This is a genomic window from Methylobacterium sp. JK268, assembly GCF_054052225.1.
Genome location: NZ_JBSVZN010000003.1, coordinates 279,555 through 333,949, shown reverse-complemented (window position 1 = coordinate 333,949; position 54,395 = coordinate 279,555). Strand labels below are relative to the sequence as shown.

Sequence of the window (54,395 nt, the reverse complement as noted above, 5' to 3'; positions counted from 1 at the left end):
CACCGGACCCCCGCTATGCTGGAACGAAACCAGAACAAGTCAAGCCCGGAGGGCGGATTCTCCCCGCTCTCCCGGCTTTGCACCGCCTGTGCGCGACTCAGGGATCAGCGGTCGTCGGCGTCCGGGCCGGCCTCGGCCAGGGCGGCCCCGACCTCCAGGCCGAGTTCCTCCAGATCGAGCTCCTCGCGCTGGGTCGTGGACTCGCCGCGGGCCTGGCGCTCGGCCTCCTCGGGGCTGCGCGCGACGTTGACCGTCACGTTCACCTCGACCTCCGGGTGGAGCACCACCGGCACCGTGTGGAGGCCCAGCGTCTTGATCGGCTGGTTGAGGCTGAACTGCTCACGGGCGACCGTGAAGCCGTTCTGGGTCAGCACCTCGGCGAGGTCGCGGGTCGAGACCGAGCCGTAGAGCACGCCCGTCTCGCCGGACTGGCGGATGAGCACGAAGCTCTGCCCGTCGAGCTTCTCGGCGACGGCCTGGGCCTCGTTGCGGCGCTCCAGGTTGCGGGCCTCGAGCTGGACGCGCTGGTCCTCGAAGCGCTTCTTGTTCGCCTCGGTGGCGCGCAGGGCCTTGCCGCGGGCGAGCAGGTAGTTGCGGGCGAAACCGGCGCGGACCTTCACGGTCTCGCCCATCTGGCCGAGCTTGGCCACGCGCTCGAGCAGGATCACTTCCATCGTCGTCACTCCTTCAAGGTTGGATGGGTTGGGGACGGGCCTGACCGGCCCGGTTCAGGACGGCGTCGCCGCCGCGGCGCGGCGGCGCAGGCCGAGGAGGCTGTCGGCGAGCCCGAACAGGGCGAGCGCGGTGAGCGCGATTCCCTGCGTCAGGAAGAGGAGCAGGTAGAGGCCGATCAGCAGCGGCACCCGGCCGGGCTTGCCGCGGCTGCGGTCGTGAAGGGCCGCGAGGCCCTGAAGGGCGAAGGTGGCGGCGAGCGCCCCCACCAGCCCGACGCCGAAGGTGCCGACGTAGCCCGGCGCCAGGGCGAGGGCGATCGCGACGGCGAGGCCGATCGGCGCGCCACGGGGCATCGCGGTCGACGGGATGTCCGGCCAGGGCCGGGGCAGGCGGCCCGACAGGTGCACGATGCGGCCGGCCGCCCAGAGGTAGACGGCGAGCAGCAGCGTGAAGGTGGTGCCCATCACGGCCGGCGCCAGCCGGGCCAGCCGATCGGCGAGGTGCGCCACCTCGCCCTCGGGCAGGCCGCCCGGCTCACCCGCCTGCATCTCGATCTGCAGCACGCCTCGGGCGATCCGCCGGATGCGATCCTCGTAGGCGGCGTGGTCGCCCGAGGTGAGGATCACCACGAGGATCAACGCCAGGGCGGCGGTCACGGCGATCCAGGCGAGTAGGCGGCCGAGCGGGTACCATTCCATCGCGCCGGGGATGCCGGCGGCGGGGCGGCCGAGGAGCGCGAGGTAGCCGAGCCACCACGCGGGCAGGGCCGTCGAGACCAGGAAGGCGAGGCCGCGCAGGGGGGAGGCCGCGAGCATCAGCGCGGCGGTGCCGGTCGCGGCGGCGACGAGCCCGGTGCGGTGCCGCCAGCCGAGCGAGACGATCAGCACCGGCAGGGGCGCGAGCAGGTAGAGGAGGAGCGCCAGGGGCGTCGCGGCGACGATCGCGCCGATCAGGAGCGCCGAGGCGAGGCCGGCGACGACGCCGATGCCGAGGGAAGGGGCCATGGATCCGTCCGCTGTCCCGCTGCCGGGTTCGGCAGGGTTAGGGGCACTCGGCCCCAGCGACCCCGGCGGCCTCGTGACCGCCGGGTTGAGAAAGCGTTGCGCGCCGCTGCTTAGCGGATCACGTAGGGGAGGAAGCCGAGGAAGCGGGCGCGCTTGATCGCCTGGGCGAGCTCGCGCTGCTTCTTGGCCGACACCGCCGTGATGCGGGAGGGCACGATCTTGCCGCGCTCCGACACGTAGCGGGAGAGCAGCTTCACGTCCTTGTAGTCGATCTTCGGGGCGTTGGGGCCCGAGAAGGGGCAGGTCTTGCGCCGACGGAAGAACGGACGACGGCCACCGCCGCCACCAGCACCGAATGCCATGATCAGCCCTCCTCGTTCCGCTCGCCGGCAAAGCCGTCGTCATCGCGACGGCGGCCGCGCTCGCGGTCCTTGCGCTCGTCGCGGTCGCGCTTCTGCATCATCGCGGAGGGCTCGGCCTCCAGCGCCTCGACCCGGATGGTCATGAAGCGCAGGATGTCCTCCGAGATCCGCATCTGCCGCTCCATCTCGGCCAGCGCGTCCGGCGGGGCGTCGATGTTGAGGAGCGTGAAGTGCGCCTTGCGGTTCTTCTTGATGCGGTAGGCGAGGGACTTGACGCCCCACATCTCGGTCTTCTCGACCTTGCCGCCGTTCGACTCGATGATGCCCTTGTAGGCTTCGATCATCGTTTCGACCTGCTGCGAGGTCACGTCCTGGCGGGCCAGGAACACGTGCTCGTACAGAGCCATGATGGGCCTTTCGTCGGGATGAAGGCCGTCGTGCCGGAGTGTGACGTCTGGCGGTCGGGCCCGGTTCTCACTCGCGTCGCACGGCGCCAAGCCCTTCGAGCCTGCAAAGGCCCGAGCGGTTGTTCGAAGGCGGAGACACGGGACGCCGGGGCGCGAACCCCTCATGCCGACGAGCGGCACCGTCCGTTCAGCCCCCGGCCGGAGCGAACGCGAGGCGCGGCGTATAGCAGGTTTTCGCCGGGTGGCAAGGACGAAGCCGGGATCGAGCCGGCGGAACGAATGGCCCGCCTCGGGCCGAGGGTCTGCGCAGCGGCGTCGACACCGCGCCGAACGGGCCGTCCGTGTCGGCTCTCGCCGGAGAGGCGAACCGGGATGCGCCGAGGAGCACCGTCGTCAGATCATCGGGGACATGAATCGCGTTCGTGGCGCGAACGAGTTTGCGAAATTAGGTTTCACCTGCAGCCAATTAGCGTCAATCTCAAATCCGATATGTGAGATATCGGTCCTAGTAAGGGTAACTCCGAAAAATTCATTCACTCCAATTGTTTACATTGATCGGAGAAGGTGCAGGCTGAAGACGCCGCCCTCGCCCAGCCGCACCTCCTCGGGCATCCAGGCCGCTCCTACGTCGCGGGTCGCGCGAGCGAGCAGGTTCAGGTGCAGGGCGGCCGTCAGGCCGTCGCTGCCGCCAGAGGCGCGCTGGCGGCCGGCCGGGTCGAGGAGGGCCTCGTCCCGGTCCAGCCGACTCCGGCTCACGGCCGCGGATCTTCCCCGTCGGCGGCGGGCGCCAGGAACGCCCCGCCGCGCAGGTCCTGGACGATCTGCGCGGGATCCGCCTGCGTCTCCGCCTCGCGGCGGCGGAACGGGCAGGTCCAGCCCTCGCCGACGAGGCGGCCGGAATATTGCCGCGCCTCCGACGCCTCGCCGTGCCGCGCCAGCATCGGGTTGATCGAGCCGGTCCAGGCGCGGTCGCGCTCCAGGATCGCGGCCCGCAGCCCCTCGTAGCGGCCCTCCGCCCGCAGGCGCTCGAACTGGTCGCGCAGATTGAACACCAGGACCGGAACCTCGAAGCGCCGGGCGGGCCGGCTCGCGCCGGGATGCAGCCCGACCACGAAGAACGCCTCGCCGCCGAGGCTGAGGCCGAAATGCGGGTCGTCCGGGTCGGCCCGCACGCGGTGGTCGTAGGGCAGGCCGGTGCGGCTGTCCCGGTCGGAGAGGGCCTGAAGGCGGGTCCACAGGTGCCGCTCGAACGCCTCCTCGGTCAGGGCGGTCGGCCCCGCGAAGACGACGGCGAAGCTCTGGAACAGGCCCGGCGCCGCCCGGCACCGCGCCACGAAGGCGAGGAGCGCCGGGTAGAGGCGGTCGTCGTCCCGCCCGCAGGCGAGGTCCCCCGCCACCACCACGCGCAACTGCCCGCGGCCCAGCGCCGATTTGGCCCCGACGCACGGGAAGACCGGGCGCCGCACGAAATCCTTGAACCGCGCGGTCAAGGGGTGGTCGGAATCATCCACAGGATAAATCATGGGCACGCGGAACAACAATCCATGAGGAGGACAGGATAACGGTACAGCTGATCCAGAGTCGGACCGCGCCGGCCGCAAAGAGAACGCCGCGGGAGAGTCAGGCGTGACTCTCCCGCGGCGGCGGATCAACACGACCCCGCCGGGGATGTTCCTCGACGATTCAGCGTTGCGACCACCATGCATGTGGATGGCGTCAGGCGATCAGGCGAGATCGACGGCGTAGCGGATCGGCTTGAAGGCGTAGTTGTTCGATTGCAGCGCCGAGCAGGCGGTGAGCCCGATCACGAGGTCGGCCTCTGCCTCGAACACGGTGCGGTCACCGGCGCGGCTGAGCGGCGGCTTCACGGCGACGGCGCCGGTCTCCCCGTCGACGGCGACGTGCATGAAGACGTTGAAGGCGACCGGGATCCGGTCCGGCGCGACGCCCCAGGGCGCCAGGGCGCGGGCGAGGTTGCCGAAGCAGCCGTGATGCGGGTGCGCGTCGCCATAGATGATGCGGAAGGTGTCGGCCGAGCAGGGCGTGAGCAGGAAATCGTGCCGCCCCACCGTATCCTCGACGATGCGCAGCAGGATTGTGCTGCGGTTGGAGTAGATCGCATCCCCGGTGGTGAGGAAGATCCGGCCGACATAGTCGATCGTGCGCCCGGACGAGATCACCTCGTCGATGTCGTCGCGCCGGAAGGCGAGGAGGTCCGCGACCTGCTCGCCGCAGGGATCGATCACGGTCAGGCGCTGGCCGCGATCGAGCGGGAAAGCGACCCCCGAGCGCGGCGGTATCTCGTAGGTCCGGCCCGGAACCGGCGGCTCACCCTTCTGCGACATCTGCGGCCTCTCTCGTGTCGAACCGGGGCTGCAACGTTCGGGACAGCGGGCGGATGCGCGGCGCAACGCCGCGCTGTCCGGCGGCAGGAACAAGGCGGCGGCCCGGAGGCTTGAGCCCCGCATCCCCCGACCGACCGACGCGGCGCCATCATCGCTCCATGATCCTTCCAAGCCCGGACACGACCGGCGACGTCGCTCTCGTTCTCGGCGGCGGCAACGCCCTCGGGGCCTACCTGGCCGGCGCCTGCGAGGCCCTGATCGCGGCCGATCGGCTGCCCCGCCGGATCGTCGGCGTGTCAATCGGCGCGGTCACGACGGCCCTCCTCGCGGGCAACCCGCCGGACCAGCGCGTCGCGCGCCTGCGGGCTTTCTGGGACGAGGCGGCGAGCCGCACGACCCGGGCGCCGGCGGGCGGCCTCGGTCTGCGCCAGGCCTATAACGGGCTCCACGCGGTGCTGGCCGTCCTGGCGGGCCAGCCCTCCGTCTTTCGCCAGCGCTTCCCCGGCCTGCTGTCGGCGCTGCCCTGGATGCCCGACGACGTCGCCCTCTACGACCTCGCGCCGCTGCGCGAGACCCTCGAACGGCTCGTCGATTTCGATCGCCTGAACCGGGGCGACATTCATGTCACGCTCGGCGCCGTGGACGTGGAGACCGGGGACGAGGTTCTGTTCGACAACGCCCGCGAGGTGATCGGGCCGGACCACGTGCTGGCCAGCGCCTCGATCCTGCCGGCCTTTCCGCCGGTCGAGATCGGCGGGCGCCTGCTCTGCGACATGGGCTACACGAACAACGTGCCGATCGACGTGGTCCTGGCCGATCCCCCGGAGCGGGACCTGCTCTGCATCGCGGTGGAGCCCTTCAGCCTGCGGGCGCCGCGCCCGCGGAGCCTCGACGCCGTGCTGGAGCGGGCGCACGACCTCGTCTTCGCCAGCGCGACCCGCCGCACCGTGGCGGCGCTCCGGCGCGAGTACCGGCTGCGCGCGGCGGCCGGGCCGGGGGTGCCGCGGGCGGCGCTGCTGCACCTCGCCTATGGCGGCGGACCCGACGAGGTGGCGGCCAAGACCCTCGACTTCTCCCCCTCGTCGCTCCGCGACCGCTGGGCGGCGGGCCGGCGAGACATGGAGGCGGGGTTCGCCCTCTTGCGAGAGACCGCCCCGGGCACCGAGCCGCTCACCTACCTGCCGGTGCCGAGCACGGCGCGGCGGGCGTGAGGACGGCCGGTGCGCTCATCCCATCTCGAGCGGCACGTCGAGGGTGCAGGTCACGCCCTCCGGCTCGTAGCGCAGGACGACCTCGCCGCCGAGTTCGCCGACGAGACCGCGCTCGATCATCCGCGTGCCGAATCCCTGGCGCGTCGGCGGCGCCACGGTCGGGCCTCCGCGCTCCTCCCAGCGCAGTTGAAGGCTCAGGCGCGACTCGCGAAGGGTCGCGCCGCCATCGGCCATCCGCCACGTCACCGAGACCGTGCCGACGGCATTCGACAGGGCCCCGTACTTGATCGCGTTGGTGGCGAGTTCGTGCAGCACCATCGCCAGCGCCAGGGCGACGCGGGCGGAGACGCGGATGGGATTGCCCTGCCAGGAGCAGCGCTGGCCGTCCCCGCCGTGGAGCCGCAGGGCGTCGGCGACGATCTGGGACAGGTCCGCACCCTGCCAGTTCTCGTCGGTGAGCACGTCGTGCGCCTTGGCCAGCGCGATCAGCCGCGCGGTGATCGCCTCGCGCGCCTCGGCCAGGGACGCGGCGCTGCGCAGGGTCTGGATCGAGAAGGCCTGGACCGTCGCCAGGGTGTTCTTCACGCGGTGGTTCAATTCGTCGAGGAGCAGCGCCTGATGCTCCTCGGCCTTCTTCTGGACGGTGCGGTCGCGCAGGATCTTCAGGAAGCCCGCGAGCGCCCCGCCGTCGTCGCGCAGGGGCATCATCAGGCCGTTTGCCCAGAAGCGGCTGCCGTCCCGGCGCAGGTGCCAGCGGTCGTCCTCGGCGCGGCCGTTGGTGACCGCGAGCCGCATCTCGGCCTCCGCGATCGCGGCGCGGTCGTCGTCGGGCGTGAAGATCAGGTTGACCGGCTGACCGATCGCTTCGTCCTCGCGCCAGCCGAGGAGCGTCTCCGCCCCGGTGTTCCAGCCCGTGATGCGGCCCGCGAGGTCGGTCGTGAAGATCGCGTAATCCTTGGCGCTCTCCACCGCCAGGCGGTAGCGGGCCTCGCTCGCCGCGATTGCCAGCCGCTCGGCGTGCAGCGCCGCGTTGGCCCGCTCCAGCTCCGCCACCCGCTCCTGCGCCAGGGCGAGTTCGGCCCGCGCGTCGGCGAGTTCGCGCTCGTGCCCGGCATGGCTGGTGGGGGTCTCCGCGGCGGCGCGGCGGGTCGCCTCGTCGAGGGAGCGGCGCAGACGCGCCAATTCGGCCTCGAGCTCCGCTTCCCGCTCGGACGCGCAGGCGGCTGGCTCTTCACACTCGGTCACCCGACACTCCCGCCGTCATCGCCTGAACAACTCGTCGGTCCGCCCCGACCGGCATCCGGCGCGCGACGATACGTGAGCGCATCCCGCTCTCGACGTGGCACGCCGTAGTCGTGAAGGCAAGGTTCGCCGCTCGACTGTCGCGAAGCCGACCGAACGGTTCGGCACGCGGGCGGTTCGATCGCCCGTGTCCTGGCTCGGCCGGGTGGTGCGACGCCCTTTTGCTTGGCCCGGAATAGCGACGATCGCGGCGGCGGCGCGGCAGCGCGGCCATGGCCGCGCGGACACGGTGTCGCGGTGCAGCACGGCGCGGCCGGACGGGCCTTTCCACCAATCCCGCGGCGTCTAGCTGTAACGCTTCCAGACAGGGAGCGGCGGCATGACCATACCGATCACCCTCACCGTGAACGGCGCCCCTCGGACAATTCTGTTGGAGGACGCGCGCGTGACGCTCCTCGACCTGCTCCGCGAGCGCCTCGAACTCACGGGCACCAAGAAGGGCTGCGATCGCGGGCAGTGCGGGGCCTGCACGGTGATCGTGGATGGCCGGCGGCTGAATGCCTGCCTGGCGCTCGCGGTCAGCCTGGACGGGGCGGAGGTGCTCACCATCGAGGGCCTGGCGGAGGGCGATGCCCTGCATCCGGTCCAGGCGGCCTTCCTCGACCATGACGGCCTGCAATGCGGCTACTGCACGCCCGGCCAGATCATGTCGGCGATCGGCCTCATCCGCGAGGGGCAGGCGGGCGCGGATCCCGAGCGCGTCCGCGAGGGGATGAGCGGCAATCTCTGCCGCTGCGGCGCCTATGCGGGCATCACCGAGGCGGTGCTGGACGCGCAGGCCCGCCTGACCGAGGCCAGCCGCGGAGAGGCCGCATGAACCGCTTCGACTACGTCCGTCCCGCCACGGTCGCGGAGGCGGTGGCGGCCGGGGCCGCTCCGGGCGCCGCCTACTTGGCGGGCGGCACCAACCTCGTGGACCTGATGAAGGGTGGGGTGACGCGCCCGGAGCGCGTCGTCGACCTGACCCGGCTTCCCGACCTCGACCGCGTCGAGCGCCTGCCGGACGGAGCGCTGCGGATCGGCGCCCTGGTCCGCAACGCCGACCTTGCCCACGATCCCGAGGTCGCGCGGCACTACCCGGCGGTGGCCGAGGCGCTGCTCGCGGGCGCCTCGGCGCAGCTGCGCAACGCCGCCACGGCGGCCGGCAACCTGATGCAACGCACGCGCTGCGCCTATTTCTTCGATCCGGCGAGCGCCTGCAACCGCCGCGCGCCCGGCGCCGGCTGCGACGCGCAGGGCGGGGAGACGCGCCAGCATGCGGTGATCGGCTGGAGCGAGCGCTGCATCGCCACCCACCCGTCGGATTTCTGCGTGCCCCTCGCGGCCCTCGACGCGGTCGTGGAGATCGAGGGCGCCTCCGGGCGCCGGGAGGTGCCGCTCGACGCCTTCCACCGCCTGCCCGGCGACGCTCCGGAGCGGGAGACGGTGCTGGAGGCGGGCGACCTCGTGGTGGCCCTGCGGCTGCCCGCGGAGGCAGCGGCGTTCGCGGCTCATTCCCGCTACCTGAAGGTCCGCGAGCGCACCTCCTACGCCTTCGCGGTCGTCTCGGCGGCGGCGGCCCTGCGCGTCGAGGACGGCCGCATCGCCGAGGCGCGGATCGCGCTCGGCGGCGTGGCGGCCAAGCCCTGGCGCGAGCGCGAGGCGGAGGCCCGCCTCGCCGGTGCGACGCCCGACGCGGCCGCCTTCGCGCGGGCGGCCGAGGCGATCCTCGCCGGGGCGAGCCCGTCGGGCGACAACGCCTACAAGATCCCGCTCGCCCGGCGGCTCGTCGCCCGCGCCCTCGCCCGCGCGGCCGCCGGGACCCCGGAGCGGCTGCCGGCCCTGCCGGCCTCGGTCTTCGCCCCCCAACCGGGAGAGCTCGCCCATGCCTGAGCCCGTGCGCATCCGCCAGGGATCCAATCTCGGCCAGCCGCTGACGCGGCGCGACGGCCGCCTCAAGGTCACCGGGGCGGCGCGCTACGCCGCGGACCATCACCCGGAGGGCCTGCTCCACGCGGTGCTGGCGACCAGCACGATCGCCCGCGGGCGCGTCACGGGCCTCGACGTGGCGGCGGCCGAGGCCCATCCGGGCGTGGTCGCCGTGATGACGCCCGACAACCGGCCGGCGCTCGCCCTCGACCCGGACGAGAAGCGCGACCCCTTCACCTTCCGGATGGAGCTGCTCCAGAGCTGGGACGTGCGCTACGCCGGCCAGCCGATCGCCGTGGTGGTGGCCGAGACCCTCGAGGCGGCGGCCGAGGGCGCGGCGCTGCTGCGCCCGACCTACGCGGCCGAGCCCGCCCGGATCGGCCTCGACGCGGGCGAGCCCTTCGCGCCGCCCGCGATCGGCGTCGGCGACCCGCCCGACATGGCGGTCGGCGACGTGGAGGCCGGACTGGCCCAGGCCGCCGCGCGGGTCGAGGCCACCTACGAGACGCCCGCGCAGTATCACAACGCCATGGAGCCCCACGCGGTGGTGGCCGCCTGGGACGGCGACCGTCTGACCCTCGACACGCCGAGTCAAGGGCTCGCGATGGCCCAGGGGCGCCTCGCCGGACTGTTCGGGATCCAACCCGACGCGATCCACGTCCGCAGCCCCTTCCTGGGCGGCGGCTTCGGGTCGAAGGGCATGATCTCTGGACCGCAGGTGCTGGGAGTGATGGCGGCCCGCCACGTGGGCCGGCCGGTCAAGCTGGTGCTGCGCCGGGAGCAGATGTACGGCCCCGTGGGGCACCGGGCGCCGACCCGCCAGACCCTGCGCCTCGGCGCGGACGCGCAGGGTCGCCTCACCGCCCTCGACCACGCGACGCTGACGGCGTCGAGCACGTTCGACGACTTCTTCGAGCCCGCGGGCGGCATCTCGCACACCCTCTACGCAACGCCGGCGCTCGCCACGACGCATCGGGCGGTCCGGCTCGACACCGGCACGCCGCTGTTCATGCGCGCCCCCGGTGAGGCCACGGGCAGCGCCGCCCTCGAGAGCGCGATCGACGAACTGGCGGAGGCCTGCGGGGTCGACCCGCTGGAGTTCCGCCTGCGCAACTACGCGGAGCAGGAGCCCTCGACCGGGCGCCCCTTCTCGTCCAAGGCCCTGCGGGAATGCTACCGGCAGGGGGCGGAGCGGTTCGGCTGGGCCGGTCGGCCGCGCGAGGCGCGACAGATGCGCGATGCCGACGGGCTGCTGATCGGCTGGGGCGTCGGCACCGCGACCTTCCCGGCGCTGATGTTCCAGGCCGAGGCGCGGGCGGAGATCCGGGCCGATGGCGGCGGCGCGGTGGAGATCGGGGCGATCGATATGGGGCAGGGGGCCTGGACGGCGCTCGCCCAGATCGCCGCGGAATCCCTCGGCCTCGATCTCGACCAGGTCGCGTTCCGCATGGGCGATTCGATGCTGCCGAACGGCGGGATCGCCGGCGGTTCGGCCCATACGGCGACGGCCGGGTCGGCCATCCACGCGGCGGGGCAGGCGGCGATCGCGGAACTCGCCGCCCTGGCGACGAACGACGAGAGGTCCCCCCTCTACGGCGCCGGCAATGCCGGCGTGGTGGCGCGGGGCGGGCGGTTGCTTCGCCGCGACGACGAGAGCCGCGGCGAGGCGTTCACGGCGATCCTGGCGCGGGCCGGGCGCCCCTCCGTCGAGGGGCGGGGCCAGGGGGTGGGCGATCCGGCGGCGCGCGAGCACTACGCGATGCACGCCCACGGGGCCGTCTTCGCGGAGGTGAAGGTCGATCCCGATCTCGGCCAGATCCGCTGCACCCGCCTCGTCGGGGCCTTCGCGGCGGGCCGGGTGATCAACCCGCGGCTGGTGCGCAGCCAGTATTACGGCGGCATGATCTGGGGGGTGTCCTTCGCCCTGCACGAGAAGGCGGTGCACGACCCGCGCAGCGGCCGGATCCTGAACGCCAACCTCGCCGAGTACCACGTGCCGGTGAACGCCGACCTGCCCTCCCTCGACGCCATCCTGGTGGAGGAGGACGATCCCCACGTGAACGCGCTCGGGATCAAGGGCGTCGGCGAGATCGGCATCACCGGCACCGCGGGCGCGGTGGCGAACGCGGTCCGGCACGCCACCGGGATCCGCGTCCGCGACCTGCCCATCACCCTCGACCGGCTGCTCTGACGGGGGAGCCGATGCGATCGTCGGCGCGTTGAGACCGGACCCCCGCGAGGCCCCGCATGGACACCACCCCGACCCGCAACCCGAACGCGAAGCGGCCCGACGCCCTTCGGGGCATCCTGCTGACCCTCGCCGGCGTGGTGGTCGGGGGCCCGGGCTACTACTGGTCCTACAACCATCAATCGGCGCTCGGCACGCTGGTCGGCGTCCTCGGCATCTCCCTGTGCATCCTCGGCACGGCGAAATCGGAGGGGCCGGTGCACCGGTAGCGGGGTCGGTCCGGGCTCCCCGGCGCCGCGGGTTTACGCCGCCGGGGCGATGCCGCACAACGTCCCCACCTCCCCGCACGCGCCGAGGCGATGACCGCACCGCTCCTCTCCGTCCGCGACCTCTCCGTCACCTTCCGGCAGGGGGGGCGGGAGACCCGCGCGGTCGACCGGGTCTCCTTCGCCATCGCGCCCGGCGAGACGCTCGCGCTCGTCGGCGAGTCCGGGTCGGGCAAATCGGTGACGGCCCTGTCGGTGCTGCGCCTCCTCGACGGGGCCGAGCACGGGCCCGGGGGCCAGATCCTGTTCAAGGGACGCGATCTCCTGGCGCTGCGCGAGCCGGAGATGCGGCGCGTGCGCGGCGCCGATATCACCATGGTCTTCCAGGAGCCCATGACGTCGCTCAACCCGCTGCACCGCATCGCCGATCAGATCGGCGAGGTGCTGCGGCTGCACCGCAAGGTGCCCGAGCGCGGCGTGCGGGCGCGGGTGCTCGAACTCCTCGACCTCGTCGGCATCCGCGACGCGGCATCGCGGCTCGACGCCTATCCGCACGAATTGTCGGGGGGCCAGCGCCAGCGGGTGATGATCGCGATGGCACTCGCCTGCGAGCCGGACCTGCTCATCGCCGACGAGCCGACCACCGCCCTCGACGTCACGGTCCAGGCGCAGATCCTGGCGCTCCTCGCCGATCTCAAGGCGCGGCTCGGCATGGCGATGCTGTTCATCACCCACGACCTCGGCGTGGTGCGGCGGGTGGCGGACCGGGTCTGCGTGATGCTTCAGGGCCGGATCGTGGAGGAGGGCCGGGTGGCGGAGGTCTTCGCCGACCCGCGGCACGACTACACGCGCCGCCTGCTCGCGGCCGAGCCGAAGGGGCGGGGCAACCCGGTGCCCCTTTCCGCCGAGACCCTGGTCGAGGCCGGGCCGATCCGGGTCTGGTTCCCGATCCGCAAGGGCTTCCTGCGGCGGACGGTGGGCCACGTCAAAGCCGTTGACGGCGTCTCCCTGCGAGTCCGGGCCGGGGAGACGGTCGGCGTCGTCGGCGAATCGGGCTCGGGCAAGACCACCCTCGGCCTCGCGCTGTTGCGGCTCACCGCCTCGGATGGGCCGATCGTCTATCTTGGCCGGCGCCTCGACGGGCTCTCGGGCGGCGCCATGCGGCCCCTGCGCCGGGAGATGCAGGTGGTCTTTCAGGACCCCTACGGCTCCCTCTCGCCGCGCATGTCGGTGGCCGAGATCGTCGCCGAAGGGCTCCTCGTCCAGGGCTCCGCCCGCGGCGCGGCCGAGAGGCGCCGGATCGTGGCCGCGGCGCTGGAGGATGTCGGCCTCGACCCCGCTGCCATGGACCGCTACCCGCACGAATTCTCCGGCGGCCAGCGCCAGCGCATCGCGATCGCCCGAGCCATGGCGCTCGATCCGCGCTTCGTCGTCCTCGACGAGCCGACCTCCGCCCTCGACATGTCGGTCCAGACGCAGATCGTGACGCTCCTGCGGGAGCTTCAGCGCAAGCGCGGCCTCGGCTACCTGTTCATCAGCCACGACCTCAAGGTCGTGCGGGCCCTCGCGAACCGGGTGATGGTGATGCAGAACGGGCAGGTGGTGGAGGAGGGCGAGGCGGAGGCGATCTTCGCCCGACCGCGCACCGACTACACCCGCGCGCTCTTCGCGGCGGCCTTCGACCTCGCCGCCGCCCCGTCCGGCGCGGTGCGCGAGTGAACCGCGCGCTCCTGATCGTGCTCGACTCGGTCGGCATCGGCGGGGCGCCTGACGCGGCCGCCTTCGGGGATGCGGGCGCCGACACGCTCGGCCACATCGCGCAGGCCTGCGCGTCCGGAGAGGGCGACCGCGCGGGTCTGCGCGCCGGCCCCCTGCGGCTCCCCCACCTCGCCGCGCTCGGGCTGGGGCTCGCCGCGCGGGCCGCGACCGGCGCGGTGCCGCCCGGCCTCGACCCCGCGGGCGAGGTCGAGGGGGCCTGGGGGCACGCCGTCGAGACCGCCCGCGGCAAGGACACCGTCTCGGGCCACTGGGAGATCGCCGGGGTGCCGGTGGATTTCGATTGGGGCTATTTTCCCGACGCGCATCCGAGCTTCCCGCCGGACCTCACGGCGGCCCTCGTCGCCGAGGCGGGCCTGCCGGGCATCCTCGGCGATCGCCACGCCTCCGGAACAGCGATCATCGCCGCATGCGGGGCGGAGCACCTGCGGACCGGCCGGCCGATCTGCTACACCTCCGTCGACAGCGTCTTCCAGATCGCGGCCCACGAGGAGGCGTTCGGCCTCGATCGCCTGTACGCGGTCTGCCGGATCGCCCGGCGCCTCTGCGACCGCCACCGGATCGGCCGCGTGATCGCCCGGCCCTTCCGGGGCGACGCCGCCTCCGGATTCACCCGCACCGCCAACCGTCGCGACTTCGCCACGCCCCCGCCCGGCGACACGCTCCTCGACCGGCTGGTCGCGGCGGGCCGTCCCGTGGTCAGCGTCGGCAAGATCGGCGACATCTTCGCCCATCGCGGCACCGGCCGCGAGGTGAAGGCGGCGGGGAACGAGGCCTGCCTCACCGCCGCGCTGGAGGCGTTCCGGGATCTCGCTCCGGGCGGCCTCGTCTTCGTCAACCTCGTCGATTTCGACACGGAGTACGGCCACCGCCGCGATGCGCCCGGCTACGCGGCGGCGCTGGAACGGTTCGACGCGCGCCTGCCGGAGATCCGCGCGGCCCTGCGGGTGGACGACCTCTGCGTGATCACCGCCGATCACGGCAACGACCCGACCTGGACCGGCACCGACCACACCCGCGAGCAGGTGCCCGTCCTGGCCTTCGGGCCCGGTCAGCCGGCCGGGCCGATCGGCCGGCGGCTGTTCGCGGATATCGGGGCGAGCCTCGCCGCGCATCTCGGCCTGCCCGTCCGGGGCGGGACATCCTGGCTCTGAGAGCGATCCGGAGAGGACGGCCATGAACGCGGGGACGGTGGCGGCGGGCGAGGGGGCGGATTACTACGCGCCGCCGGTGCCGGTCCTGGCGGAACGGGTCGGCTGGCTGGGCCTGCTGCGCGCCTTCCAGCGCAACACCCTCGACGCCTTCCCGCGCGCCTGCCTGGAGCAGCCGGCCGTGAGCGTGGCGCTGCCCGGCGGGGGAAGGGTGGTGCTCCTCTGCGTGCCCGAGGCGGTGCGCCACGTCCTGGTGACGGCCCCGCAGGATTTCGCGCGGCTGCCGGCCGGCCGCCGGGTGCTGGGGCCGATTGCCGGACGCGGCCTCGTCCTGGCGGAGGGCGAGGCGTGGCGCCGCCAGCGCCGGGTGCTGGCGCCGGCCTTCACGCCGCGCACCGTGCCGCTGATGGCCGGGCACATCGCCCGGGCGACGGAGGGCTTCCTGCGCCGCCTCGACGCCCGCGCCGGCGCGCCTGTCGACCTGCATGCCGAGATGCAGCGGGTGAGCCTCGACATCGCCGCGGCCTCGATGTTCTCGCTCGAGACCGGCGCCTTCGAGGCGCGCATGCGCGCCATGGTCTCGGACTATCTCGGCGGGCTCGGCCGCCCGCGCGTCGCGGATTTCCTGCTGCCGCCCGGCTGGCCGACGCCGGCCGCGCCGCGGCGCTGGCTGTTTCGCCGCCGCTGGCTGCGGCTCGTCTCCGAGGTGATCGCCGCGCGCCGCGCCGCGGGCGGCGCCGACACCCCTCGCGACCTCTTCGACCTCCTGGTCGAGGCGCATGGAGACGGCGCGGACGGGCTGCTCGCCGACGAGGTCGGCACGATGATCGTGGCCGGCCACGAGACCACGGCCTCGACGCTGTTCTGGGCCGCCGCGCTGCTGGCGCGCAGCCCCGGCCTGCAGGAATCGCTTGCTGCCGAGGCGCGGGGTCTCGACCTCGGCGAGGAGGGCGCGGCGGAGAGCCTGCTGCGGCTCGGTCTCGCCAAGGCGGTGGTTCAGGAGACGCTGCGCCTCTACCCGCCCGCCTACATGATCGCCCGGCGGGCCCTGCGCGCCGGCGAGGTCTGCGGCGCGCGGATCCCCGAGGGCGCGACCGTGATGATTCCAACCTGGGTGCTCCACCGCAACCCGCGCTGGTGGCGGCACCCGGAGAGCTTCGATCCCGGCCGGTTCCTGCGGCCCGAGGAGGAGCCGGAGCGCTTCGCCTACCTGCCCTTCGGGGCGGGCCCCCAGGTCTGCATCGGGGCGCAGCTCGCCCTCGCCGAGGCGACGCTGGTCCTTGCCGGGCTCGCCCGCGCCTTCACGATCGCCATCGAGGGCGCGCGGCCCGTGCTGCCCATCGCCACCGTGACGGTGCGGCCCGACCACGCGCCGTTCTTCCGCCTCGGCCGGCGCGCGCAGGTCGAGAAACCCTGACGCACGGCCGCGAGATGAGATAGGCAACCTGATCCTTCCCGACCGGCGCGGAGTTCAGTTGCGGTGAGACCCTGGGGTAACGGCTCGTCCGACCGGCGCGGCTACCATCACGGCAACCTCAAGGAGGCGCTGATCGAGGCCGCGCGCCGCTTCATCGCGGAGCGCGGGATCGGCGGCTTCACCCTGGTCGACGCGGCGCGCCTCGTCGGCGTCTCGCCGGCAGCGCTCTACCGGCATTTCCGGGGCCGCGAGGCCCTGCTTGAGGAGGTGGCCGAGCGCGGCTTCCGGGAACTCGCCGCGCGGCTCGGCCGGGCGCTGCGCGGGGCCGGCACGCCGCTGGAGCGCTTCACCCGCATGGGGGAGGCCTATCTCGCCTTCGCCGAGGAGGAGCCGGGCTACTACGCGGCGATCTTCGAGGCGCGGCCGCTCGCGGCGCGGGAGGAGGAGGCGCGGCCCCAGGCCGGCACCGACGCCTTCGGGCTTCTGGTCGAGGCCCTGCGCAGCACCTTCCCGGAGGGGTTCGGCGGCGTCGATCCGCGCTTCATCGCGCTCGAGGTCTGGTCCCTGTCGCACGGGATCGCCATGCTCGCCGCGGCCGGCCGGCTGCCCACCGGGCCGGGCCTGCCGAGCAAGTACGACCTGCTGCGCGCGGGGGTGCTGGCGCTGGTGCACGGCGCCGCGGCGCGGCGGTAAGGTATTCGACGGATCCAGATCCTCTTTTCCGGATCTCCTTCCGCTGTCGCTACAGTCGTCCGGAAAAGGGGGCCTGTGCCGTGGAGGCTGCCCTCACTGCAGCGTGGGCTCGCTCCCTGACCCGCGCACCAGTTCCATCTCGGTCACGGCGATCAGCACCTCGGCGCGGGTCTTGAGGTCGGGCGCCTCCAGCATCGCCTGCTTCTCGCGGGGGCCGAACGGGCTCATCATGCAGAGCGCGTTGACCAGCGCCTCGTTTGGCGCCTCCTCGATGCCGGCCCAGTCGACCTTGAGGTCGTTGGCCTCGACGAAATCCTTGAGCGCCCGCAGGACGCCGGCGCGATCGACCTGATCCTCGCCCGCCCGGGCGTGGAAATCCGCCCCGAACGACTCGAAGGACACGCGGCAGAGCCGGTAGGGCGTCGTCGCGGCCATCTCCTCCTCGACCCGGAACCGCGCGATGCCGGAGAGGGAGATCAGGTAGCGGCCGTCGCCAGTCTCGGCGAACTGGGTGATCCGCCCGGCGCAGCCGATCCGGTAGAGCCGGGGCGCGAGCGGCTGCTCGCTCCCGTCCGGGTCGGGCTGGATCATGCCGATGACCCGGTCCGACCGCAGGGCGTCGTCGATCATCGCGAGGTAGCGCGGCTCGAAGATGTTGAGCGGCATCTGGCCGCGGGGCAGCAGGAGCGCGCCCGGGAGCGGGAAGACCGGGATCACCGTTGGGCAATCCCCCGGTCCCTTATACGCCACATTCATGCTCATCGCGGCGCTCCCGCCCCTGTCGCGGCCGGGCTCCGGGACGCGCGCGTCCCGGCCGGCCCATGCCTCACGAGAACATCAGCGACGATAGCTTGCGCCGGCCCCGGATCGTCATCGGGTCCATGGGACCCCAGGCCTCGAACAGCTGCAGCAGCTGCTTGCGGGCGGCATCGTCGTTCCAGCCGCGGTCGCGCCGCACGATCTCGATCAGGTGGTTGACCGCGTCCTCCTGCCGGCCGCGGGCGCTCAGCCCCACCGCGAGGTCGAAGCGCGCCTGATGGTCGGCCGGGTCCTCCTCGACCTGCCGCTGCAGCGCCCCGAGATCCCCGAGCGACGCGGCCTGTTCGGCGAGTTCGATCTTCGCGCGCACGCTCGCCACGGCCGGGTCCTTGGCGGCCTCGGGGGGAGCCGAATCGAGGAACTGGCGCGCCGCCTCCACGTCGCCGCGGTCCAGCACGAGTTCCGCGAGGGCGGCGATCGCCCCGGCATGGCCGGGCTCCTGCGCCAGGACGGCGCTGTAGATCTCCGCGGCCGCGTCGGTGTCGCCCTCCTGGGCGGCGGCCTTGGCCTCGGCCATCAGGTCCTCGACGGCGGTGGGGCCGAGGGGCCCGACCAGGCGCTCGATGAAGGCCTTGACCTGACTCTCGGGCAGGGCGCCCATGAACCCGTCCAAGGGCTGGCCCTTGTGGAAGGCGATCACGGCCGGGATCGACTGGATGCCGAGCTGCCCGGCGATCTGCGGGTGCTCGTCGATGTTCATCTTGACGAGCTTGACCTTGCCGCCTGCGCTCTGGACGGCCTTCTCCAGGATCGGGGTGAGCTGCTTGCAGGGCCCGCACCAGGGCGCCCAGAAGTCGACCAGCACCGGCTGGCGCAAGGACTCCTGCATGACGTCCTGGCGGAAGCCGTTGGTGGTGGTGTCCTTGATGAGAGCGTCCGCGGGCGTCGCGCCGGCCGCGGGGGTGTCGGTGAGCATGTCAACCTCGGGGAAACGACGGGCGTTTCGGCGGCTCCGGATGATCCGGCGGAAATGACCGGGATGAGATGGGGCCGCACCGCCGCCCTGACTAGTGCGACCACGCTGCGGCCGCCAAGCGAATTCCTCGCCACCGCAGGCCCGCTTCGCACGCCCCGGCGCGCCGACCCGCCCCCGCGGCGCTTGCCTCCGGGCGCGGGGCCGCGTAGGCGCCTCGTCCGATGCGCGCGCTCATCGACCTCGTCCGCGTGATGCGTCCGCGCGACCGGCGGCGCCTCACCCTGATCGTCCTCGGGCTCGCCGCGGCGGCCCTGTTCGAGATCGTGGGGGTCGCCTCGGTGGTGCCGTTCCTCACGCTCGTGGGCGATCCGGGCGCGGCCGCCCGGCTCCCCGCGGTGGCCGCGCTGCGCGCCGCGCTCGGGCTCGCGGACGACCGCACCTTCCTGATCGCCACCGGCGTCGCGGCACTCGCGGCGATCCTGGTCACGAGCCTCGTCAATGCGGCCCTAACCTACGCGCAGCTCCTGTTCGCGCATCTCGCCGGCTACGGTTTCGCCCGCCGCCTGCTCGCCCGCTACGTCGCCCGCGACCGGCTGTTCTTCGCGCGCAGCAACAGCGCCGACCTCGCCAAGAACGTGCTGAGCGAGACCGACCGGCTGGTGATCGGCGTGCTGACGCCGAGCCTCGTGATCGCGTCGCGAGCGGTCTCGGCGGCCGCCGTCGCAATCTTCCTCCTGCTCTATGCCCCGGCCCTCGCGCTGGTGCTCGGCGGGGGCTTCGGCAGCCTCTACGTGGGGATCTACCTCCTGGTGCGGGCGCGGATGGCCCGCATCGGTGCCCGGGCGACCGCCGACAACGCGACGCGCTTCCGCGTGGTGCAGGAGACCTTCGGCGCGCTGACCGAACTCACCGTCTACGGCCGAGTCGCGGCCTTCGCCGGCCGCTTCGACGCGCCCGCCCGCGCCTATGCCCGCGCCACCGCGGCGAGCCTCGTCACCGGGCAGCTTCCCCGCTTCGTCATCGAGGCGCTCGCCTTCGGGGGCGTCATCGTGGTGGTGCTCTTCGCCCTGGCGCGCGGCCTCGACACGGCCGGGTTGCTGCCGCTCCTCGGCCTGTTCGCCTTCTCGGGCTACCGGATGCTGCCGGCCTTCCAGAACATCTTCAACTCGCTCGCCCTGCTCCGCTTCTCGCTGCCGGCCTCGCGCCAGATCGCGGCCGAGCTCGCCCGCGAGGAGGAGGCGCCCCCGCGACCGGCCGCGCGCCTGCCGTTCCGCGAGGGGATTTTTTTCGAGGGCGTGTCCTTCGCCTACGAGCCGGGGCGGCCGACCCTGTGCGCCGTCGATCTCACGATCCGCGCCAACACCACCGTGGGCCTCGTCGGCCGCACGGGATCGGGCAAATCCACCCTCGTCTCCCTCCTGCTCGGCCTGCTGACGCCGGACCAGGGCTGCATCCGGATCGACGGCGCCCCGCTCGACGCCGCCTCGCTGCCCCTGTGGCAGAACCGGATCGGCTACGTGCCGCAGGACGTGTTCCTCATCGACGGCTCGGTGACGCAGAACATCGCGCTCGGCATCGAGGAGCCCGACGCGGACGCGGTGGCGCGGGCCGCGCGGCTGGCGGGCCTCGACGAGGTCGTGGCCGCCCTGCCGCGGGGCTTCGAGACGGCGGTCGGGGAGCGCGGGGCGCGGCTCTCCGGCGGGCAGCGCCAGCGCGTCGGGATCGCCCGCGCGCTCTACCACGACCCGGACGTGATCGTGTTCGACGAGGCCACCTCCGCCCTCGACGGCGAGACCGAGGCGGCCGTGATGGCGGCCATCGCGGCCCTCTCTGGGACGCGGACCATCGTGATGGTCGCCCATCGCCTGACGAGCCTCGCGCGGGCGGACGTCGTCCACGTGCTGGAGGCCGGGCGCATCGCCGCCTCCGGGCCGCCCGACGCCATCCTGCCCGGCCTCGCGCCGCGCCTCGAACCCGCCTGACCGAACGGCCGTCCCACGCATTCTACATTCTTAATCTGTAATATATGCGATATCTCGACGCGGCAGCGGATTTGGGCTAGGCGTGCTCTTCGGACGGGGCTTCCATGCCCCTACGTCATCGCATCCATTCAGGAGATCCGACATGGCCGACGCCACCACCGCCTCGGAGACCGGCCGCAAGCCCGGCCACGGCCGCGTGTTCGGCTCGATCACCGAGACCATCGGCAACACGCCGCTCGTGCGCCTCAACCGCCTGCCCAAGGAGCGCGGCGTCGAGGCCGAGATCCTCCTGAAGCTCGAATTCTTCAACCCGATCGCCTCCGTCAAGGACCGCATCGGCGTCAACATGATCGACGCCCTGGAGGCCCAGGGGGTGCTCAAGCCCGGCGGCACGCTGGTCGAGCCGACCTCGGGCAATACCGGCATCGCGCTCGCCTTCGTGGCCGCGGCGCGGGGCTACCGGCTGATCCTGGTCATGCCCGAGACGATGTCCCTCGAGCGCCGCAAGATGCTGACCTTCCTCGGCGCCGAGCTCGCGCTCACGCCGGGACCGCAGGGCATGAAGGGCGCCATCGCCAAGGCGGAGGAGCTGCTGAAGGAGATCCCGGGCTCGGTGATGCCCCAGCAGTTCAACAACCCGGCCAATCCCGAGATCCACCGCAAGACCACCGCGGAGGAGATCTGGAACGACACACAAGGCCAGCTCGACGCCTTCGTGGCGGGCGTGGGCACCGGCGGCACGATCACGGGCGTGGGCCAGGTCATCAAGCCGCGCCTGCCGAACCTGCGGGTGATCGCGGTCGAGCCGGAGGATTCCCCGGTGCTGTCGGGCGGCAACCCGGGCCCGCACAAGATCCAGGGCATCGGCGCGGGCTTCGTGCCGAACGTCCTCGACCGGAGCGTCATCGACGAGGTCGTGACGGTGTCGAACCAGACCGCCTTCGAGACGGCGCGCCTGCTCTCGCGGCTGGAGGGCATTCCGGGCGGCATCTCGACCGGCGGCAACGTGGCCGCGGCCCTCGAGATCGGCGCGCGCCCCGAGTTCCGGGGCAAGCGGATCGTCACCGTCGCCTGTTCCTTCGCGGAGCGCTACATCTCCTCGGCGCTGTTCGAGGGCATCTGATCCCCGCGCTCCGTCCCGCTCGGCGGCACGACGGCAAACGCCCCGGAATCGCTTCCGGGGCATCGCTCGGCGTGGCGGCCAGGTGATCGGGACTGGGGACGCGTCGGCCGAGACCCGGAACGCGGTGGCGCCGGCGCGGCGCCCTCCTGGTCGGACGGTGACCTAGAGCAGGATCCGATCGCGTTGCAATCGGCTGTTACTCTAGGTCTCTGTTTTTGCTGCATTTTCTTCGACGAACCGGGACCCACTTCGTCGGAAAATGCTCTAGAACGTGCCGAACTTGTAGTTCACGCCGGCCCGGATGACCGCGAAGTCGTCGCCGAGGGTGCGGCGGTCGGGCGTGCGCAGGAAGAGATCGCCGGTCTGCGTGTTGACGGCGAGCAGGGCGAGGCCCTTGTTCCGCTCGACGTTCACGTAGAGCCCTTCGAGCTTGAGGGTCACCGCGGAGGCGCCGAACACGTTCAGGAAGGACGAGGTCGGCAGGGCGTACTCGACGCCGCCGCCGGCCGTCCAGCCGGTCCGCATCTGCGCGTTGTCGGTGGCACCGCCGAAGCGGTTGTCGCTGCCGCCGCCGTAGGCGTAGCCGCCGGTGGCGTAGACCAGGGTGCGGTCGAAGGCGTAGCCGGCGCGGCCGCGCACCGTGCCGAAATACTCCATTCCGGCGGTCGCCCGCGGGTCGAAGAACACGACGTTCGGGTTCAACGCCGTGTTGGCGCCCGCGATCACGCCCGAGCGCCGACGTCCGGAGGCGAGATACTGCGCGTCGGCCTCGACGCCGACCACGAAGCCGCTCCCGGGGGTGAACTGGTAGTTCGCCCCGACCTGCAGGCCGCCGGTGAAGCCGTTCTGGCCGCGGTTGTTGAAGCGGAAGCTGCCACCGGGCGTGCCGATGTCGGCGTCGTCGATCGCGAAAGCCGCGTTCCGGTTGCGGCTCTCGCCGGTGGTGAAGCCGTAGCCGGCATTGGCGCCGACGTAGAACCCCGTCCAGGTGAAGACCGGGACCGGCGCGACGACCGGCGGCACGGCACGGCGCGGCAGGTCCGCGGCGAACGCCGTGCTGGCCGTGAGCATCGCGCCTGCGGCCAACATGGTGAATAATTTCGACATTGAATTCCTCAACTTCTCAGCACTGCCCAAGTATCCCCGTGGACGTCCTCAGTCTATGGCGCGAGCGCAACAGCACCCTACAGCCCTGCCGTTTGGGACGTCGTGACCCTTTCTTGAGACGAAAATCGTCTCGCCGACGATCGCGGCGCGCCGATTCCGCAGAACCTTAGGGCATGAAGGCGGCTTGGCGCCGATGAGCCGCGGGCGCCCGGCGGGGGCGCCGCCGAGAGGGCGCGGCACCGCGAGGGGAAAGGCGGGCGGGGAAGGGCGGGGGATTGTCGGACGCGCTCTGGCGGGCCGGTCTCCCGGCGCAATCGACCGGACACGGGCGGGACGCGGTCCTGCGCCGTCCGGCCCGTTGGGGGCGCGCGGACGGCCTCGTCATTCAGGAACGGCAGGTGGCGGAGCGGAAGGCGAATCGCCCCGCTCCGGCCACCGGCCCATCACCCGTGCGGCCGTCCCGCCGGGATCCGTCCGTCACTCAGGCCACGAGTTCCGGTTTCGCTCCCTCGCAGTCAGGGACGGCGCGGCGGAACAGGGCGGCACAGCGCGACTCCCGGTGCACGCTGAGGATCGAGGCGCGGTCGATGTCCGGGTTCTCGGCGAGGATGCGCCGGACATCCTCCACCAACTGGCCGTAGCGGGCCGAATCGTATCCGCTCTCGAGCGGGCTCACCGCGATGTAGGCCTCGACGACCAAGATCTTCTCGGCCGTGTTCCGCGTCACCTCGGCGGCGATCCAGGCGGATTTCACGAGGCGGTTCGGCATGACCATGGCGCACCTCCATGTGCTGCGGCCGCTCTCCCGGCGGCCTGGTTCCTCGGCCCAAGACTGCGTCAACGCGCGTCATGTGGGAAGGGGGCACGGCACGATTTCGCCCTTTTTGAAGCTGGGCCAGGAGGGCCGCGACCACGTCCGGCCGGGGACGGGTCGCTCACTCATTTTACCTAGAGTTGAAAACACCGATCCACAGATCGTAGCTTCACGATCATCATTTTTTTACGCCTGAGCCCTCCAGTTGCGCCGGGAAGGTAGTCGAATGCATGCTTGGTTTTAGATCTTTGAAGCGTGATCGCGCGGGTTCCGTTGCGCTCATCGTGGCGGTCTGCTTCACGATGCTGACGATCGCCGCGGGCGCGGCGCTCGAGTTCGCCCGGTTCGAGAAGCGGCGGCAGGTTTTGCAGAATGCGGCCGATTCCGCCGCCCTCGCCGCCGCTGGCGAGCTGGGCGTGGCGGGCGCCGAGGCCTACATCAAGGGGCTGGCGGAGAGCACCGCCATCGACCTCGCCGATCCTCCGGACAAGAAGCTGATTTCCGCCACGGCCTCCGTCCTGACGGACCGTTCTCAAGTCGAAGTTCATCTCACCGAGCGTATGAAAATCCTCTTCGCGGATGCCCTGAAAATGGACTTTGCGACGATCACCGTAACCTCGGTGGCGGAGCGGTCCCGGTCGAAGCGCATATGCCTGCTGACGCTCGACGAGCGGCGCAGTAACACTTTACGGTTTCACCAGAACGCGACAGTCTCTGCGAGCGGGTGTGGATTGTTCGCCAATTCCGAAGGTCCGTCCAGCGTCAATATTGGGGTGGGCGTTGTGGTCGAGGCCGGGCTGATCTGCGCGCGCGGCGGCGTCGCCAACCACGGTCGCATGGTCAGAGGCGTCGTACAGAGTGGATGCCCAACCCTGCGTGATCCGTTGGCGTCACGGCGTGCGCCAAGGACTGGTCGATGCACGAAGGAACACCTGAAGATCGACGGGCTCTATACACCAGAGTATCACCTCACGCCAGGAGTCTACTGCGGAGGATTGAATATTTACAATGGTGCAAACGTCACGCTTGAGTCCGGAATTTACGTGATCAGAGACGGACCGCTGATCGTCACATTGCACGCGTCGATCACGGGGCAGAATGTCGGTTTCTACTTCGAAGGAAGCGGAGCCGGCATCTATTTCGGCCAGCATAGTACGATCGACTTATCGGCGCCGAAGGACGGCGAGATGAGCGGATTGCTGTTCTTCGAGGACCGTTCGCTCGGCTGGAGGCCCGAGGCCGCCATGGGTGGTGAGGATAAACCCCCTCCGCCCCCGCCGCCCGGATCGCCCCCGATGCGGCTCTACCGGATCCGCAGCGACAACGCCAGAAATCTCCTCGGCACGATCTACCTGCCCGTCGGACGATTGCTGATCCAATCCGACAAGCCGATCGCGGACCGATCGGCCTACACCATCATCGTTGCGCAGCAGGTCGACATCTACGATGGTCCTACGCTGTACTTGAACTCGGATTATTCCTCGACTGACATTCGGGTTCCGCAGGGCCTCGGCGACGCGATCAAGGCGCAGACCACACTCGTCCGGTAGGGTCTGTGTCGATCCTCGGCCGCCGCAACCTCATTCAGGGCATCGAGTTGATCCGGCAACGCCCCATAGCCGGAGACTTGTGCCCATGCCCAGATCGGACGCCGCGCCGCGACAGCAGCAGGACCAACAGGGGCCGGCTGACACCGAGCGGGGGCGGTCCCCGGATCCCTCCCCGCCCTCACGCCCGCTGGATCCCGCACAACAGCATTCCTCAGCCGGCGCGGCGATCGAACGCGCCACCGCCGTCCTCGGGAACGACGAGGCGCCGGAGGGCGATCGATGAGCGCATCCGACGAAGAAGCGCGCGAGGCGCGGACGGACCGGCCGGTGACGGCCCCTGACCTGGAAGGCATCGCCGCCGTGCCGAAGGACGGCGCGGACAAGCCCCGTCGACGAGACAGCAACCAGTCCGGCGCGAACGCCGCGGATCGCCAAGGCAACGAGGTCGATCCCGGGACCGGCTGACCTCTCGACGCCGCTGCGCCCCGACGCCATCTTGGCCCCGTGCGGGGCAAGGAGGACGGCATGGCGACGCGGGGCTTCACGGGACGGCGGCCGCCACGGCCGGTGGAGGAGCGTCTGCCGCCCGGGCAGTACCTGACCGAGGACTTCCCCGTCCTGCAGCTCGGGCCGACCCCGCGCATCGACCTCGCCCGCTGGAGCTTCACCCTCTGGCAGGGCCCGAAGCCGCTGAAGAGCTGGAATTGGGAGGCTTTCGAGGCGCTCCCGCGCTCGCGCTGGAGCGGCGACATCCACTGCGTGACGAAGTGGTCGAAGTTCGACACGGCGTGGGAAGGCGTGCTGGTGGACGATCTGCTCGCCGCTGCGGGGATCGGGGCCCCCACGGACTTCGTCCTGGCCGAGGGCTACGACGATTACACGACCAACGTGCCCTTCGCGGATCTCGCGGGGGGGCGGGCCATGGTGGCGACCCGCTACGACGGCGCGCCGATCGAACCCGACCACGGCGGACCGGCGCGGCTCCTGGTGCCGCACCTCTACTTCTGGAAGAGCGCCAAGTGGGTGAAGGGCCTGCGCTTCACGCAGAAGGACGAGGCGGGGTTCTGGGAATTGCGCGGCTACCACATGTACGGCGATCCGTGGCGCGAGCAGCGGTTCTCGGAGGAGTGAGGTGGCGCTCGCGTGGCAGGAGGCGGTCATCGCCGCGGTCTCGACCGAGACGCCGCGGGTCAAGCGCTTCACGCTCCGTCCCGACATCCCCTTCACCTTCCGGGCCGGACAGCACGTCGACGTGCGGCTCACCGCCCCCGACGGCTACCAGGCGCAGCGCAGCTACTCCATCGCCAGCGCCCCCGCACCTTCGGGCGCGTTCGATCTCCTGATCGAGCGGCTGGACGACGGCGAGGTCTCGGGCTTCTTCGCCGATATCGCCGCGCCCGGCGACCGCATCGAGCTGCGCGGACCGATCGGCGCCTTCGCGTGGCGACCGGAGGAGGGCGGTCCGCTGCTGCTCGTCGGCGGCGGGTCCGGCGTGGCGCCACTCCTCGCGATGGTTCGCCACCGCGCGGCCGCGGCCCCGGAGGTGCCCGCCCTGCTCGTCTACTCGGCCCGACGCCCCGAAGACGTCATCGCCCACGACGAGTTGCTCCGGCGGGACGCCGACGAGCCGGGCTTCGGCCTGATGCTCATCCTGACCCGCGTGCCCGACGGCCGGCGCCTCGACGCCGAACGGGTCGGCGCTGCGCTGGCCCGGCTCGGCCCGCCGGCCCGTTGCTTCGTGTGCGGCAGCAACGCCTTCGTGGGCGCCGCGAGCGGCCTGCTGCTCGATGCGGGGCTCGCACCCGGCCTGATCCGGACCGAGCGCTTCGGCGGCTGACCCGCGCGCTTGACGAGGGCGGCCGTTCCGCGCCAGGGCGGCGCCGTCGTTTCCCGCGCCGGAGAGCCCCGATGACGTCCGAGACGAAGCATGACCTCGTGGAGCGGCTCGCCGCCCGCCTCGGACCGGCCGGAATCCTCACGCAGGACAGCGACGTCGCCTCCTACGCGGTCGATTGGCGGCGCCTGTTCCCGGGCCGGCCGGCCTGCGTGGTGCGCCCCTCCAGCACGGCGGAGGTGGCGGACGCCGTCCGCATCTGCCGCGAGGCTGGGGCCGCGATCGTCCCCCAGGGCGGCAATACCGGGCTCGCGGGCGGCGCGGCCCCGGACGGATCGGGCCGGGAGGTCGTGCTCTCCCTCGGCCGCATGGCGGCGATCCGGGCCGTGGACCCGGTCGGTATGACCCTCACGGCCGAGGCCGGCTGCGTGCTCAAGACCGCGCAGGATGCCGCGGCCGCGGTGAACCGCGTGCTGCCGATCAGCTTCGCGGCCGAGGGCTCCGCGACCCTGGGCGGCGTCATCGCCACCAACGCGGGCGGGCTCAACGTGGTGCGCCACGGCATGACCCGCGCCAACGTGCTCGGGCTCGAGGTCGTCCTGGCGGATGGCAGCGTGGTCGAGGGGCTGCGGGCGCTGCGCAAGGACAATGCCGGTTACGACTGGAAGCAGCTCTTCGTGGGCTCCGAGGGCACGCTCGGGATCGTCACGGCGGCGGTCCTGCGGCTCGCCCCCCGGCCGCGCCACGTGGCGACGGCGCTCCTGGCGGTGCCGGATCCCGAGGCCGCCCTGCGGCTGTTCACCCTCGCCCAGGACGAACTCGGCGACGCGATCCAGGCCTTCGAGCTGATCTCCGGCCTGTCCCTCGACCTCGTCGCCCGCCACGGCGGGCCGCGCAACCCCCTCGGGGAGAGCCCGTGGTACGTCCTGGTCGAGGCGGCCTCCTCGCTGCCCGCCCTGCGCGAGGTGGCCGAGGCCGTGCTCGCGACCGCGCTCGAGCGGGAGGACGCGCGCGACGGCGTCCTCGCGGAATCGGGATCGCAGGCGGCGGGTCTCTGGGCCCTGCGCGAGGGAATCACCGAGGCCGAGGCCAAGGAGGGGCGGGGGGTCAAGCACGACGTCTCGGTGCCCATCGCGGCGATCCCCGCCTTCCTGGAGGCGGCCGGACGGGCGCTCGCCGCCCATCTGCCGGGCGCGCGCGCCAACGCCTTCGGCCACATGGGCGACGGCAACATCCACTACAACGTGCTCGCGGCGGGCGATCAGACCGGAGAGGCCGTCAACGCCGTGGTGCACGCGGTGGTAGAGTCCTTCGGCGGCAGTATCTCGGCCGAGCACGGCATCGGCCAGTACCGTGTGGCGGAACTGACCCGCCACCGCCGTCCCGAGGAGATCACCCTTGCCCGCCGCCTCAAGGCGGCCCTCGATCCGGAAGGACTCCTCAATCCCGGCAAGGTGCTGGCGCGCCCGGACGTCAGTTGACGGGCGGCTCGTCGAGGCGGAACGCGAAGGTCGCCGTGAACTCGTCGCGGTCGGCGAGGCCGGGCGCCGCGGAGGGCGACACGCTGTGGCGCGCCGTGATGAGCTGCGCGCCCGCCCGGCGAATCGGCACGGTCGCCACGCCCTCCGCGTCGGTCGTCACGTGGGGCGCCTCGGGCGTGTCGAGATCGGCGTTCCCCTCGCCGTAGAGCACCGCCGCGCCCGGGAGCGGCGCCCCGCGGAACAGGATCCGCACCCGGATCGCACCCGCCGTCGGCGAGGGGACCTCCAGCGGCACGATCTCCAGCGTGTGGCCGAGCACTGAGAGCCAGGGCGCCGCGGCGCCGAACGCCGCCTTGGCGAATCGGATCGCCCACCGGGCGTCGGCTGCATCCGGCGCGAGGCGCCGGCTGGTGTTGAGGCGCGTCCCGTCCCCGAGGGTCACCCAGAAGCCGCTGTCGTAGCGCGCGGCCACAAGGGTGCGCGCCGGCTTGGTCGGAAGGGCCGCGAGCAGCGCGGGAGGCACGTCGGGTGGGGACGGCTTCAGGCCCGCGCGCAGGCCGACACTCTCCTCGGCGGTGATCGCCTGGAGGTCGACGACCTTCTCGGCGGACGGGGCGAGCCGCTGCCGCGGGCTGCCGAAATTCACCCGGACCTGCGGACCGGTCTCGGGCGTGCTGAGGGTCAGCCAGAGGTCGTGGGCGCGGGCCGGCGCGCCGCTCAGCACGGCGGTCGCCATGGCGACCGCCGCCGTCAGCCGGCGCGGGCTGCGGATCCAGGACATCGGCCGTTCGCACTCCCTCTCGGCCCAGCGTATCGCCCGGCGAGAAGTGGGGCCTGCCCCCGGAAGATCAAGCGGCGGCGAGAACGAGGCATCCGCGCTCGCTGGCCGCGAGGCTACCACAGGATCGCAACGGCCACGCTGGAAAACACTCTCCCGATAGTCGCTCCGTGCGAAAACGCACGCAGCGCGCCGGACGATGCTTGGCTCTACCCGCGAGGTCTTGCCCGAAGCCCCGTCCTGAATCCAGAGTTACTGCGCATCGACAGGGGACGGTCGGTGCGACTCCCGGCCGGTGCGACGGTCTCTCCGGGGCGGAGGGAGCGTCGCCGCGCCAGGAGCAGCCGGGGGGCACCGAGATGCTGCTGTCGCAAGCGGAACTCTCCGACCTGATCGGCCGCATCTACGATTGCGGGCAGGACGCGGCTCTGTGGCCGGACACCCTGGCCCGCCTGATCGAAGCGCTCGGCGCCTCGGCCGGATGGATCGGCGTCCAGGATCCCGAGAGCCGCACGGGCCGGCTCGCCGTCGCGGTGGGTCTCTCGCCCGACCTTCGCGCGCGCTTCGGCGAGCATTATGTCGGGACCTGCCCGCTCTCCCTCGCCCTGGTCCTCACGAAGTCCGACGCGGTCCTGGGCCTGTCGGACATCGTCGACCGGGACGCCTTCCGGGACTCTTCCTTCTACCGGGATTGGTGCCTCCCGCAGCGGGTCGAGGACCTGATCGCCGGTCCCTTGAACCGCTCGTCCGCCGCCTGCGGCAGCCTCTCGGCCTCCTTCGACCGGCCCGCTTCCGCGGAGGCGCGGGACCTGATGACCCTGCTGCTGCCGCACGTGCGGCGCGCGGTCGAGACCGGCAACCTGCTCGCCGAGCAGAGCGGCGCCGCCGAGTGCCTCTCGGCCGCCCTCGACGCCCTGTCCCTCGGCGTGGTCCTCCTCGATGCAGGCGGGCGGGTGCTGCGCACCAACGCGGCCGCGGAGGCGATCCTGCGGGCGGGGGACGCCCTGCTGCGCCTCCCGGCCGGGACGCTCGCGGCCTGCGACCCCCGCTCCCAGGCCGCGCTCGACGCCGCACTGGCCAGCTGCCGTGAGGGCACGGCACGCCCCCCCGCGGCGCTGCCTTTCCCGTCCCGGCGGGGCGCCGCGCCGCGCAGCGGGCTCGTCGGGCAGGTGGTGCCCCTGCGCGCCGAGAGCTGCCCCGAGACCGGGCGCCGCGCCGTGGCCGCCCTGTTCGTGCAGGATCCCGAGCATCCCTGCATGGTGCCCGGCGAGGCGCTGGTGCGCCTCTACGGTCTGACCCAGGGCGAGCTGCGGGTGCTGCGAGGCCTGCTGCAGGACCTCACCCTCAGCGAGATCGCGGAGTGCCACGGCATCGGGGTCGCGACCGTGCGCACCCATCTCGCCCGGCTCTTCGACAAGACGGGCACCCGCCGCCAGGCCGAACTGCTGCGCGCCGTGATGGCGGCGGCCCCGGCAATCCGGCTGCCCGAGACGCGCGGCGCGGCGCCCGAGCGCTACGCGGCCGCGAACTGATCCGCCTCTCGTCGAGCAGATCCGGGTTCCGTCGGGCCGAGCGCTCCTGTCTCACGGTTTAGCTGCGGCGAGGGCGAGCGCGAGCAGGCGGTGGCGGGAGGCCGCATCGGTCGGGCAGCCCTCGGCGAGCCAGGCGGCCCTCGCGGCGGCGAGTCCCCGCCCCAGATCCGGGCCGGGTGTTACCCCGCGGGCGACGAGGAGGCCGCCGGTGACCGGCAGCACCGGCACGGGCTGCGCGCCGCCGACGAAGGCCGCGAGCGCCGCGCGGGCCTCCGGATCGATGATCGGCCGCGGTTCCCCCGCCAGGATCGCCACCGCATCCGCCACCGCCCGCAGGCCGTGCCGCGCCACCTGACGCCGCATCTCGGCGACGTCGATCGCAAGGATGCTGCCGTGCAGGGCCGCCGCCGCGGGCGCGTAGGCGGCGAGGCGCGCCTGCTCGGCCTTCGACAGACGCAGCACCTCCCGGAGCCGCTCCGCATCCGCCGCTGACAGGACCGCCAGCGCGGCGAGCCTGCGGACCGAATCGGGCGCCTCCTCGGCGGCGGCGAGCCGCGCGAGCCGGCCGAGATCGCCGATCCCGCCGAGGAGCCGCTGCAGCAGACCGGTCCAGGCGAGCACCGCCACCACCTCCGGCGCGCCGGGAGCCGCGAGGAGCTTCAGCACCTCGCCCCGGACGCGCTCGCGCGACAGGCCCGCGAGGTCGTCGCGGGCCGCGATCGCCGCGGCGAGGCCGTCCCGGTCGACGGGACCGCGACCGTAGCGGGCGTGGAAGCGGAAGAAGCGCAGCACCCGCAGGTAATCCTCCCGGATGCGCTGGGCCGGCGCGCCGATGAAGCGGACCCGCCCGGCCTCCAGGTCGGCGAGGCCCCCGACCGTGTCGTGCAAGCGTCCCGCCGGATCGGCCGAGAGGGCGTTGATGGTGAAGTCGCGGCGCTCCGCATCCCGCGCGAAGTCCCGGCCGAACCGCACCACGGCGTGGCGCCCATCCGTCTCGACGTCCTCGCGCAGGGTCGTGACCTCGACGGGCTCGCCGCCCGCCACCACCGTGACCGTGCCGTGGTCGATCCCTGTCGGCACGGTCTTCAGGCCGGCCGCCGCTGCGCGGGCCATCACCGCTTCGGGGAGGAGGGTGGTGGCGAGATCGATATCGGCGACGTGCCGGCCCAGCAGAGCGTCGCGCACGGCCCCGCCCACCACGCGGGTCTCCTCGCCCGGCGCCGCGAGGGCGTCGAGGACGCGGCGCAGGCTCGGCCGCGCCAGCAGCGCCGCGAGGTCCCCGGTCCCGATCACCGGAAGCGCCCCGGAACCACCTGCCCGTTCTCGATGTGGGTCGGCACGAAGCCTTCCCCGTGCCGCTCCGCGAAAACGCCGGCGGCGAGGAGCGAGGCCACGACCAGCAGGGCTCCCGCGAGCGCGAGCCGCAAAGCCTGGTCGCTCCAGTGGATCCAGACCAGCGGGCTGCGCCGCCGCAGCACGAGGTAGAGCCCGAACGCCACGAAGGGCAGCAGGAACAGGATCAGGTCGTCGGCGATCGTGCGGATCATCGGGGCACGAGCGCCGGAGCATCGGCCCGGGCGAGCCGATCGGAGAGGTTGCGCACGATCCCCGCCGTGACGCCCCAGATGTAGCGTTCGCCGAACGGGATGGCGTAGTAGCGCCGCTGGCGCCCGCGCCACTCCCGGCTGTGCAAGGCGTGGTTGGCGAGGTCGAGGAGGAAGGCCAGCGGGACCTCGAAGGCGTCCGCCACCTCGGCCGGGTTGAGGGTGAGGGGCGCGTCCGGGTCGACGAGGCCCACCACCGGCGTCACCAGGAACCCCGTCCCCGACAGGTAGGGATCGAGGTAGCCGAGCGGGCGCACGCGGCGGCGGTCGAGGCCGATCTCCTCCTCGGCCTCGCGCAGGGCCGCCGCCAGAGGGGAGGGGTCGGCCGCGTCGATCTTGCCGCCCGGAAAGGCGATCTGCCCGGAATGGTCGCGCAGATGCGCCGCCCGCTGCGTGAACAGCACGGTGACGGAATCGGGCCGGGCCAGGACCGGCACCAGCACGGCCGCGAGGCGGGGCGGGCGGGAGAGCGCCGCACCGAGCACGTCGGGTTCGAGGTCGTGGTCCCCGCGCGGGTTCGAGGTCGGGTCGAGGGGGCCGGGGGGCTCGCGCCGCAGGCCCGACTCGGCCCGCGCCAGGAACGCGTCGAGGGCGCTCACGACAGGTCCGAGGCCGGCAGGATGGGGTGGAAGCGCCCGCCCGCCGCGAGCCCGAACCAGCGCGCGCCGTCGACCTCCCGCTCCTCGCACAGCTCCACGAGGTCGTAGACGAGGGCGCGGGTGACGAGCGCCCAGAGGCCGTGGCGGACATGGAGGTAGGGCTTGAACCCGCCCTCGGCGTCCCGCTCGAAGCGCAGGCCGTGCTCCGCGTCGACCGGGACGAGGTCGTCGACATTGGTCCGGAAGGCGAGGCTGCGCCCGTCGCCCTCGCCTTCGACCGCCATCTCGACGGCGAGGAAGGGGGCATCCTCGACCTCGATCCCCACGCGCTCGACCGGCGTCACGAGGACGATGCGGCCGTCGGGATCGCGCCGCAGGATCGACGCGAACAGGCGCACCAGGGCCGGCCGGCCGATCGGGCTGCCGTTGTAGTGCCACGTGCCGTCGGCGGCGATCCGCATCGGGATCTCGCCGCAATAATCCGGGTTCCAGCGCTCCACCGGCGGCGGCCCGCGGCGGCTGCCCTCCGGTCCGAGAGCGGCGGCGAGGCGTTCGAGGGGGCCGGCGGAGGGACCGGACTGCGCGTTCGTCATGGGGCGAAGATAGGCGAGGCGTGATGTTTGTGAACGGCCTCAGGCGGCCTGATCCGGCCGCCGCCGCAGGATCTTCCACACGCCGCTGCAACTCGCCGCGATTCCGTCCCCGCCCCGCAGGTCGCCGCGCAGGAACACGAGGGTCCCGGTGCGCCGGATGACCTCCGGCACCAGCGTCACGACCTCGCCCATGCGGACGCCCGCGACGAACTGCATGTCGAACTGCACGGTGACGCAGTTCGCGCCCTCGGCCGCCCCCATGGCGGCGATGCCGAGCGCGCGGTCCGCGAAGGTCATCAGCATGCCGCCCTGCACGACGCCGATCAGGTTGGCGTGCTTGGGCTCGGCCCGGAACGCGAAGCTGCGGCGGCCGTCCGCCTCGCGCTGGAAGATCGGCCCGACCAGATCGACGAAGCCGGGATCGGTGAAGGGGTGCCAGCCGTCGGCGGGAGAAAGGTCGGTCATCGTGCGGGACTGGTTCTGTCTCGAGGTGGGTCGCGAGCGTCCGGGATCGCTCGTGAGAGCGAACAGACCGTCCGCGGTTCGGTCCCGCCTCACGACAGAAGTTTGTCCCAAGCCTGTCGCCCGTGCAGGACCCGAACGACAAGTATGCCGGCGGCGTCCTCAATGTAGATAATCATGTGCGATCCATAAGGATGGATTCGAACAGGCGGACGAAATTCTTGTCTCAGTCGAGCAATGAACGGATTTGCGGCGATGATCTGGAATGTTCGAAACAAACCGTCTTGATATCGCTCTGCCTGTTCAATCCCGAACAACTGAACTCCCTCGAGATACATGATCTCGATGTCGAGGTCGGCCCGCTTCGTCCTCCGGACGGTCATGGGGTCAGCGTCGTCGACAGTCTCCGCCGTGCGCGTTGACGGACCTCGTCCTCCGAGAGGTCGCTGATCCCGCTGTCGATGCCCTCGGTGACGGAAAGCTGCAATAGTTCCAGTCTGTTGAGGCGCTCCTGATCCCGCCGGATCAGGTCGCGCACGTAGTCACTCGCATTGCTGTAGCGCCCAGTCCGGGCCTGTGCCTCGACCCAGTCCTTCATCTGATCGGGCAGCGACACGTTCATGGTTGCCATGGGAACCTCGAGTGCCCATCCTGGCAAAGTCTGTCAATTCTTGTCAAGCAGGGGAACAGGGTCGGCCCTCCTCACCCTGTCAGGCCGGGGTTTTGCTGCCGTCCCGCCCCAAAGCACGACGTCCCGTCCGACCCTGCGTCGTCGCGCCGACCTTGCCTCGGGCAGGGCAGGGTTCCACACTCCCGGGTCTGGTGCGGATCGGGGCGGATCCGAAACCGCGAGCAGAGGATCCCCCATGACCCACGGCAGCGCGCCGGCCACCGCGACCACCCTCGACGACGGCATCGTCGCGGCGGCGGAGGCCTGCCTCGCCTCCGTCGGACGCGCGCGCGACGCGATCCATCAAGTCATCTTCGGCCAGGAGCAGGTGGTGGATCTCGCCCTGGTGACGATCCTGGCGGGCGGCCACGGCCTGCTGGTCGGCCTGCCCGGCCTCGCCAAGACCAAGCTCGTCGAGACGCTCGGCACGGTGCTCGGGCTCGACGCGCGCCGGGTGCAGTTCACGCCCGACCTGATGCCCTCCGACATCCTGGGCACCGAGATCCTCGACGAGGACGAGGCCGGGCACCGCTCGTTCCGCTTCGTGCGCGGCCCGGTCTTCGCCCAGCTGCTGATGGCCGACGAGATCAACCGTGCCAGCCCGCGCACCCAGTCGGCGCTGCTGCAGGCGATGCAGGAGCACGTCGTGTCGGTGGCCGGCGAGCGGCACGATCTACCGCGGCCCTTCCACGTGCTCGCCACCCAGAACCCGATCGAGCAGGAGGGCACCTACCCGCTGCCCGAGGCCCAGCTCGACCGCTTCCTCCTGGAGATCGATGTCGGCTACCCGGACCGGGCGGCCGAACGGCGCATCCTGATCGAGACGACCGGCGCCGAGGAGCACCGCCCCGAGCCCGTGATGACCACCGATGCGCTCCTCGCCGCCCAGCGCCTCGTGCGGCGCCTGCCGGTGGGCGACCGGGTGGTCGACGCGATCCTCGATCTCGTGCGCGCCGCGCGGCCGGAGGGCGGCGACGCCGCGGTCGCGCCGAAGCTCCTCTGGGGGCCGGGGCCGCGGGCCAGCCAGGCGCTCATGCTCGCCGTGCGCGCCCGCGCGCTGATCGAGGGCCGCGTCGCGCCCTCCGTCGAGGACGTGGCGGCCCTGGCCGAGCCGGTACTCAAGCACCGGATGGCGCTCACCTTCGCGGCCCGCGCGGACGGCGAGACGATCCCCGGCCTTGTGGGCCGGCTCTCCTCGCGTCTCTAGGGCACGGAATGGCCTCGACCCGCGTCCTCGACGCCGCGAGACGCGCCCCCGGGCGGCGCGAAACGGAAACCGCCCTCACCCTGGCGGCGCGGATGCCGCGGCTGATCCTGGAGGCGCGCCGCGTCGCCTCGACCCTGGCGCACGGGCTTCACGGCCGGCGCCGGGCCGGGCCGGGCGAGAGCTTCTGGCAGTTCCGGCCCTTCGTCGCCGGCGAGGCGGCGGGCCGGATCGACTGGCGCCGCTCCGCCCGGGACGGGCGCCTCTACGTGCGCGAGCGCGAGTGGGAGGCTGCCCACACGGTCTGGCTCTGGGTCGACCGCTCGGCCTCGATGGGCTTCGCCTCCGCGCTGGCGCAGGCGCCGAAGGTGGAGAGGGCCCTGGTGCTCGGCCTCGCGCTGTCGGATGCCTTCGTGGAGGCGGGCGAGCGGGTCGGCCTCCTGGGCCTCGCCAGGCCCGTGGCCTCGCGGACCATCGTCGAGCGGGTGGCGGAGGTGCTGGCGGCCGATCTCGGCGGTCTCGACGAGGATCTGCCGCCGCGCGCGCCCGTGGCGCGGTTCGACGAGGTGGTCCTGATCGGCGACTTCCTGACACCGCCCGACACCCTGCGGACCGCGATCGCGGGCATCGCGGCGGCGGGGGCGCGCGGGCACCTGCTCGCGATCGTGGATCCGGTCGAGGAGACCTTCCCGTTCACCGGCGAGGCGGAACTGCACGACCTGGAGGCGGGGCTGGCGCTGCGGGTCGGCGACGCCGCCGCCTGGGGGGACGCCTACCGGAGGCGGATCCAGGCGCACCGGGCGGCGTTGGCCGAGATCGCCCGCGGGCACGGCTGGACCTTCGGCCTCCACCGCACCGACCGGCCCGCGAGCGAGGCGGCCCTTCGCCTGCTGACGCTCGTGGCGGCCCGGGCCGGGGCCTGAGGAGGCGCTGCCGATGTTCGGATTGCCCCTGAGCTTCGCCGCCCCCCTCGCGCTCGGGGCGCTCCTGGCGCTTCCGGCGCTCTGGTACCTCCTGCGGGTGACGCCGCCGCGCCCGCGCCGGATCGATTTCCCGCCGCTGCGCATCCTGGCCGACCTGCTCCCGGAGCGGGAGACGCCGGCGCGTACCCCGCCCTGGCTGCTGATCCTGCGCCTCGTGGCCGCCGCGGCCCTGATCCTCGCGGTGGCGGGCCCGGTCTGGAACCCCGCTGCGTCGAGCCTCGGCGAGGGGCGCACGCCGCTGCTGCTCGTCCTCGACAACGGCGCAACCGCCGCCCAGGACTGGCGGCTCAGGGTGCGGGTCGCGGCCGAGGAGATTGAGGCGGCGGCCCGGGCCGGGCGCCCCGTAGCGGTGCTCGCGACCGCCGCCGCGCCCGCCGGCCTCGACGCGACGGCGCCGGGTCCGGCGCTGGAGCGCCTGCGCGCGATCCAGCCGCAGCCCCATCTCGCCGCGCGCGACGCGCATCTGCCGGCGCTCGCGGCCTTCCTGGAGCGGAATCCTGGGACCGCCGTGGCCTGGATCAGCGACGGCGTCGCGGCGGCGGACGAGGGCCGCTTCCCGGCCGGGCTCGCGGAGGCGGCGGGCCGGAGCGGGGCCTCGCTCACCGTGCTCAAGGGCGACCGGGCCCCGGCCCTGGCGCTCGCCGGCCCGGAGGGCAGCGGCGGACGCATCGGCGTGCGCGTGGTGCGCGCCGAGCCGAACGGCCGCGATGGCGGCAGCGTCCGCGCCCTCGATGCACGGGGCCTGCCCCTGGCCGAGGGACCCTTCGCCTTCGCGGGCGGCGCCACCGAGGCCGAGGTCGGGTTCGACCTGCCGGTGGAGATCCGCAACGCCATCGCGCGGTTCGAGGTGGCGGGCGAGCGCTCGGCCGGAGCCGTCACCCTCGCGGACGAGCGCGGGCGGCGGCGAAGGGTCGGGCTCGTCTTCGGCGGCACGGCGGACCAGGCCCAGCCGCTGCTCTCGCCGGTCTACTACCTGTCGCGGGCGCTCTCGCCCTTCGCGGACGTCCAGGAGCCCCGCGGCGGTAAGGGCGTGGCCGAGTCGATCGGCCAGATGCTCGACAGTCAGGTCGCCGTGCTGGTGCTCGCCGATGTCGGCGCGCTCGATCCGGCGACGCAGGAGCGCGTGGCGGGCTTCGTCGCCAAGGGCGGCCTGCTGCTGCGCTTCGCCGGTCCGCGCCTCGCGGCGGGCGGCGACGACCTCGTGCCGGTGCGCCTGCGCCGGGGCGGCCGGGTGCTCGGCGGCGCACTCTCCTGGGACCGGCCGAAGACGCTGGCCCCCTTCGCGCCGGAGAGCCCCTTCGCGGGTCTGACGCCTCCGGCCGATATCGGCGTGCGGCGGCAGATCCTCGCCGAGCCGGACGGCGACCTCGCCCGCCGGACTTGGGCGGCGCTGCAGGACGGCACGCCGATCGTGACCGCCGCTAAGCGCGGGGAGGGGCTGGTGGTCCTGGTCCACGTCACCGCCGACACGACCTGGTCGAACCTGCCGCTCTCGGGCCTGTTCGTCGACATGCTGCGCCGGGTGGTGGCGCTCGCCGGCACCAATCCGCCGGTCGAGGGAACCGCCGAAGCGGGACCGCCGCCGGTGCTGGCGCCGCGCCTCGCCCTCGATGGGTTCGGCGCGCTCGCCCCGCCGCCCGCGACCGCCCGGGCCATCCCGGCCACCTACACGGACCGCGCCACGGCCGAGCACCCGCCGGGCTTCTACGGACCGCCGGACGGAGGGCTCGCGGTGAATGCGCTGAAGCCGGACGATCGCCTGCGCCCCCTCGACTACGCGCCCCTCGCGTCCTCCCGCTTCGGCGGGCTCGACGAGGCCGCCCGGCGGGACCTGCGGGGACCGCTCTTCCTGCTTGCCCTTGCGCTCCTCGCCCTCGACACGCTCGCCACCCTGTGGCTCGGCGGCTTCCTCGGCCTGATGGCGGGCCGCTGGCGCCGGGCCGCGGCGGCTCTCCTGCTGCCCGGCCTCCTCGTCCTCGTGGCACCGGACGCGGCGCGCGCCGCCGAGCCGCCGGCCAACCGGCCGAACGGCGTCGAATCCGCCCTCGTCACCCGCATGGCCTACGTGCTCACCGGAGATCCCACGGTGGACGAGACCAGCCGCGCCGGGCTCACGGGCCTAACGCAGATGCTGGCGAGCCGCACGGCGCTCGAACCGGGCGAGCCCGCGGGCGTCGATCCGGCCAAGGACGAACTCGCCTTCTACCCGCTGATCTACTGGCCGATCGTGCCGAGCCGCCCGCAGCCGAGCGAGCAGGCGATCCGGCGCATCGACGCCTTCATGAAGAACGGCGGCACGGTGATCTTCGACACCCGCGACGCGATGACGGCCCGGTCCGGCGGCCCGCCCACGGCCGAGAGCCTCTATCTTCAGCGCATGCTCTCGACGCTGGAAGTGCCCGAACTCGAGCCGGTGCCGCGCGACCACGTCCTCACCAAGGCCTTCTACCTCGTCGACACGTTCCCGGGCCGCTACGCCAACGGCCAGACGTGGGTCGAGGCGCTGCCCCCGGCCGCGGATGGCGCCGAGCGACGGCCCGCGCGGGCGGGCGACGGCGTCTCGCCGATCGTGATCACCGGCAACGATCTCGCCTCGGCCTGGGCGGTGGGCCGGCGCGGCGAGGCGCTCTACCCGGTGGTGGGCGGCGACCCGCGCCAGCGCGAGATGGCGTTCCGCGGCGGCGTGAACCTCGTGATGTACGCGCTCACGGGCAACTACAAGGCCGACCAGGTGCACGTGCCGGCCCTGCTGGAGCGGCTGGGGCAGTGAGGGCGGCGGAGCCCCGGGAGGGCGCGCGCGGCGGCCGCAGGTGCGGGCCGTCCGCGTCGAAGGATCATTCATGCTGAGCCTGAGCGTCTCGCCCCTGGTCCCGCTCCCCGTGCTCTGGGGGCTCGCCGCGCTCGTCCTGGTGCTCGGCCTCGTGGCCTTCCTGGCGCGGGGTCCCGTGGCCCTGCTGCGCGTCCTCGTCCTGGGGCTGGTGGTGGCCGCGCTGGCCAACCCGGCGCTCGTCCAGGAAGACCGCGAGCCCGTCAAGGACATCGCCGCCGTGGTGGTGGACCGCTCGGGCTCGCAGATGCTCGGCGACCGCCCGGCCGTGACCGATCAGGTCAGGGCCGAGCTGCAGCGGCGCTTCGGCGGACTCGCGGAGATCGAGCCCCGCTTCATCGACGTGCCGGAGGCGGGTGCCGACGAGGGCACCAAGCTGTTCACCGCCCTGTCGAACGCGCTCGCCGACGTGCCGCCCGACCGGCTCGCCGGCGTCGTGATGCTCACCGACGGCGTCGTCCACGACATCCCGCCGAACGCCGCCGCGCTCGGGTTCAAGGCTCCGCTCCACGTCCTGGTCACGGGCCATCCGGACGAGCGGGATCGCCAGATCCGCCTGATCGAGGCGCCCCGCTTCGGCATCGTCGGGCGCGAGCAGACGATCCGCGCCGAAGTGATGGAGCGCGGCGGCACCGGCGCGGCGGTCGTCACCGTGCGGCGCGACGGGCAGGAGGTGGTGCGCCAGTCGGTGCGCACCGGCCAGCCCTTCGCCCTGACGCTGCGCATCGAGCATGGCGGACCCAACGTGGTGGAGATCGAGGCGGAGGCGCTGCCGGGCGAACTCACCACCGCCAACAACCGCGCGGTCCTCCCGATCGAGGGCATCCGGGAGAAGCTGCGGGTGCTCCTCGTGTCGGGCGAGCCGCATGCGGGCGAGCGGACGTGGCGCAACCTGCTCAAGTCGGACGCCAACGTCGATCTCGTGCATTTCACGATCCTGCGCCCGCCGGAGAAGCAGGACGGCACCCCGATCTCCGAACTCTCGCTGATCGCCTTCCCGACTCGCGAGCTGTTCCAGCAGAAGATCAAGGATTTCGACCTCATCATCTTCGACCGCTACGCCAACCAGAGCGTGCTGCCGTCGAGCTACTTCGACAACATCGTGCGCTACGTGCGCGAGGGCGGGGCGCTGCTGATCGCGGCGGGACCGGAATTCGCTTCCGCCGCGAGCCTCGCGCGCACCCGCCTCGCCGCGATCCTGCCGGGCGAGCCCAACGGGCGGGTGGTCGAGCGGCCCTACAAGGCGATGCTCACCGGCAGCGGCCAGCGCCACCCGGTCACCCGCGACCTGCCGGGCTCCGCGGCGAGCCCGCCCGCCTGGGGCGACTGGCTGCGGCTGATCGGGGCCGAGGTGCGGCCCGGCATCACCCCGATCATGGCGGGTGCCGACGCGCTTCCGCTGCTCGCCCTCTCTCGCGAGGAGAAGGGCCGCGTGGCGCTGCTGCTCTCCGACCACGCCTGGCTCTGGGCCCGCGGCTACCAGGAGGGCGGGCCCCATCTCGACCTGCTCCGCCGGCTCGGCCACTGGCTGATGAAGGAGCCGGCCTTGGAGGAGGAGGCGCTCCGCGCCGCCACCACGGGCCACGGCCGCGAGGTCCGGGTCGAGCGGCAGACCATGGGTGACACGGCCGAGCCGGTTACCGTCACGGCGCCGAGCGGGGCGAGCCGCACCCTCACCCTCGACTCCGACCGGCCGGGCCTCTTCGCGGCCACCTTCGAGGCGGGCGAACTCGGCCTGCACACCCTGCGCTCGGGCAGTCTCGTCAGCTTCGTGAGCGTGGGGCCGGCCAATCCGCGCGAACTCGTCGACGTGTTCAGCGACACCGAGCGCCTGCGCCCGCTCGCCGAGGCCACGGGCGGCTCGGTGCGCCGTCTCTCTGAGGGGGCCGGCGCGCCGGTCGTGCCGCGCCTGCAGATCGCCCGGTCCGGACGGCTCGCCGGCGCCGAGTGGATCGGCTTCCGGCCGAGCGACAGCGCGGTGGTGCGCGGCGTCTCGGTCTATCCGCTGGCGCTCGGCCTCGTCGCGCTGGCGTTGCTCGCCGCCGCGGTGCTCACGATGTGGCTCGCGGAGGGCCGGCGGCGGGCGTGACGGGACGACCGGGCCGCCTCCGTGCGACCCGGGCGTCCTCGCCTACGGACCCCCGACCACCATCCCCTCCACCCCCTCCATCGCCCCCGCGCGCAGCTCCAGCACCAGGAACCGCGCCGGGTCGACCGGGCCGGGCAGCACGAGGCGCCGTGGCGGCACGGGCCGGAACCCGAAGCGGACATAGTAGGCGGCGTCGCCGACGAGGAGCATGAGCCCGTGTCCCGCCGCGCGCGCGGCCTCGATCGAGGCGTTCATGAGCGCGCCGCCGATGCCCCGGCTGCCGAAGGCGGGGTCCACCGTCAGCGGGCCGAGGACCAGGGCCGGCGCGCCGCCCGCCCGGACCGGCGAGACGCGCACGGAGCCGACGAGCAGCGTGCCGACCAGCGCCGTGAAGGAGAGGTCGGGCAGATGCGCCACGCCCTCGCGCAGCCGATAGGCGGTGCGGGCGAATCGGCCGGGGCCGAAGGCCCGCTCGTGCAGGCGATCGATCGCCGCGCCGTCGAGGTCGCGCTCGGGGCGGATGACGAGGGGAAGGGAACTCACCGGGTAGCCTCGGAGGAAGGGAAAGGGACGGGCGGCGTCACCGCGTCCGTCGTCGCGCCTCGTCGCGCCGGGGTCCCATGGCTCGCTCCTCTCCAGCCCGGATTCGAGCCGCGCGGCGGGATAGCAGCGCGCAGCGAACGGTGCAAACGCCCGCTGGCATGCGGCTCGCATGACCCTGCGGGACTTGCAGTGAGGGGGACTTCACAGCTTCACTGCGGGGGCCAGTTCGGATCAGCCACGGAATCGATCATGCCAACATTCCTGCCCGCAGCGCCGCTGAGGAGGCTCCTCGCGCTCACCGCGCTCACCCTGGCGGCGATCGCGCCGCGGCCGGCCGCGGCCGAGGATTCCGTGCCGCCGGTGGTGCGCATCGCCACCGAGGGTGCCTACGCGCCCTACAACTTCACCAAGCCCGACGGCAGCCTCGACGGCTACGAGATCGAACTCGCCCGCGAGGTCTGCAAGCGCACCAAGCTCACCTGCGAGTTCGTGGTGCAGGACTGGGACGGGGTCGTGCCCGGGCTGCAGGCGAAGAAGTTCGACGCGATCATGTCGGGGATGACCATCACGGATGCCCGCCAGAAGGTGGTCGACTTCTCCCGGCCCTATAGCGGCGATTCCTCCGGCCTCGCCGTCGACAAGAACGGCCCGCTCGCCAAGCTGCCCCTGTCCGGCCAGAAGTTCAGCCTCGCCACCGACGAGCCGGGCGCGCAGAAGGCGATCGAGGCGATCAAGCCGCTCCTGAAGGGCACCACCATCGGCGTGCAGGTCTCGACCATCCACGCCGTCTTCGCGGACAAGTACCTGAAGGGCACGGCCGAGATCCGGGAGTACAAGACGACCGAGCAGCACGACCTCGACCTCTCGGCCGGGCGCATCGACGCGATCTTCGCCAACGACGCGGTGCTGCGGGCCACCGCCGAGAAGCCCGAGTTCAAGGGCAGCATCGTGCTCGCGGGGCCGCGCTTCTACGGCGGCATCCTCGGGCGCGGCGTCGCCTTCGGCCTGCGCAAGGGCGAGACCGCGCTCAAGGCTCGGCTCGACGAGGGGATCGGATCGATGATCGCGGACGGCTCCCTCAAGACGCTCTCGACCAAGTGGTTCAACGCGGACATGACGCCGAAGGAGTGAGCGCAGCACCGTGGAGAGTCTCGCGCTTCTCGGACCCGGCGGCTGGGGTCCGGCCCTTCTGCTCGCCGCCGGCACCACCGTCGCCCTCGCCCTGTGCGGCTTCCTCGCGGGAGCCGTGATCGGGGGGATCGTCGCGGCGGCCAAGCTGACCGGTTCCGCGCCGCTCTCGGCGATCGCGGGGCTCTACACGACGCTGCTGCGCGGCGTGCCGGACCTCCTCGTCATCTACCTCCTGTATTTCGGAGGCAGCGCCGCGCTGAGTTCGGCGGCGAGCCTGTTCGGCGCCACCGGCTTCGTGGGCCTGCCGCCCTTCTGGGTCGGCGTGGCGGCGCTCGGGGTGATCTCGGGCGCCTACCAGGCCGAGGTGTTCCGGGGCGCCTATCTCGCCCTCGACCGCGGTCAGCTCGAGGCCGGGCGGGCGGTCGGCATGGCGCCGGGCCTTCTGTTTCGACGCGTGACGGTGCCGCTCGTCGCCCGCACGGCACTTCCGGGACTGGGGAATGTCTGGCAGATCCTGCTCAAGGACTCGGCGCTCGTCTCGGTGACCGGGCTCGCCGAGCTCCTGCGGCAGGCACAGGTGGGCGCCGGCTCGACCCGCCAGCCCTTTCCCTTCTACCTCGCCGCCGCCGGCCTCTACCTCCTCATCACCAGCCTCTCGACCTGGGGTTTCGCCCGGGCCGAGGCCCATGCGCGCCGGGGAACGCCGTGATCGATCCCGTTTTCCTGCAGGACACGCTCATCGCCCTGTCGCGGGGCCTGCCGCTGACCCTGAGCCTGACCGCGGGCTCGGTGGCCTGCGGGGCGGTGCTGGCGGCGCTCGCGGCGACGGCCCGCCTGTCGGGCGTCCTTCCCGCGAGCCTCCTCGCCCGCGCCTACGTCTTCCTGTTCCGCGGCACGCCGCTCCTCGTGCAGCTCTTCCTGATCTATTACGGTCTCGGCCAGTTCCGCCGCGACCTGCAGGGCCTGGGATTGTGGTGGTTCTTCCGGGAGCCCTACTGGTGCGCGCTCCTGGCGCTCAGCCTCAACACCGGAGCCTACGCGGCCGAGATCTTTCGCGGCGGCGTGCTCTCGGTGCCGTCGGGCGCGCTCCTGGCGGGACGCGCCTGCGGCATGGGACGCTTCACCCTGTTCCGCCGCGTGACCCTGCCGCTCGCGGCCCGTCAGGCGCTGCCCGCCTACGCCAACGAGATCGTGTCGATCGTCAAGGCGACGGCGCTCGCTTCCACCATCACCATCATGGAGCTGACGGGCATCGCCCAGAAGCTGATCGCCCAGAGCTTCCGGGCGCTGGAGATCTTCCTCTGCACGGCCGCGTTCTACCTCGCGATCGTCAGCGCGATCATCGCCCTGATGCGGCTCGCGGAGGCGTGGCTCTCGCCCGACCTGCGCCCGCGCCCGGTGCTCGCCGCTCCCGCATCCTGATCCGGAGACCCTCGTGCTCGCACCCTCTCCCATCCGCCCCGACGCCGTCGCGCTCCGCGGCCTGACGAAGCGCTACGGTTCCCTCGAGGTGCTGCGCGACGTCTCGCTGTCGGCCCGCGAGGGCGAGGTGGTGGCGATCCTGGGCGCGTCGGGCTCCGGCAAGTCGACGCTCCTGCGCTGCGTCAACCTGCTCGAGGTGCCGGAGGCCGGGGAGGTCACGGTGGGCGGCGAGACGGTGGCGTGGCGCCGCCGGGGGCACGGCCGCGTGCCGGCCGATCAGCGCCAGGTCGAGCGGCTGCGGTCGCGGGCCGGGATGGTGTTCCAGAGCTTCAACCTGTGGTCCCATCGCACGGTCCTGGAGAACGTCATCGAGGCGCCGATCCACGTTCAGGGCCGCAAGCGCGCCGAGTGCGTCGCGGAGGCGGAGGCGCTGCTCGCCAAGGTCGGCATCGCGGAGAAGCGCGACCACTACCCGGCCCATCTTTCGGGCGGGCAGCAGCAGCGGGCTGCCATCGCCCGGGCGCTCGCCATGCACCCGCAGGTGCTGTTGTTCGACGAGCCGACCTCGGCCCTCGACCCGGAGCGGGTGGCGGAGGTGCTGCGGGTGATCCGGGCGCTCGCCGAGGAGGGGCGCACGATGCTGATCGTCACGCACGAGATGGCCTTCGCCCGCGAGGTCGCCCACCGGATCGTGTTCCTGCACGAGGGCCGGATCGAGGAGGAGGGCGTGCCCGCGGCCCTGTTCGGTGCGCCGCGCTCCGAGCGCTTGCGGCAGTTCCTGGCGCGGGGCGGGTAGAGGGCGGGAGTCGATCCGGCGCCGTCGGCCGCCACGAGGTGCGGCGATGACGAGGCCGCGCATCTCGCCTCTTCGTCTGGGGCCGGCGTGTTCACCGTTCGGGGCGGTTGCATGCGCTCTCTCCGCACGCGCACAGCTGTCCGGAGACAATGCGGGGCACTTCTCCACTCTCCCGAGTGGGCTTGCGGATTCACAAAACGCGAAAACCAAAAACGTGGCATATACTGACGTCGACATACGACGGTTCCTGGGTATGGCGCGGGGAACCCCTCTCCCGTGCGGGCTACCGAGTGGGCACATCTCTGATGCCAGCTCATCGGCCGAACGCATCTGGAGGGCACCATACCCCTCGTGCTGAGGTGCTGCGGCGATCGAAGATCGCGCGCAGCCTCGAAGCACCCCTGACCATAGATCCAGCCCGAGACCTACTTGGACAGACTGTTCTGGGGTGCGTGCGGGCCTGCGGCCCGTCAGAGGCTCCCTGCGGTCGCACCTCAGCACGAAGAGTTGGGTTTGTTGCCATCGGCCGGGTCTGATGCTGTGGGTCACCGCCGCCTGGGTGGGTGACATCTGCCGGTCAGAAGAAACCGGGACCTCATCCGGCGACACGTGACTTCGCAAGCTGTCTGTGGAGACAGGCTCGGAGGAGCGCGCGCACCTGTGCGTCCCTTGCGTCAAGTCCTTCACTGCGCCATGGAAGAGCCCCGCGCCGAGCCCGCCGACCTTGCTCAACGACCCTGCCGGACCCGCCAGCGCCGCCCGCCTCTGGGCGCCGCTCGCCCGGTTCATCGCCCTCGACGCCCGGATCGGGGCCCGCGCGGAGGCGAGCGGGCCCGTCGCCGTCGCGCTCTACGAATTCGTCCGCTTCGGCCTGAAACAGGGCTGGGCCTGCCTATTCGGCGGCGCCCTGTGCGGGTTGATGCTCGCCTTCGCCGTCGCCTATCCGGCGCACGCTCCGCTGGCGCGCTACGACGCCCTGACGCTCGCCGCGGTGGCGATCCAGGCCGGCATGCTCGCCCTGCGCCTCGAAACCTGGGAGGAGGCGCGGGTGATCCTGGTCTTTCACCTCGTCGGGACCGCCATGGAGCTGTTCAAGACCGCGGCCGGATCCTGGATCTATCCGGAGCCGAGCCTGCTGCGGATCGGTGGCGTGCCGCTCTTCACCGGGTTCCTGTACGCCAGCGTCGGCTCCTACCTCGCCCGCGTCTGGCGGCTGTTCGATCTCCGCTTCACGCGGCACCCGCCTCTCCCCTGCCTCGTCGCCCTGGCCACGACCATCTACGTCAACTTCTTCACCCACCACGTCCTGCCCGACCTGCGCCTCGGCCTGTTCGCGGTCGCCGCCCTGCTGTTCGGACCGACGACGGTCCATTACAAGATCCGGCGCGTGCACCGCCGCATGCCGCTCCTGCTGGGGCTCGCGCTCGTCGCGCTGTTCATCTGGTTCGCCGAGAATATCGGCACGCTCAGCCGGACCTGGATCTACCCGCACCAGCGGGAGGGCTGGAGCGCGGTGCCCATCGCCAAGCTCGGCGCCTGGTTCCTGCTCATGATCATCTCCTACACGCTCGTGGCCGTGCTGAACCGCCCGCGGCCCGTCCCGATCGCCCCGGCCGCTCCTTCGGACCGACCCGCGCATTGAAGAATCCCGCCTCACGGCCCAGGTAGGACGCGCAAGATCGCTCGTGCGGGAGACATTCCTCGTGCCGGATCGGTTCGTGCGGATCGCGCTCGGCGCCGTTCTGGGGCTGCTCGCCCTGTTCGTCCTCCAGCCCTACGTGACGGCGTTCCTGTTCTCGATGGAGCAGCCGCGGGCGGTGACGCCGCGGGGCGACCTCGCGCCGGCCGAGGCGTCCACGGTCGCCCTGTTCGAGCGGGCGGCGCCCTCGGTGGTCTACGTCTTCGCCCGCCGCGCCCCGAGCGCCCAGGACCTGATGCGCCAGGACGGGGAGGGGGGAGAGCAGGGCGGACAGGGCGGCGAGCAGACCGGGACCGGCTTCGTCTGGGACGCGGCCGGGCACGTCGTGACCAACAACCACGTCATCCACGGCGGATCGGAGTTCGCCGTGCGCCTGTCGGGCGGGGAGGTCGTGTCGGCGACGCTGGTCGGCGCCGCCCCCAACTACGACCTCGCGGTGCTGCAACTCGGGCGCGTCAGCGCCATGCCGCCGCCGATCGCCATCGGCACCTCCGGCGACCTGAAGGTTGGGCAGTTCGTCTACGCGATCGGCAACCCGTTCGGTCTCGACCACACCCTCACGACCGGCGTGATCAGCGCCCTGCAGCGGCGGCTCCCCACCCAGGAGGGCCGCGAGCTGTCGGGCGTGATCCAGACCGACGCGGCCATCAATCCGGGCAATTCCGGCGGCCCGCTCCTCGATTCCGCCGGACGGGTGATCGGCGTCAACACGGCGATCTTCTCGCCCTCCGGCGCCAATGCGGGCATCGGATTCGCGGTGCCGGTCGACGTCGTCAACCGCGTGGTTCCCGACCTGATCCGCACCGGGCGCACCCCGACGCCCGGCATCGGCATCGTGGCGGCGCAGGAGGAGGTCACCGCGCAGCTCGGCATCGACGGCGTGGTGGTGGTGCGGGTGGTGCGCGGCTCGCCCGCCGCTTCGGCGGGCCTGCGCGGGGTCGATCCGCAGACGGGCGAGATCGGCGACGTGATCATCGGCGTGAACAACCGGCCCGTCCATCGCCTCGCGGACCTCACGGCGGCGATCCAGCAGGCCGGAGTCGGTCAGACGCTCGAACTCACGATCCTGCGCGGCGGGCGCACCCGGACCCTCCCGGTCACCACCGCCGACATGGGTCAGCCCAGGCCGTGACGGGACGCGGCCGCGCTGCTAGGCTGCGCGTCATGCCCGCGCGACACCTCCCGACCGTGATGCTGTGCCTCGCCGCGGTGAGCGCCGCCGCGGGGGAGGCGCCCGCCAGGCCGCGCCTCTGCCCCGAGGATGCTCCCCCGGGCGTGCGCCTGCCCGAGCGGCCGGGCTGTGGAGGCTCGGCGCCGCTGCGGTCCGGCACGCGGCCCGGCTTCGTCGATCTCGGGAACGGCACGCAGCTTCGCGTAAGCGGTCGCGCCGCCTTCGAGGCCGGCATCCGTCGCTGACCTGTGCCCTGGCGCACGGCGCGACCGCGTCCGGCGGAACCTCATCCCGGTGCCCGGCATTCGACAGAGGGCGCGACGGGAGAGCACGATGATCCTAGCAGCCTGCGAGGGCCGCCACTGGCAGTACGAGATCGCCGAGCACGCGGACGGCTACGCCGTGCGCATGCGCGACCTCTGCACGGGCGATGTCGACGATGATTTCGTGACGGTGTTCCGGACCATGCCGGTGGCGCTGGCCTTCGCGCAGCTCTCGGCGGCCTTCGACCGCTTCGCGGGTGCCGAGGACGACGACGACGAGGAAGCCGGCGTCGCCGCCGATCTGGAATCGCGCGAGCGCATCTTCATCGACCTCAGCAGCCGGCTGTGCGACGGCGGCATCACCCGGTCGACCCTCGACGCCTGGGAGGAGCAGCGCACCGGCGAACCCCGGCGCGCGCTCCACTGATCCTCAGCGCTTGCGCGCCTTACGGGGTGGCGCGAGCCGCGCCGCCTCGGCCTCCTCGGCCTCCCTGGTGAGGCGCAACTCCCTCAGCCGCGCCATGTTCTCGTCGCGCTGCCGGTTGGATTTCTCCAGATCGGACCAGGCCACCGCCGCTGCCTCAGACTGCATCCGCGCCCGGGCGGCGCGGGTCTCGGCGCGGTCGCGAGCCGCGCTGCTCTCTCCCGTCATTCCTCGGCCTTTCTACCCCGGCGGCCCGACGCAGGACGGATCGCGCCATCGCGTCGTCCCGGGCCGCCTCCTCGTAGATATAGGGCGCGGGACGACGCTGCCCACCCGGCCGGCCGATGTCCCGAGTCCCGGCGAAGGCCGAAGATCACTCGAAAGCGGTGCAACGTCAGAAGTTTAGAGTGAACCGCGGGTGTGGCCCAGCGCGCTCAGAGCCGCCCGCGCCGCCCGTTCTCCATCCAGGGTCGCCCCGCCGATCGTCATGGCGCCGCCGCCCGCCGCCGCCTCGCCGGCGAGGAAGATGCGGCCGGCAACGGCCTGGCGGAGCGCGTCCCGGGCGGTGGCGCGGCCGGGCTTGGCGATCGAGTAGCTGCCGCGGGCGAAGGGATCCGTCCACCATGCCGCGAGGCGGCCACCGGTCACGGCGGCGCGCGCGCCCGACCCGTAGGCCGTGACGACGAGATCCGTGGCCGCGGCGACGGCCTCGGCCTCTCCGGCCTCGCAGAGGGAGCGGGCAGCGTCGCCCCCGACATGCAGGATGGCGAGGGGCCGTCCGAAGGGGTGCATCTCCAGATAGGCCGAGAGGCCGGGCCGGCCCGCTCCGGGCGTGGTGGTGAACACGGCGTCGCGCCACTCGGCCTGCTGGCGCGCCGGGTCGAGCGCCAGCCCGATCTTGGTGTAGGCGCCCATCCGCAGCCCATCGACGGCCGCGGCGAGGTCCGGCGGCAGGTCGGGCGTGAAGCGCAGCGCGCCCGAGGCCAGCACGCCGATCGGCGCCGTCACGATGGCCAGCGCCGCGCGAAGGCTGCCATCCGGCGTGTCGAGGGCGAGGCCCGGTCCGCTCCAGTCGATCCGCCGCACCGGACAGCCGGTCCGGACCGGGATCGCCGCGAAGTGCCGGGCGACGAGGGCGCCGTAGCCGTCGACCCAGATGTCGTCGCCGGACCAGAGCTGGTCGTAATCCTGAAGGGAGACGCGGTCAGGCTCCTCCCCGAGCGAGAGGCGGGCGAGGCCGGTCACGGCGCCCGCGAGCGCGGGGTCGCGAGTCACGGCCGCGTCGAGGAGCGAGTGGTCCGCGCCGGGATGCGGCAGGTCGAGGAAGGTGCTGAGCCCGGAGAAGCCGAGGCGCCGCCGCGCCCGCTCGCCCTCGCTCGCCGGCGCCCCGTCCACGAAGAGGGTCGGCCAGGGGCCCGATTCGTCGTCGGTGCGCCGCACGCCGTCCGCGAGCGCGATCGCCTTCCAGGGGTTCCGCTCGGCCCAGTGAATGTACTGGCCACCCGCGTCGAACGCGCGTTCCGGGCCGAGGCTTTCCTCGGTGAAGGCGCGCCCGCCGATCCGCGAGCGGGCCTCCAGGACGACGACCCGGCACCCGCTGAGGACGAGGAACGCCGCCGCGGCGAGGCCGGCCGCCCCCGCGCCGACCACGGCCACGTCGGCGTCGCTCGCGGCGCGCGCGCGGGCCGGCAGGATCAGGGCGGGGGCGCCGGCCAGGAGGGAGCGTCGGGTCAGGGACATCGCCTCGGCCTCCAAGGTCCGGCGCGCCGTCACGAGATCGGCCCGGCGGCGGCGCTTTCAAGCGGGCTTCACGCCGCAGGCGGCATCAGGACGAGGGGACCTCCGCCAGGAAGGCGAGCCGGTGGCGCGAGTGGCCGAGATTCGGATGCCTCTCGGCGGCGAAGCCCGCGCGCCGCAGCCGCTCCAGCATCTCGTCCGGCATGTAGCGGGTGAGCCCGAGCCGGCGGCGCAGGGCCGGGTAGTCGGAGAAGGCCGTGCGCACGAGCCCCAGGAGCGCCGCGAGGAGGAATCCCTCGCGCCAGCCGAAGGCGAGAAGGTCCCCGGCATCTGCCAGGGGGCCGAGGTCGGGAGGAACGACGTCGCCGACCACGAGACGGCCGCCCGGCCGCAGCTTGGCGCGCCAGACGGCCAGGGCCGCGTCGAACTCCGCTCCCGTCAGGTACTGCGAGACGGAATGCGCCACCACGAGGTCGAGGCTGCCGTCCGGCAGGTACGACAGATCCTCGTCCGCCAGGACGACGATGCGGGGCTCGGTCCGGAACCGTTCGCGCAGCGCCTCGCGCACCCGGGGCGCGGCGTCGCAGAGGTAGAGGCGCCCGCAGATTCGGGCGACCTCGTCCGCCGAGAGGGCCTCGCCGCAGCCGTGATCCAGCAGGTGGGCCCGCGGGTGCGGGACCAGGGCGCCGATGTCCGCGGCGATCCGCGCGTAGTGCCGGGTCCGGTGCCACTCGCTCGCGTAGATCGCCGTCCGGCGGTCCCAGAACTCGCGCCAGGAGGTCGGCATCTCCGGCGCCCTCCGTCCCGGGGGCGCCGCCCCCGGCCTCAGAAGCTCAACGAGAGGGCGGCGACGGCCCGATCGACCGACAGGTAGAACACGCCGAACGCGACCGCGGCGGCGAGCGCGAACTCCGTCACCGCGTTCGACAGCATCTGGCTGCGCCGCAGGGTCTCGCCGCCGAAGCGCGCCGCCGCCCAGCCGAGGGTCAGCACGATCGGCAGCGCGAACAGGAAGGACCACGTGCTCTCGACGCGTCCGGTGGTGGGGTCGAGGAGGGGGCGGATGTTGCGCACCCAGGGGGCGTAGGCGGCGGCCGTCAAGGCGCTGCCCCAGGCGAGCATCACGGCGATCCCGAGATGGACCGTGAAGGTCCGGTGCAGCCGCGCGAAGGCGTCGTTGTCGGCGTGTTGACGGACGATCACTGGCAAGCCCCGGTCTCGAGAAGCCCGCGACGATCCTCGTCGTCCTGGCGGGCGGTACGGAACGCGAGATGCCCGGGGAGTTCGGGTTTTTTATGACGCCCCGGGCCGACGGATCACGCGGCGATGCGACCGTCGAGCGGGAAGACCTTGGCGGGGTTCATCAGCCAGGCCGGGTCGAACACGGCCCGCACCCGCATCTGCTGCGCGAGGTCCTCCGGTGCGTACTGGACGTTCATGAGATCGCGCTTCTCGATCCCGACGCCGTGCTCCCCGGTCAGGCAGCCGCCCACCTCGACGCAGAGCTTGAGCATGTCCTCGCCGGCCTTCTCGGCCTTCTCCATCTCGCCCGGCGTGTTGATGTCGAACAGGATCAGCGGATGCAGGTTGCCGTCGCCCGCGTGGAAGACGTTGGCGCAGCGCAGACCGTAATGGCGCGTGATCTCGCCGATCCGCTCCAGCACGGTCGCGAGCTGTCCGGTCGGGATGGTGCCGTCCATGCAGATGTAGTCGGAGATGCGGCCCGTCGCTCCGAAGGCGGACTTGCGGCCCTTCCAGATCGCGGCGCTCTCGGCCTCCGATTGCGAGACCTTGAGGCTGGTCGGGTTGAAGGGCCGGGCGATCTCGACGATGCGGGCGAGCATCGCCTCGCATTCCTGGTCGGAGCCCTCGACCTCGATGATCAGCATCGCCTCGGCGTCGAGCGGGTAGCCGGCCTTGGCGAAGGCCTCGCAGATGGTGATGGCCTCGCGGTCCATGTACTCGATGGCGACCGGGATGATGCCCGCCCCGATGATCGCGGCCGTGCAGGCGCCGGCCGCCTCGACGGAGCCGAAGCCCATCAGCGCCGGCCGGGCGCCCTCGGCGGCACGCAGGATCCGCACCGTCGCCTCGGTGACGACGCCGAGCTGCCCCTCGGAGCCGCAGATCAGGCCCAGCAGGTCGTAGCCGCCGCTGTCGAGATGCTCGCCGCCGATCTCCACCACGGTGCCGTCGACCAGCACCAGCGTGACGCCGAGCAGGTTGTTGGTGGTGACGCCGTATTTCAGGCAGTGGGCGCCGCCCGAGTTCATCGCGATGTTGCCCGCGATGGTGCAGGCGAGCTGGCTCGACGGGTCGGGCGCGTAGAAGAAGCCCTCATGGGCGACGGCGCCGCTGATCGCCAGGTTGGTGATGCCGGACTGGACCCGGGCGGTGCGGTTCTGGAAATCGAGGGAGAGCACCCGGTTCATCTTGGCGACGCCCAAGATGATGGCGTCCTCCTGGGCGATCGCGCCGCCCGCGAGCGACGTCCCCGCACCGCGGGGCACCACCCGGACGCCCTGCGCGTGGCAGTAGCGCATCACCGCCGCGACCTCTGCGGTGGTGGAGGGAAGCACCACCGCGAGCGGCATCCGCCGGTAGGCGGTCAGGCCGTCCGTCTCGAAGGCGCGCCGCTCATCCTCGCTCGTCACCAGGGCCTCGGGCGCCACGAGCGGGCGCAGGCCCTCGATGATCGCGTCGCGGCGCGCGAGGATGGCGGGATCCGGGGCCGGGAAGGCGATGGTCATGGCGTCTCCTCGCGAAGGATTCTCGGGACGGCGCGCCGCGCGGCAAGCGGGCGGCGCCTGTCCGCGCGTCCAGCCCGACCTATAAACCGGTCCGCGGCGCGACGCACCGGCGCGATGCACAACGCGCTGTCGCAGCATGCACTTTCGTCCGATTGATTCGGGGTCGGCCGCAGCTTCTTTTCGCCGCACGCATCCGGACCGGTCCGGTCGCGTTTTTAACTTTGCCAATTCGAAAGCGCGGCCATATCCACATCTGCCACAGGGCAATTCGGCCGTCGAACGAGGCCTATCGGAGGGAACCTCATGCGTCAGTTCATCCTCGGTGCCGCTCTCGCCCTCCTCGCGCCGCTGGCGGCGCAGGCGCAGGACGCCGCCGCCGGCGAGAAGACCTTCGCGCAGTGCAAGGCCTGCCACGCCTTCGGCAAGAACGGCGTCGGCCCCGACCTCAAGGGCGTGGTCGGCCGCAAGGCCGGCACCCACGAGGGCTACAACTACTCGGCCGCGCTCAAGGATTCCGGCCTGACCTGGGACGAGGCCACGCTGCACAAGTGGCTGACCAATCCCAAGGGTCTGGTCTCGGGCACGAAGATGATCTTCGCGGGCATCAAGGACGACAAGAAGATCGACGAGGTCATCGCCTATCTGAAGACCCAGCAATAAGCGGGCGTCGGTCATCCACAGGGGCCTCGCCGGGCGACCGGCGAGGCCCTTCCTTTTGGTTCAATTCGTTCTCAGTACAGCCGGGAGGTGTAGCTCTCGGCGATGGCGCGCTCCGAGTCCGCGACGG

At 72.5% G+C, this 54,395-nt stretch carries 57 protein-coding genes (1 of these 57 only partly in view); 30 read left to right on the top strand and 27 right to left on the bottom strand.

What is annotated here, in order from left to right; genetic code table 11:
* Nucleotides 1–104: 104 nt before the first annotated feature.
* The 7 genes from rplI to ACW9J6_RS05405 form a co-directional block, all read right to left on the bottom strand.
* A complete protein-coding gene (rplI, locus tag ACW9J6_RS05435; RefSeq protein ID WP_457115423.1) occupies nt 105–674 on the bottom strand; it encodes a 50S ribosomal protein L9 in 570 nt (189 codons plus the stop codon).
* Nucleotides 675–728: 54 nt separating this feature from the next.
* Nucleotides 729–1,679 (bottom strand): DUF2232 domain-containing protein, encoded by a 951-nt coding sequence (locus ACW9J6_RS05430; RefSeq protein WP_457115422.1) that lies wholly within the window; start codon nt 1,677–1,679, stop codon nt 729–731.
* 110 nt (nt 1,680–1,789) lie between these two features.
* Nucleotides 1,790–2,041, bottom strand: coding sequence for a 30S ribosomal protein S18 (gene rpsR / locus ACW9J6_RS05425; RefSeq protein WP_012332436.1), 252 nt, complete (start codon nt 2,039–2,041; stop codon nt 1,790–1,792).
* A gap of 2 nt (nt 2,042–2,043) precedes the next feature.
* On the bottom strand, nt 2,044–2,448 hold the full coding sequence (gene rpsF / locus ACW9J6_RS05420) for a 30S ribosomal protein S6 (protein ID WP_457115421.1): 405 nt from the start codon (nt 2,446–2,448) through the stop codon (nt 2,044–2,046).
* Nucleotides 2,449–2,994: 546 nt separating this feature from the next.
* On the bottom strand, nt 2,995–3,204 hold the full coding sequence (locus tag ACW9J6_RS05415; protein WP_457115420.1) for a hypothetical protein: 210 nt from the start codon (nt 3,202–3,204) through the stop codon (nt 2,995–2,997).
* Nucleotides 3,201–3,971, bottom strand: coding sequence for a guanitoxin biosynthesis heme-dependent pre-guanitoxin N-hydroxylase GntA (gene gntA, locus ACW9J6_RS05410; protein ID WP_457115461.1), 771 nt, complete (start codon nt 3,969–3,971; stop codon nt 3,201–3,203). The genes ACW9J6_RS05415 and gntA overlap by 4 nt, the downstream gene beginning before the upstream one ends.
* Nucleotides 3,972–4,172: 201 nt before the next feature.
* Nucleotides 4,173–4,793 (bottom strand): DUF1989 domain-containing protein, encoded by a 621-nt coding sequence (locus tag ACW9J6_RS05405; protein ID WP_457115419.1) that lies wholly within the window; start codon nt 4,791–4,793, stop codon nt 4,173–4,175.
* Between the two features lie 158 nt (nt 4,794–4,951).
* Here ACW9J6_RS05405 and ACW9J6_RS05400 point away from each other — a divergent pair, with 158 nt between their 5' ends.
* The gene (locus tag ACW9J6_RS05400) at nt 4,952–6,004 is read left to right on the top strand and encodes a patatin-like phospholipase family protein (protein ID WP_457115418.1); all 1,053 of its coding nucleotides are present in this window, start codon (nt 4,952–4,954) and stop codon (nt 6,002–6,004) included.
* Between the two features lie 15 nt (nt 6,005–6,019).
* On the opposite strand, the gene ACW9J6_RS05395 is transcribed toward ACW9J6_RS05400, so the two are convergent.
* Nucleotides 6,020–7,249, bottom strand: a complete 1,230-nt coding sequence (locus ACW9J6_RS05395; protein ID WP_457115417.1) for a sensor histidine kinase — start codon at nt 7,247–7,249, stop codon at nt 6,020–6,022.
* A gap of 376 nt (nt 7,250–7,625) precedes the next feature.
* Here ACW9J6_RS05395 and ACW9J6_RS05390 point away from each other — a divergent pair, with 376 nt between their 5' ends.
* The 8 genes from ACW9J6_RS05390 to ACW9J6_RS05355 all read left to right on the top strand — a co-directional run bounded on the left by ACW9J6_RS05390 (nt 7,626) and on the right by ACW9J6_RS05355 (nt 16,705).
* Nucleotides 7,626–8,123, top strand: coding sequence for a (2Fe-2S)-binding protein (locus ACW9J6_RS05390; RefSeq protein ID WP_457115416.1), 498 nt, complete (start codon nt 7,626–7,628; stop codon nt 8,121–8,123).
* Complete coding sequence (locus ACW9J6_RS05385) at nt 8,120–9,178, top strand: FAD binding domain-containing protein (RefSeq protein WP_457115415.1); 1,059 nt, start codon at nt 8,120–8,122, stop codon at nt 9,176–9,178. The genes ACW9J6_RS05390 and ACW9J6_RS05385 overlap by 4 nt, the downstream gene beginning before the upstream one ends.
* A complete protein-coding gene (locus ACW9J6_RS05380) occupies nt 9,171–11,405 on the top strand; it encodes a xanthine dehydrogenase family protein molybdopterin-binding subunit (RefSeq protein ID WP_457115414.1) in 2,235 nt (744 codons plus the stop codon). The genes ACW9J6_RS05385 and ACW9J6_RS05380 overlap by 8 nt, the downstream gene beginning before the upstream one ends.
* Nucleotides 11,406–11,461: 56 nt before the next feature.
* Nucleotides 11,462–11,671: a hypothetical protein gene (locus ACW9J6_RS05375; protein WP_457115413.1), complete on the top strand. Its 210-nt coding sequence runs from the start codon at nt 11,462–11,464 to the stop codon at nt 11,669–11,671.
* A gap of 90 nt (nt 11,672–11,761) precedes the next feature.
* Nucleotides 11,762–13,387 carry an ABC transporter ATP-binding protein gene (locus ACW9J6_RS05370; protein WP_457115412.1) on the top strand — a complete coding sequence of 542 codons (1,626 nt, stop codon included), beginning with the start codon at nt 11,762–11,764 and terminating at the stop codon, nt 13,385–13,387.
* Entirely contained in the window at nt 13,384–14,598 is a 1,215-nt protein-coding gene (locus tag ACW9J6_RS05365) for a phosphopentomutase (RefSeq protein ID WP_457115411.1), read from the top strand. The genes ACW9J6_RS05370 and ACW9J6_RS05365 overlap by 4 nt, the downstream gene beginning before the upstream one ends.
* Nucleotides 14,599–14,620: 22 nt before the next feature.
* Nucleotides 14,621–16,012, top strand: a complete 1,392-nt coding sequence (locus ACW9J6_RS05360; RefSeq protein ID WP_457115410.1) for a cytochrome P450 — start codon at nt 14,621–14,623, stop codon at nt 16,010–16,012.
* 63 nt (nt 16,013–16,075) lie between these two features.
* On the top strand, nt 16,076–16,705 hold the full coding sequence (locus ACW9J6_RS05355; protein WP_457115409.1) for a TetR/AcrR family transcriptional regulator: 630 nt from the start codon (nt 16,076–16,078) through the stop codon (nt 16,703–16,705).
* 93 nt (nt 16,706–16,798) lie between these two features.
* Here ACW9J6_RS05355 and ACW9J6_RS05350 read toward each other — a convergent pair whose 3' ends face one another.
* Both ACW9J6_RS05350 and trxA read right to left on the bottom strand, forming a co-directional pair.
* The gene (locus ACW9J6_RS05350; protein ID WP_457115408.1) at nt 16,799–17,467 is read right to left on the bottom strand and encodes an LON peptidase substrate-binding domain-containing protein; all 669 of its coding nucleotides are present in this window, start codon (nt 17,465–17,467) and stop codon (nt 16,799–16,801) included.
* A 64-nt stretch (nt 17,468–17,531) separates the two neighbouring features.
* Entirely contained in the window at nt 17,532–18,440 is a 909-nt protein-coding gene (gene trxA, locus ACW9J6_RS05345) for a thioredoxin (RefSeq protein WP_457115407.1), read from the bottom strand.
* A 221-nt stretch (nt 18,441–18,661) separates the two neighbouring features.
* Here trxA and ACW9J6_RS05340 point away from each other — a divergent pair, with 221 nt between their 5' ends.
* A complete protein-coding gene (locus ACW9J6_RS05340; protein ID WP_457115406.1) occupies nt 18,662–20,422 on the top strand; it encodes an ATP-binding cassette domain-containing protein in 1,761 nt (586 codons plus the stop codon).
* A 142-nt stretch (nt 20,423–20,564) separates the two neighbouring features.
* Complete coding sequence (gene cysK, locus ACW9J6_RS05335; protein WP_457115405.1) at nt 20,565–21,545, top strand: cysteine synthase A; 981 nt, start codon at nt 20,565–20,567, stop codon at nt 21,543–21,545.
* 264 nt (nt 21,546–21,809) lie between these two features.
* Here the strand turns inward: cysK and ACW9J6_RS05330 are convergent, their stop codons facing one another.
* Nucleotides 21,810–22,634, bottom strand: coding sequence for an outer membrane protein (locus tag ACW9J6_RS05330; protein WP_457115404.1), 825 nt, complete (start codon nt 22,632–22,634; stop codon nt 21,810–21,812).
* Nucleotides 22,635–23,133: 499 nt separating this feature from the next.
* The gene (locus ACW9J6_RS05325) at nt 23,134–23,427 is read right to left on the bottom strand and encodes a hypothetical protein (protein ID WP_457115403.1); all 294 of its coding nucleotides are present in this window, start codon (nt 23,425–23,427) and stop codon (nt 23,134–23,136) included.
* Between the two features lie 269 nt (nt 23,428–23,696).
* On the opposite strand from ACW9J6_RS05325, the gene ACW9J6_RS05320 reads away from it, so the two are divergent.
* From ACW9J6_RS05320 to ACW9J6_RS05300, 5 genes are all read left to right on the top strand, one after another.
* Nucleotides 23,697–25,016 carry a TadE/TadG family type IV pilus assembly protein gene (locus ACW9J6_RS05320; protein WP_457115402.1) on the top strand — a complete coding sequence of 440 codons (1,320 nt, stop codon included), beginning with the start codon at nt 23,697–23,699 and terminating at the stop codon, nt 25,014–25,016.
* Between the two features lie 279 nt (nt 25,017–25,295).
* Complete coding sequence (locus ACW9J6_RS05315) at nt 25,296–25,481, top strand: hypothetical protein (protein WP_457115401.1); 186 nt, start codon at nt 25,296–25,298, stop codon at nt 25,479–25,481.
* A gap of 60 nt (nt 25,482–25,541) precedes the next feature.
* A complete protein-coding gene (locus ACW9J6_RS05310) occupies nt 25,542–26,147 on the top strand; it encodes a sulfite oxidase-like oxidoreductase (protein ID WP_457115400.1) in 606 nt (201 codons plus the stop codon).
* 1 nt (nt 26,148) lies between these two features.
* A complete protein-coding gene (locus ACW9J6_RS05305) occupies nt 26,149–26,853 on the top strand; it encodes a ferredoxin reductase (RefSeq protein WP_457115399.1) in 705 nt (234 codons plus the stop codon).
* Nucleotides 26,854–26,924: 71 nt separating this feature from the next.
* Complete coding sequence (locus ACW9J6_RS05300; RefSeq protein ID WP_457115398.1) at nt 26,925–28,331, top strand: FAD-binding oxidoreductase; 1,407 nt, start codon at nt 26,925–26,927, stop codon at nt 28,329–28,331.
* Here ACW9J6_RS05300 and ACW9J6_RS05295 read toward each other — a convergent pair.
* Nucleotides 28,324–29,112 (bottom strand): DUF4198 domain-containing protein, encoded by a 789-nt coding sequence (locus tag ACW9J6_RS05295; protein WP_457115397.1) that lies wholly within the window; start codon nt 29,110–29,112, stop codon nt 28,324–28,326. The two genes, ACW9J6_RS05300 and ACW9J6_RS05295, sit on opposite strands and share 8 nt — an antisense overlap.
* 356 nt (nt 29,113–29,468) lie before the next feature.
* On the opposite strand from ACW9J6_RS05295, the gene ACW9J6_RS05290 reads away from it, so the two are divergent.
* On the top strand, nt 29,469–30,641 hold the full coding sequence (locus ACW9J6_RS05290) for a helix-turn-helix transcriptional regulator (protein WP_457115396.1): 1,173 nt from the start codon (nt 29,469–29,471) through the stop codon (nt 30,639–30,641).
* Between the two features lie 51 nt (nt 30,642–30,692).
* Here ACW9J6_RS05290 and ACW9J6_RS05285 read toward each other — a convergent pair whose 3' ends face one another.
* The 7 genes from ACW9J6_RS05285 to ACW9J6_RS05255 all read right to left on the bottom strand — a co-directional run bounded on the left by ACW9J6_RS05285 (nt 30,693) and on the right by ACW9J6_RS05255 (nt 34,530).
* Nucleotides 30,693–31,934, bottom strand: coding sequence for a CCA tRNA nucleotidyltransferase (locus ACW9J6_RS05285; protein ID WP_457115395.1), 1,242 nt, complete (start codon nt 31,932–31,934; stop codon nt 30,693–30,695).
* Nucleotides 31,931–32,188: a DUF6111 family protein gene (locus ACW9J6_RS05280; protein WP_457115394.1), complete on the bottom strand. Its 258-nt coding sequence runs from the start codon at nt 32,186–32,188 to the stop codon at nt 31,931–31,933. Before ACW9J6_RS05280 ends, ACW9J6_RS05285 begins: the two co-directional genes overlap by 4 nt.
* Nucleotides 32,185–32,844, bottom strand: a complete 660-nt coding sequence (locus tag ACW9J6_RS05275) for a CoA pyrophosphatase (protein WP_457115393.1) — start codon at nt 32,842–32,844, stop codon at nt 32,185–32,187. Before ACW9J6_RS05275 ends, ACW9J6_RS05280 begins: the two co-directional genes overlap by 4 nt.
* Complete coding sequence (locus ACW9J6_RS05270) at nt 32,841–33,437, bottom strand: DUF1285 domain-containing protein (RefSeq protein ID WP_457115392.1); 597 nt, start codon at nt 33,435–33,437, stop codon at nt 32,841–32,843. The genes ACW9J6_RS05275 and ACW9J6_RS05270 overlap by 4 nt, the downstream gene beginning before the upstream one ends.
* A gap of 39 nt (nt 33,438–33,476) precedes the next feature.
* Entirely contained in the window at nt 33,477–33,902 is a 426-nt protein-coding gene (locus tag ACW9J6_RS05265) for a PaaI family thioesterase (RefSeq protein WP_457115391.1), read from the bottom strand.
* Between the two features lie 89 nt (nt 33,903–33,991).
* Entirely contained in the window at nt 33,992–34,282 is a 291-nt protein-coding gene (locus ACW9J6_RS05260; RefSeq protein WP_457115390.1) for a type II toxin-antitoxin system RelE/ParE family toxin, read from the bottom strand.
* Nucleotides 34,279–34,530, bottom strand: coding sequence for a type II toxin-antitoxin system ParD family antitoxin (locus tag ACW9J6_RS05255; RefSeq protein ID WP_457115389.1), 252 nt, complete (start codon nt 34,528–34,530; stop codon nt 34,279–34,281). Before ACW9J6_RS05255 ends, ACW9J6_RS05260 begins: the two co-directional genes overlap by 4 nt.
* Nucleotides 34,531–34,765: 235 nt before the next feature.
* On the opposite strand from ACW9J6_RS05255, the gene ACW9J6_RS05250 reads away from it, so the two are divergent.
* The 4 genes from ACW9J6_RS05250 to ACW9J6_RS05235 all read left to right on the top strand — a co-directional run bounded on the left by ACW9J6_RS05250 (nt 34,766) and on the right by ACW9J6_RS05235 (nt 41,672).
* Entirely contained in the window at nt 34,766–35,776 is a 1,011-nt protein-coding gene (locus tag ACW9J6_RS05250; RefSeq protein ID WP_457115388.1) for an AAA family ATPase, read from the top strand.
* An 8-nt stretch (nt 35,777–35,784) separates the two neighbouring features.
* Complete coding sequence (locus ACW9J6_RS05245; protein ID WP_457115387.1) at nt 35,785–36,696, top strand: DUF58 domain-containing protein; 912 nt, start codon at nt 35,785–35,787, stop codon at nt 36,694–36,696.
* Nucleotides 36,697–36,709: 13 nt separating this feature from the next.
* Nucleotides 36,710–39,526, top strand: coding sequence for a DUF4159 domain-containing protein (locus ACW9J6_RS05240; RefSeq protein ID WP_457115386.1), 2,817 nt, complete (start codon nt 36,710–36,712; stop codon nt 39,524–39,526).
* 70 nt (nt 39,527–39,596) lie between these two features.
* Nucleotides 39,597–41,672, top strand: a complete 2,076-nt coding sequence (locus tag ACW9J6_RS05235) for a hypothetical protein (protein ID WP_457115385.1) — start codon at nt 39,597–39,599, stop codon at nt 41,670–41,672.
* Nucleotides 41,673–41,714: 42 nt separating this feature from the next.
* Here ACW9J6_RS05235 and ACW9J6_RS05230 read toward each other — a convergent pair whose 3' ends face one another.
* Nucleotides 41,715–42,215 carry a GNAT family N-acetyltransferase gene (locus ACW9J6_RS05230; protein WP_457115384.1) on the bottom strand — a complete coding sequence of 167 codons (501 nt, stop codon included), beginning with the start codon at nt 42,213–42,215 and terminating at the stop codon, nt 41,715–41,717.
* A gap of 249 nt (nt 42,216–42,464) precedes the next feature.
* Here ACW9J6_RS05230 and ACW9J6_RS05225 point away from each other — a divergent pair, with 249 nt between their 5' ends.
* The 8 genes from ACW9J6_RS05225 to ACW9J6_RS05190 all read left to right on the top strand — a co-directional run bounded on the left by ACW9J6_RS05225 (nt 42,465) and on the right by ACW9J6_RS05190 (nt 49,124).
* Complete coding sequence (locus tag ACW9J6_RS05225; RefSeq protein WP_457115383.1) at nt 42,465–43,346, top strand: transporter substrate-binding domain-containing protein; 882 nt, start codon at nt 42,465–42,467, stop codon at nt 43,344–43,346.
* Nucleotides 43,347–43,356: 10 nt separating this feature from the next.
* Nucleotides 43,357–44,055, top strand: coding sequence for an ABC transporter permease (locus ACW9J6_RS05220; protein WP_457115382.1), 699 nt, complete (start codon nt 43,357–43,359; stop codon nt 44,053–44,055).
* Nucleotides 44,052–44,768 (top strand): ABC transporter permease, encoded by a 717-nt coding sequence (locus ACW9J6_RS05215; protein ID WP_457115381.1) that lies wholly within the window; start codon nt 44,052–44,054, stop codon nt 44,766–44,768. Before ACW9J6_RS05220 ends, ACW9J6_RS05215 begins: the two co-directional genes overlap by 4 nt.
* A gap of 13 nt (nt 44,769–44,781) precedes the next feature.
* A complete protein-coding gene (locus ACW9J6_RS05210; protein WP_457115380.1) occupies nt 44,782–45,564 on the top strand; it encodes an ABC transporter ATP-binding protein in 783 nt (260 codons plus the stop codon).
* Nucleotides 45,565–46,288: 724 nt separating this feature from the next.
* Complete coding sequence (locus ACW9J6_RS05205) at nt 46,289–47,206, top strand: DUF817 domain-containing protein (protein ID WP_457115379.1); 918 nt, start codon at nt 46,289–46,291, stop codon at nt 47,204–47,206.
* 61 nt (nt 47,207–47,267) lie between these two features.
* On the top strand, nt 47,268–48,395 hold the full coding sequence (locus ACW9J6_RS05200; protein ID WP_457115378.1) for a S1C family serine protease: 1,128 nt from the start codon (nt 47,268–47,270) through the stop codon (nt 48,393–48,395).
* A gap of 32 nt (nt 48,396–48,427) precedes the next feature.
* A complete protein-coding gene (locus tag ACW9J6_RS05195) occupies nt 48,428–48,679 on the top strand; it encodes a hypothetical protein (RefSeq protein WP_457115377.1) in 252 nt (83 codons plus the stop codon).
* Between the two features lie 88 nt (nt 48,680–48,767).
* Nucleotides 48,768–49,124, top strand: coding sequence for a hypothetical protein (locus ACW9J6_RS05190; RefSeq protein WP_457115376.1), 357 nt, complete (start codon nt 48,768–48,770; stop codon nt 49,122–49,124).
* A gap of 3 nt (nt 49,125–49,127) precedes the next feature.
* On the opposite strand, the gene ACW9J6_RS05185 is transcribed toward ACW9J6_RS05190, so the two are convergent.
* From ACW9J6_RS05185 to ACW9J6_RS05165, 5 genes are all read right to left on the bottom strand, one after another.
* Nucleotides 49,128–49,349, bottom strand: a complete 222-nt coding sequence (locus tag ACW9J6_RS05185) for a hypothetical protein (protein WP_457115375.1) — start codon at nt 49,347–49,349, stop codon at nt 49,128–49,130.
* Between the two features lie 174 nt (nt 49,350–49,523).
* Entirely contained in the window at nt 49,524–50,861 is a 1,338-nt protein-coding gene (locus ACW9J6_RS05180; protein WP_457115374.1) for a flavin monoamine oxidase family protein, read from the bottom strand.
* Nucleotides 50,862–50,946: 85 nt separating this feature from the next.
* A complete protein-coding gene (locus tag ACW9J6_RS05175) occupies nt 50,947–51,645 on the bottom strand; it encodes a class I SAM-dependent methyltransferase (protein ID WP_457115373.1) in 699 nt (232 codons plus the stop codon).
* Between the two features lie 38 nt (nt 51,646–51,683).
* Entirely contained in the window at nt 51,684–52,061 is a 378-nt protein-coding gene (locus ACW9J6_RS05170; protein WP_457115372.1) for a hypothetical protein, read from the bottom strand.
* A 113-nt stretch (nt 52,062–52,174) separates the two neighbouring features.
* Nucleotides 52,175–53,608: an FAD-linked oxidase C-terminal domain-containing protein gene (locus tag ACW9J6_RS05165; RefSeq protein ID WP_457115371.1), complete on the bottom strand. Its 1,434-nt coding sequence runs from the start codon at nt 53,606–53,608 to the stop codon at nt 52,175–52,177.
* A 303-nt stretch (nt 53,609–53,911) separates the two neighbouring features.
* Here ACW9J6_RS05165 and ACW9J6_RS05160 point away from each other — a divergent pair, with 303 nt between their 5' ends.
* Nucleotides 53,912–54,268: a c-type cytochrome gene (locus tag ACW9J6_RS05160; RefSeq protein WP_457115370.1), complete on the top strand. Its 357-nt coding sequence runs from the start codon at nt 53,912–53,914 to the stop codon at nt 54,266–54,268.
* Nucleotides 54,269–54,339: 71 nt separating this feature from the next.
* Here the strand turns inward: ACW9J6_RS05160 and ACW9J6_RS05155 are convergent, their stop codons facing one another.
* On the bottom strand, nt 54,340–54,395 hold the 3' portion of the coding sequence (locus ACW9J6_RS05155; protein ID WP_457115369.1) for a pyridoxamine 5'-phosphate oxidase family protein. The gene runs 553 nt beyond the window's last position; only the last 56 of its 609 coding nucleotides appear in the window; the start codon falls outside the window, past its right edge; its stop codon occupies nt 54,340–54,342.

What these genes read in the sequence shown, in the direction of transcription:
- rplI (WP_457115423.1), bottom strand. Translation starts at nt 674, where the DNA reads ATGGAAGTGATCCTGCTCGAGCGCGTGGCCAAGCTCGGCCAGATGGGC.
- ACW9J6_RS05430 (WP_457115422.1), bottom strand. Translation starts at nt 1,679, where the DNA reads ATGGCCCCTTCCCTCGGCATCGGCGTCGTCGCCGGCCTCGCCTCGGCG.
- rpsR (WP_012332436.1), bottom strand. Translation starts at nt 2,041, where the DNA reads ATGGCATTCGGTGCTGGTGGCGGCGGTGGCCGTCGTCCGTTCTTCCGT.
- rpsF (WP_457115421.1), bottom strand. Translation starts at nt 2,448, where the DNA reads ATGGCTCTGTACGAGCACGTGTTCCTGGCCCGCCAGGACGTGACCTCG.
- gntA (WP_457115461.1), bottom strand. Translation starts at nt 3,971, where the DNA reads ATGATTTATCCTGTGGATGATTCCGACCACCCCTTGACCGCGCGGTTC.
- ACW9J6_RS05405 (WP_457115419.1), bottom strand. Translation starts at nt 4,793, where the DNA reads ATGTCGCAGAAGGGTGAGCCGCCGGTTCCGGGCCGGACCTACGAGATA.
- ACW9J6_RS05400 (WP_457115418.1), top strand. Translation starts at nt 4,952, where the DNA reads ATGATCCTTCCAAGCCCGGACACGACCGGCGACGTCGCTCTCGTTCTC.
- ACW9J6_RS05390 (WP_457115416.1), top strand. Translation starts at nt 7,626, where the DNA reads ATGACCATACCGATCACCCTCACCGTGAACGGCGCCCCTCGGACAATT.
- ACW9J6_RS05385 (WP_457115415.1), top strand. Translation starts at nt 8,120, where the DNA reads ATGAACCGCTTCGACTACGTCCGTCCCGCCACGGTCGCGGAGGCGGTG.
- ACW9J6_RS05380 (WP_457115414.1), top strand. Translation starts at nt 9,171, where the DNA reads ATGCCTGAGCCCGTGCGCATCCGCCAGGGATCCAATCTCGGCCAGCCG.
- ACW9J6_RS05375 (WP_457115413.1), top strand. Translation starts at nt 11,462, where the DNA reads ATGGACACCACCCCGACCCGCAACCCGAACGCGAAGCGGCCCGACGCC.
- ACW9J6_RS05370 (WP_457115412.1), top strand. Translation starts at nt 11,762, where the DNA reads ATGACCGCACCGCTCCTCTCCGTCCGCGACCTCTCCGTCACCTTCCGG.
- ACW9J6_RS05360 (WP_457115410.1), top strand. Translation starts at nt 14,621, where the DNA reads ATGAACGCGGGGACGGTGGCGGCGGGCGAGGGGGCGGATTACTACGCG.
- ACW9J6_RS05350 (WP_457115408.1), bottom strand. Translation starts at nt 17,467, where the DNA reads ATGAGCATGAATGTGGCGTATAAGGGACCGGGGGATTGCCCAACGGTG.
- trxA (WP_457115407.1), bottom strand. Translation starts at nt 18,440, where the DNA reads ATGCTCACCGACACCCCCGCGGCCGGCGCGACGCCCGCGGACGCTCTC.
- ACW9J6_RS05340 (WP_457115406.1), top strand. Translation starts at nt 18,662, where the DNA reads ATGCGCGCGCTCATCGACCTCGTCCGCGTGATGCGTCCGCGCGACCGG.
- cysK (WP_457115405.1), top strand. Translation starts at nt 20,565, where the DNA reads ATGGCCGACGCCACCACCGCCTCGGAGACCGGCCGCAAGCCCGGCCAC.
- ACW9J6_RS05330 (WP_457115404.1), bottom strand. Translation starts at nt 22,634, where the DNA reads ATGTTGGCCGCAGGCGCGATGCTCACGGCCAGCACGGCGTTCGCCGCG.
- ACW9J6_RS05325 (WP_457115403.1), bottom strand. Translation starts at nt 23,427, where the DNA reads ATGGTCATGCCGAACCGCCTCGTGAAATCCGCCTGGATCGCCGCCGAG.
- ACW9J6_RS05320 (WP_457115402.1), top strand. Translation starts at nt 23,697, where the DNA reads ATGCTTGGTTTTAGATCTTTGAAGCGTGATCGCGCGGGTTCCGTTGCG.
- ACW9J6_RS05315 (WP_457115401.1), top strand. Translation starts at nt 25,296, where the DNA reads ATGAGCGCATCCGACGAAGAAGCGCGCGAGGCGCGGACGGACCGGCCG.
- ACW9J6_RS05310 (WP_457115400.1), top strand. Translation starts at nt 25,542, where the DNA reads ATGGCGACGCGGGGCTTCACGGGACGGCGGCCGCCACGGCCGGTGGAG.
- ACW9J6_RS05300 (WP_457115398.1), top strand. Translation starts at nt 26,925, where the DNA reads ATGACGTCCGAGACGAAGCATGACCTCGTGGAGCGGCTCGCCGCCCGC.
- ACW9J6_RS05295 (WP_457115397.1), bottom strand. Translation starts at nt 29,112, where the DNA reads ATGTCCTGGATCCGCAGCCCGCGCCGGCTGACGGCGGCGGTCGCCATG.
- ACW9J6_RS05290 (WP_457115396.1), top strand. Translation starts at nt 29,469, where the DNA reads ATGCTGCTGTCGCAAGCGGAACTCTCCGACCTGATCGGCCGCATCTAC.
- ACW9J6_RS05280 (WP_457115394.1), bottom strand. Translation starts at nt 32,188, where the DNA reads ATGATCCGCACGATCGCCGACGACCTGATCCTGTTCCTGCTGCCCTTC.
- ACW9J6_RS05270 (WP_457115392.1), bottom strand. Translation starts at nt 33,437, where the DNA reads ATGACGAACGCGCAGTCCGGTCCCTCCGCCGGCCCCCTCGAACGCCTC.
- ACW9J6_RS05265 (WP_457115391.1), bottom strand. Translation starts at nt 33,902, where the DNA reads ATGACCGACCTTTCTCCCGCCGACGGCTGGCACCCCTTCACCGATCCC.
- ACW9J6_RS05260 (WP_457115390.1), bottom strand. Translation starts at nt 34,282, where the DNA reads ATGACCGTCCGGAGGACGAAGCGGGCCGACCTCGACATCGAGATCATG.
- ACW9J6_RS05255 (WP_457115389.1), bottom strand. Translation starts at nt 34,530, where the DNA reads ATGGCAACCATGAACGTGTCGCTGCCCGATCAGATGAAGGACTGGGTC.
- ACW9J6_RS05250 (WP_457115388.1), top strand. Translation starts at nt 34,766, where the DNA reads ATGACCCACGGCAGCGCGCCGGCCACCGCGACCACCCTCGACGACGGC.
- ACW9J6_RS05245 (WP_457115387.1), top strand. Translation starts at nt 35,785, where the DNA reads ATGGCCTCGACCCGCGTCCTCGACGCCGCGAGACGCGCCCCCGGGCGG.
- ACW9J6_RS05240 (WP_457115386.1), top strand. Translation starts at nt 36,710, where the DNA reads ATGTTCGGATTGCCCCTGAGCTTCGCCGCCCCCCTCGCGCTCGGGGCG.
- ACW9J6_RS05235 (WP_457115385.1), top strand. Translation starts at nt 39,597, where the DNA reads ATGCTGAGCCTGAGCGTCTCGCCCCTGGTCCCGCTCCCCGTGCTCTGG.
- ACW9J6_RS05225 (WP_457115383.1), top strand. Translation starts at nt 42,465, where the DNA reads ATGCCAACATTCCTGCCCGCAGCGCCGCTGAGGAGGCTCCTCGCGCTC.
- ACW9J6_RS05195 (WP_457115377.1), top strand. Translation starts at nt 48,428, where the DNA reads ATGCCCGCGCGACACCTCCCGACCGTGATGCTGTGCCTCGCCGCGGTG.
- ACW9J6_RS05190 (WP_457115376.1), top strand. Translation starts at nt 48,768, where the DNA reads ATGATCCTAGCAGCCTGCGAGGGCCGCCACTGGCAGTACGAGATCGCC.
- ACW9J6_RS05185 (WP_457115375.1), bottom strand. Translation starts at nt 49,349, where the DNA reads ATGACGGGAGAGAGCAGCGCGGCTCGCGACCGCGCCGAGACCCGCGCC.
- ACW9J6_RS05180 (WP_457115374.1), bottom strand. Translation starts at nt 50,861, where the DNA reads ATGTCCCTGACCCGACGCTCCCTCCTGGCCGGCGCCCCCGCCCTGATC.
- ACW9J6_RS05175 (WP_457115373.1), bottom strand. Translation starts at nt 51,645, where the DNA reads ATGCCGACCTCCTGGCGCGAGTTCTGGGACCGCCGGACGGCGATCTAC.
- ACW9J6_RS05165 (WP_457115371.1), bottom strand. Translation starts at nt 53,608, where the DNA reads ATGACCATCGCCTTCCCGGCCCCGGATCCCGCCATCCTCGCGCGCCGC.
- ACW9J6_RS05160 (WP_457115370.1), top strand. Translation starts at nt 53,912, where the DNA reads ATGCGTCAGTTCATCCTCGGTGCCGCTCTCGCCCTCCTCGCGCCGCTG.